Origin of the sequence: Rhodoferax sp. WC2427 (genome assembly GCF_040822085.1) — a bacterium.
Classification (GTDB): Bacteria; Pseudomonadota; Gammaproteobacteria; order Burkholderiales; family Burkholderiaceae_C; genus Rhodoferax_B.
The window spans coordinates 3,101,585-3,156,730 of sequence record NZ_CP162006.1; the positions used below are offsets into that span (position 1 = coordinate 3,101,585).

A 55,146-nucleotide genomic window follows, 5' to 3' on the forward strand; every position below is an offset into this window, starting at 1 on the left:
GGAGCCGTGGACGTGCTCATGCTGCACCGCCTGTCTTGTGAATGCGGCGCAGCTGCTCGAAGTGTTGTTCAGCTTCTGCCCGCGAGTCGTATTTCGCTACTTGCTGGTGATCCAGGTACACGCCATAGGGGCGTACCAAATCCAAGCCGATGCATAGAGGGCTTGATGTGCTTGTACGCGTGGCTGTGGCGTTGGTGCCCGTGGTGGGCTGGGTGGTGGTGGCCATGGCTCAGGCCCCCGCGGTCAAAGGGTGGACGGACTCGGCACACGCCTGTTTCAGCATCGACGCGGCACGCACAGCGCGCAGGGTGGCGGCTTGCAGGTCGCTGGGGTGCTTGGCTTTGCGGATGAAATACAGCGCCGTGGAAAGCGCGTTTTCTATGGCTTGCTGCCGGGCGATGGGGGACGTGGTGCCCGTTTTGGGCGTGCTGGTGGGGTTGACCTTGGTCATGGTTTCGGCTCCTACGGGAGTTACAAAAACCATCCGTCGCACTTTTGAGATGCTCAGGATGGACGTGGGGCTCAAAACATGTCCGTAGTCATGCTGCCGTCCTTGCGGATAGACAACCCCACGTCCAAAACCAATAAATTCTGGGCGTGAAAAAACCTCACTGACGGGGAGGAAAGCCGCTACGGACGAGGTGTTTTGAGCACCGGGAGGAACTTTAGCACGGCTTCGCGCCGCCCTGCAAAAAATATTGTTCATGGCGTGTCGTTTTGTATATGTTTTAAGGCTCTAGCGCTTGTGATATCAGCGCGAGAAGCTATTTATTTGGTAGCGTTTCTGGTTGACCAGGTGCAGACCGTGCCAGCGCTTCGCCCGTGGCGGGGTCGAACACGGCCAGCACACCAGGCCATTCCAGCCGGACAAGTAGCGTGGATGCGCCCACCTTCATGCGCCGTTGCCACAAGGTGTGGGGCGCGTGCAGTGAGGCGAAATTGGTGGCCTTGGCCAACAGCCGCGCCTGGCTGGCGCTGGCCAGTTGGCGCAGGTAGTCGGGGGCTGATGGGTTGATGGAAGGCGGGATATCGCCGACAATCGAGAAGTCGTTTTGTGACTCGCCCGCCGCCTGGTTGCCGCCAGTGGTGGGCGTTTCTTTTTGGAGCGTGGCGTGCTGCATGGCCACCCTCACACCAGCGCCAAGGCCAGTTGGTCACGCTTGCTGTGCAGCCGGTTGACCAGTGCTTTGATGTCGGCATCCGACTTGCCCGCGATGCGCGCCGCGTTGATGGCCTTGACCTCATCGTCAGGCCAGCCCACAGAGCGTTCCCCAATCTGTACGGGCTTGGTGAACAGCCCGGCCTTGATGGCGGTGTAGATGCTGGCGTGGCTGCGGTGCCCGGTTTCAGCCTTGACGGCTGGCATTCTCATAATCGGCATTGAATCCCCCTGTACGGCTTTGGCCGTTGTTGCGATGGGGGTGATTCTTTGATTTTCGGACGCGATCTGTAAGGCTAGAAACAGTTTTTCACCGGCAAAAATCAGTTTTCTGCCTGTGCGGTCACTAACTTAGTGAGCTGTGAATTGCTGCCTAACTGCAGTTGCAATGACGCTTTTTGCGGGCTCCATTTCTCGTTCAATAGGACTTATTGGGACAAGCTTTAACAAGCTCGCCTCCCGCATCCCATGTGCCCACACCGCACCGCGCCGCATGGCCCCAACTCCGGCAGTTGAATCGAGCGCCGAGATTGAACACTTATTTAAATTGAAATTGGATGGGAGCCTTTCAAAAGGCAACCATTCCTCACAAAGCACCCTATCTTTATCGGGCACGCGATAAGGCCTATCGTTAATAAACGTGATAGCTTCATTAAAAACAAAACTACAGCCATTGAGAAACGTCTTGCTTGTACGTCTTATCGCCGCCCTGACGTGCGCCGACTCAGTGAGTCCAGGGAAATTTTCAATAATCCAATGGTCGGCTTTCCCTGCTGATTCCTTTAAGTATTTCATGCGCCATGCGCGCGCAATAAATACTGCGGCATCGCGTGGCAATTTTGAAGGCCGTCCGCCCTTTTTAATCAACACATAGCCATCCGGAGCCACTAAATGTGATTTCGTTTTTTCTGACATTCCGCGCCCTGTCACGCCTGATAAGAAAACCAGCGCCGCCGGGTCAGGGTGTCCCGGTTTTCACCACGGTTAATTACTCCGTAGCTAGGCGTGGCTTAAAACTGTTATGCCGCCTTGAATTGGAGCACGTCAGCGCCCGCCACCAGCTTGTCGATTCGGTCGGCATACCACTGCAGCGCCGCCGTCACGGCCTGGGTGTAGGTGGCGTGGTTGTAGCTGCCCCGCGTAGCGTTCTTTTCCTTGTGCGCCAGGATGGCCTCCACCACATCGGGCGCGTGGCCATGCTCGTTCATCAGGGTGGATGCCGTGCTGCGCAGCCCGTGGGGTTTGAAGTCCGCGGGTATGTCGCCCGTGGCGCGCAGCCTCGTAAAAAGGTGGTTGATGGCCACCTCGGACATAGGCACAGACAGCTTCTGCACTGACGGGAACACCCATTCAGATCCACCCGACAGGTGCCGGGCCTTCTCCAGCAAGGCCAGGGCCTGCGTGGACAGGTAGACGGTGTGCGGGCTGGGCATCTTCATAAACCCGTTACCGCCCACGGTGCGGCCCGGTATGGTCCACGTCTTGGCGGCCAGGTCGAAATGCTCCCAGCGGGCCTTGCAAACGTTGTCCTTGCGGACCACGGTCAGCATCAAGAACTCCACCGCGATCTTGGTGCCCTGGTGCGCCCCGCAGGTCCTGACGGCCTCCACGAAGCCGCGAATCTCGCCAAGCCTCAAGGGCGGGTAGTGCGCCGCCGGTGGTTTGTCGATCAGCCCTTTCATGGCGGTGGCCGGGTTGTAGGTCACCAGCAGCTTTTGGGCCGCGTATTGGTAGACGCGCTCGATGTTGGCCCGAATGTTGTTGGCCTTGGTGGGGGTGTTGCGCATGCCCTCCAGAAGGGCCAGCACGTCGCGGGCGCGGACTTCGCCCAGGGGCATCTGGCCAATGGCCGGGTACACGTCGTTTTTCATCCAGCGCAGGTTTTGCTTTTGCGTCCGCGCCGTGGCCTGCGCCATCTTTTCAGCAAACCAGGTGCCCGCGAACGACTCGAAGGTTTCGGCTTGTGCGACCTGGGCCGCCCGCGCGGCCAGGTCGATCTGTTTTTGCTGTGCCGGGTCGATGCCACCCGCCAAGGTGTCGCGCATGGCCTCGTGCGCGTCGCGGGCCTCTTTGATGCCTATACGCGGGTAGGCACCAATCGTGCACTTGGTGCGCTTGCCATCGATGCGGTAGGAGTACCGCCACACCTTGGAGCCACTGGCCAGCACCTCCAGGTACAGCCCGCCACCGTCTGCCAGGGGGTAGGGCTTGTCCCGTGGCTTGGCGGCGTTGATCTTCTTGTCCGTCAGGGTGTAGTTGCAGGTGCGTGGAGCCATGGATGGAGCCATAAATTGAGTGATTTCATGCAATTACACCATATGGCTCCATTCTATGGCTCCAAAAGATTTAGCAGTCCTTGGCACTCCTTGTACGTAGACAACAAAAAACCCCAAGTAAATCAATCACTTGGGGTTCTTCTTTGTAGGCCTTTAGCGGCCTTTGTACGCTATCACATGTTTTCGATCATGACCTCGCCAAAGCCCGAGCAGCTCACTTGCGTCGCGCCTTCCATCAGCCGGGCGAAGTCGTAGGTTACTTTCTTGCTGGTGATGGAGCGCTTCATGGACGCAATGATCAGGTCAGCCGCCTCGAACCAGCCCATGTGGCGCAGCATCATTTCGGCCGACAGGATTTCGGAACCCGGGTTTACATAGTCCTTGCCTGCGTATTTGGGCGCGGTGCCGTGGGTGGCTTCGAAGCAGGCCACGGAGTCCGACAGATTGGCCCCGGGCGCGATGCCGATACCGCCCACCTGGGCCGCCAACGCGTCCGAGATGTAGTCGCCGTTCAGGTTCAAGGTGGCGATCACGCTGTACTCGGCGGGGCGCAGCAGGATCTGCTGCAAAAACGCGTCGGCGATCACGTCCTTGACGACGATTTCCTTGCCCGACTTGGGGTTCTTGAAACGCATCCACGGGCCGCCGTCGATCAGCTCGGCACCAAACTCCTTTTGCGCCAGCGCGTAGGCCCAGTCCCGGAAGCCACCTTCGGTGAACTTCATGATGTTGCCCTTGTGCACGATGGTCAGGTTGGGCTTGTCGTTGTCGATGGTGTACTGCAAGGCCTTGCGCACCAGGCGCTCGGTACCTTCACGCGACACGGGCTTGATGCCGATGCCGGAAGTGTCGGGGAAACGGATCTTCTTCACGCCCATTTCGTCCTGCAGGAACTTGATCAGCTTCTTGGCCTTGTCGGATTCGGCTTCGAACTCGATTCCGGCGTAGATGTCTTCGGAGTTCTCGCGGAAGATCACCATGTCAGTCTTGTGCGGCTCTTTCACCGGCGAGGGCACGCCGTCAAAATACTGCACCGGGCGCAAACACACGTACAGGTCCAGTTCCTGGCGCAGGGCCACGTTGAGCGAGCGGATGCCGCCGCCCACGGGTGTGGTCAGCGGGCCCTTGATGGACACCACGTAGTCCTTGATGGCCTCCAGGGTTTCCTTGGGCAGCCATTCGTCCGGGCCGTAGACCCTGGTGGACTTTTCACCGGCAAACACTTCCATCCAGTGGATCTTCTTTTGGCCGCCGTAGGCCTTGGCCACCGCAGCGTCCACCACCTTCAGCATCACCGGCGTGATGTCCTGGCCCGTGCCGTCGCCTTCGATGAAAGGGATGATGGGCTGGTCGGGCACGTTCAGGGAAAAATCCGCGTTGACGGTAATTTTTGTGCCTTCAGCGGGAACGGTGATGTGCTGGTACATGGAAATGGAGGCTCCGTGGAATGACTACAAAATGGATGGCCGGTCCAGTTTAACTTTATCCTGTTGCATCTCTGTAACCCGGCGGCCTGTCAACCCCTCGTAAAGCCAGCGAATGGGTGCCGCAGTGCTGCCAAAATCCCTCTATTTCACACAACGCCTCGCCATGCATAAATACCTCTCCCGCGCCGTGTTGGCGCTCTCGCTGGTCGGTGCATCCACCCTGGCCCTGGCCCAGGAAGGCCCGCAAATGAACCTGCCGCGCACGGCGCTCACGGCGGGCATCTACCAGATCGACACCCAACTGGCCCTGACCCCGGAGCAGCGCGAGATCGGCCTGATGTTCCGCCGCGAGATGCCGCAGCAAGAAGGCATGCTGTTTGTGTTCGAGCAGCCGGGCACCCAGTGCTTCTGGATGAAAAACACCATCCTGCCATTAACAGCGGCCTTTGTGGACGATCAAGGGGTCATCGTCAACCTGGCCGACATGAAGCCACAAACCACGGACTCGCACTGCTCGGCCAAGCCGGTGCGCTACGTGCTGGAAATGAACGTCGGATGGTTTGCCAAGAAGGGTATCAAGGCAGGCAGCAAACTCGGTGGCAAGCCGTTCGAGATGGCCAAATAAAAAAAGCCCGTCCAGGACGGGCTTTTTCAGGGGCGCTGTAACTTAAGCGAAGTTGGCTTCGGCAAAGCCCCAGTTCACCAGCTTGTCGAGGAAGGTCTCGACAAACTTGGGACGCATGTTGCGGTAGTCGATGTAGTAGGCGTGTTCCCACACGTCCACCGTCAGCAGGGCCTTGTCGGCCGTGGTCAGGGGCGTGCCGGCCGCACCGGTGTTCACGATGTCTACCGTGCCATCAGGCTTCTTCACCAGCCAGGTCCAGCCGGAACCGAAGTTGCCTACGGCGGACTTGACGAAGGCTTCCTTGAAAGCCGCGTACGAGCCGAACTTGGCGTTGATGGCCGCGGCCAGTGCGCCGGTGGGTTCGCCGCCGCCCTGGGGCTTCATGCAGTTCCAGAAGAAGGTGTGGTTCCAGATCTGGGCCGAATTGTTGTAGATGCCACCGCTGGACTTCTTGATGATTTCTTCCAGCGTCAGCGCTTCAAACTCGGTGCCCTTTTGCAGGTTGTTGAGGTTGACCACATAGGCGTTGTGGTGCTTGCCGTGGTGGTATTCCAGGGTTTCTTGCGAGTATGCGGGGGCCAAAGCGTCGATCGCGTAAGGCAGTGGGGGCAGGGTATGTTCCATATTTTTTCCTCGTGGGTGGGTGGTGGTTTAGGGTCTAACGGATCAATTGTAGGAACTAATTGCGACGCGTCTGTAGGACATGGAGATCAACCTCACCGTCGGCCAGGACGGCCGTTGCAGCCTGCCCAGGCACCGCCTGCAGCACGCTGGTCAGGGGCTGGCCCTGGGCCGTGCGCAGCAAGGCATAGCCGCGTTGCAGCACCAGCAGCGGGTCGAGCAATGCCAGGCTGCGCGCAGCCCGGTCCAGGCGCGCGTGCTGCTGCTCCATGGCGGTTTTGAATTTTTGAGGAAAAACAGCCTCTGCCGCTTTGTGGGCGGACTTCTTTCGCTCTATATTTGATAGCGTTGCATAGCGCAGCCGCTGCGCCTGCTGGCCCAGCTTCCACTGTTGGCGCGCCACCAGGCCCGACGGGCGGCCCAGGCGCTGCGCCGCGCTGTCCAACCGCTGGGCCTGGGTGTCGAGCTGGCGCGTCACGGCATCCTGTAAACGCTGCCCCGCCAGACCCAGGGCCCTCAGCCAGACGTCGCGCGGCTGGGCCGCCAGCTCGGCGGCGGCGGTGGGCGTGGGCGCGCGCAGGTCGGCCACAAAATCGGCGATGGTGAAGTCGGTCTCATGCCCCACGCCACTGACGATGGGCACCGGACTGCGGGCGATGGTGCGGGCCAGTTGCTCGTCATTGAAGCCCCACAAATCCTCCAGCGATCCGCCCCCACGCACCAGCAGGATCAGGTCGATGTGCACTCCGCTCTTAGATGCCAAATCGCCCTCTTGCGCCGATGCATCCTGCGTGTACTGGTATAGATTCAATAGCGCCTGGACGAGCTCGCCCGGAGCCGCCGCGCCCTGCACCAGGGCTGGGGCCAGCACCACGGGGATGTGCGGCACGCGCCGCTGCAGGGCCGCCACCACGTCATGCAAAGCAGCGGCACCCAGCGATGTGACCACGCCAATGCCCCGCGGCAACAGCGGCAGCGGCCGTTTGCGGGCCGGGTCGAACAGGCCCTCGGCCTCCAGCTGCGCCTTGAGCCGCAGAAACTGCTCAAACAAGGCCCCCTGCCCGGCCCGGCCCATGCTTTCCACAATCAGCTGCAAGTCGCCCCGCGGCTCGTACACGCCCAGGCGGCCCCGCACCTCCACCAGCTCGCCGTCGCGCGGCGCAAAGTCCAGCAAACTGGCGGCGCGGCGGAACATGGCACAGCGGATTTGGCCTTGCCCGTCCTTGAGGTTGAAGTAGCAATGCCCGCTGGAAGCGCGCGAGAAGCCCGAAATCTCCCCGCGCACCGCGACAGGATTGAAGCGCGCCTCCAAGGTGTCAGCAATGGCGCGGCATAGCGCCCCAACTGGCCAGATTTGCGGCACCAATGCTGGGTTTGGCTGGCCGACCATCAGATTTGGCGTGGCAAAACGCAACGTTTGGATACGCAACGCTCCACAGGCGCGGCCTTTGTCGCTGAAGTGTCAAAAATAGGCCCGTTGATTGTCAATCGGACTGATTTACTGTGGTAAGTGGTTGATTTCAATTGGAATTTTTCTGCTTAATTTTTCATCGAAGTGTCACGGGCCCGCATGGGCGCTGGATTTCCGGCGGTCAAGAGCAAGTTCTTCACAAAGTTATCCACAGGAAATGTGGGTGAACTGGGGACTGCACGGACGGACTGAACAAAGCCACGGTCGGGTAGGCGGCTAAGCCATAATCGGCAGGCGTTTATCAACTTGAAACAACTTGTTGGCCCTCCGGCACCCGCTGGCAGAGCCCACAAGTTCGTGCGGAGAGCTATATTGTTTTCGATCATACAAGCCGCAGGCTGGCCGATTTGGCCCTTGGTTGCCTGCTCCATCCTAGCCATGGCCCTGGTGATTGAGCGCTTTTTGAGCCTCAAAACCTCCAAAATTGTGCCCCCCAAGCTCCTCAACGAGGTGCTGACGGTCTCGCAGACCAGCATTCCCGCCCCCGGCATCGTGAACCAACTGGCGCAAAACTCTAGCCTGGGCGAAGTGCTGGCCAGCGGCCTGCGGGTGCTCAACACCCACCCCAAGTGCAGCGACGAGGACGTGCGTGCCGCCATGGAAAGCGCAGGCCGCGCGGTGGCCCACAAGCTGGAGAAATACCTCAGCGCGCTGGCCACCATCGCCTCGGCTGCCCCCCTGCTGGGCCTGCTGGGTACGGTGATCGGCATGATCGACATCTTTGGCTCGCAGGGCAACGGCGGCGGCATGGGTGGCAACCCCGCGCAGCTGGCGCACGGCATCTCGGTGGCGCTGTACAACACCGCGTTTGGTTTGATCGTGGCGATTCCCTCGCTGATCTTCTGGCGCTATTTCCGGGCCCGGGTGGACGAGTACCTGATGACGCTGGAACTGGCCGCCGACCAGTTTGCCCGCCACCTGAACGCCGTGCGCAAACGCGGCTGAGCCGCACACCAAGACACCCACCATGAATTTTCGCCACCGCCGCCAGGAAGAGCCCGAAATCAACCTCATCCCGTTCATCGACGTGCTGCTGGTGGTGCTGATCTTTTTGATGCTGTCCACCACCTACAGCAAGTTCACCGAGCTGCAGATCACCCTGCCCGTGGCCAACACCGACGCGCAGCGCGACTACCCCAAAGAAATCATCGTGGCCGTTAGCAGCGATGGCCGCTACGCCATCAACAAGGGCCCGGTCGACGGACGCAGCATCGAAGCCCTGTCGCAAGCCCTGGTCAACGCCGCCCATGGCAACAAGGAGATGGTTGTGATCATCAGCGCCGATGCCAGCGCCACCCACCAGTCTGTCATCACCGTGATGGAAGCCGCCCGCCGCTCGGGGCTGAACCAGATCACCTTTGCCACCCAATCCACCCCCAAGTAACGTGGTCCTCTAGCGTGGAACAAACCCTGCTGCGCATCTGGCAGCGGCGCGGCTGGCAAGCCTGGCTGCTGTGGCCCTTGTCGCTGCTCTACGGCCTGCTGGCCGGGGTGCGCAAGCTGATGTACCGCCTCCACCTCAAGAAGTCTGGCCGCGTGCCGGTACCGGTCGTCGTGGTCGGCAACGTGGTGGCCGGTGGCTCGGGCAAAACCCCGGTGGTGATGGCCCTGGTGCAGCACTGGACGGCACGTGGCGTGCGCGTCGGCGTGGTGTCACGCGGCTACGGCCGCAGCAGCACCGACTGCCGCGAAGTACGGCCCGACAGCCTGCCCGCCGACGTGGGCGACGAGCCCGCGCTGGTCCAGCGCAGCTGCCAGGTGCCGGTGTTCGTGGCCCGCCAGCGCCTGCAGGCCGCGCAAGCCTTGCTGGCCGCCTACCCCACCACCCAGCTCATCGTGTGTGACGACGGCCTGCAGCACCACGCCCTGCACCGCGACCTGGAAATCTGCATCTTTGACGACCGCGGCGTGGGCAACGGCTTTTTGCTGCCCGCCGGGCCGCTGCGCGAAGCCTGGCCGCGGCCTGTCGATCTGGTGCTGCACAGCGGCGCGAACCCCGCCTTCGCCGGTTGGCGCGCCCAGCGCACCCTGGCCGACTACGCGGTGCAGGCCAACGGCACCCGCGTCCCGCTGGCCACCCTGCGCGGCTCCCCGGTGCTGGCCGTGGCCGCCGTTGCACAGCCGGAGAGCTTTTTCAGCATGCTGCGTGCCGCAGGCCTTTCGCTGGAAGAAACCCGGGCTTTGCCGGATCACTACAATTTTGATAGCTGGTCACGCCCATCTGATAAGCACAAAGCCGTGATTTGTACCGAAAAAGATGCGGTCAAACTCTGGCAGCACCAACCCGATGCGCTGGCCGTGCCCCTGGTGCTGGCGATCGACGCGGGCTTCTGGGCCGCACTCGACCAGCGCGTCCATCCGTGGCTATGATCCACACCCCACACCGACTGAGATTTCCCCATGGATAGCAAACTTCTGGAACTGCTGGTCTGCCCCGTGACCAAGGGCCCGCTGCAATACGACCGCGAACGCCAAGAGCTCACTTCGCGCAGCGCCCGCCTGGCCTACCCGGTGCGCGACGGCATCCCCGTGCTGCTGGAGAACGAAGCCCGCACCCTGAGCGACGAAGAACTCGGCCTGTAAACCCATGCGCTTCACCGTCCTGATCCCCGCCCGGCTGGCGTCCACCCGCCTGCCCAACAAGCCGCTGGCCCTGCTGGGCGGCGTGCCCATGGTGGTCCGCACCGCCCAGCGCGCCAGCCTGTCCCTGGCCCGGCGCACCGTGGTGGTCACCGACAGTGCCGCCATCCTGGAAGCCTGCGCCGCCCATGGCATCGAAGCCGTGCTGACCCGCGCCGACCACCCCTCCGGCAGCGACCGCCTGGCCGAGGCCTGCACCCTGCTGGGGCTGGATGGCGATGACCTGGTGGTCAATGTGCAAGGCGACGAACCCCTGATCGACCCCGGGCTGATCAACGACGTGGCCACCCTGCTGGAGCAGCGCCCCGGTGCCAGCATGGCCACCGCTGCCCACGCCATCCCCAGCCTGGCCGACTTCACCAACCCCAACGTGGTCAAGGTGGTGCTGGACGCACAGCAGTACGCCCTGTACTTCAGCCGCGCGCCCATCCCGTGGTGGCGCGACGGGGCCACGGCCGACAAAAGTTTCCAGAGCCTGCCCAGCCCGGCCCCGCTGCGCCACATAGGGATTTACGCTTACCGCGCCGGTTTTTTGCGCCTGTTTCCGACCCTGCCACAGGCCCCGATCGAGGTCAGCGAAGCCCTGGAACAGCTGCGCGCCCAATGGCACGGCTACCGCATCGCCGTGCACACAAGCGCACACGCGCCAGGCGCAGGTGTGGACACGCCGGAAGACCTCGAGCGTGTAAGCAAACTGTACTAAAGCCTCTGGTATCCTCACGCGCAATGAAGCGCTGCGGCTAGCACATGTGGGCCAGCAGCGCCGCGCAGTTTTAAACACTTCGAGGACTTTTCCATGAGACTGATTTTGTTGGGTGCACCTGGTGCCGGCAAAGGCACGCAAGCCACTTTTATCTGCCAGAAATACGGCATCCCGCAAATCTCTACCGGTGACATGCTGCGCGCAGCCGTCAAGGCTGGCACGCCCCTGGGCCTGCAGGCCGACGCGGTGATGAAGTCCGGTGGCCTGGTCAGCGACGACCTGATCATCAACCTGGTCAAGGAACGCCTGACCCAGCCCGACTGCGCCAATGGCTGCCTGTTCGACGGCTTCCCCCGCACCCTGCCCCAGGCCGATGCCATGAAGGCCGCTGGGGTCAAGCTCGACTACGTGCTGGAAATCGACGTGCCCTTCGAGGCCATCATCGAACGTATGAGCGGCCGCCGCTCGCACCCCGCCTCGGGCCGTACCTACCACGTCAAGTTCAACCCGCCCAAGGTCGAAGGCATTGACGACGTGACCGGCGAACCGCTGGTGCAGCGCCCCGACGACCAGGAAGAAACCGTGCGCAAGCGGCTCGAGGTGTACAGCGCCCAAACCCGCCCGCTGGTCGACTACTACTCCAGCTGGGCCCGCAACGAGCCCAACGCCGCCCCCAAGTACCGCGCCATCAGCGGCACCGGCAGCGTCGAAGACATCACGGCCCGGGCCTTTGCCGCGTTGGCCGCCTAGGCCCGCAAACCCTCTTGAAAGCCGCCTGGCCTGCGCCAGGCGGCTTTTTTACGCCCGCAGAGCCAGCAGCTCCAACAGCAGCGCAATCCGCGCCTTGACGGGCGACAAGCCCTGCGCGTCGGGAATCGCATCCGCCCCCCATCCCAGCACCCGGCCAAACACACAGCGCGTGGAGCGCACCACCCGCACCCCCTGCGCCATGGCCCGCAGCAAGGCCGCCTCAAGCGCGGCATGCACCGTGCCATTGCCCGTGCCGGCCACCACCAGGCCCTGCACCCCCTGCGCCACCAGCGCTTCCACCAGCCAGCCGCTGGCCCCGGCGTAGTTCAACACGATCTCCACCCGTGGCCAGCCGCTGGCAGGCAGACCACCCAAAACTACACTTTTGATAGCTGCTTGCGCTGATTGAATAAGCGCTGGAGGCATATTTCCCTCATAAAAATCCACCACCGAAGGCCAGGGCCGCAACAGCCGCACCCGGCCCTCTTCCACCAACCCGACCAGGCCCGCGTCGCCCGAGGCGAACGCATCCACCTGGTAGCTGTGCACCTTCTGCACATCGCGCGCGCTATGGACCTTGCCCGCGCACACGGCCACCACGCCGCGTGCGCCCGGGGTGGTGGCCACCGCCACGGCATCCAGCAGATTCTGCGGCCCGTCGGGCACCAGGGCCGTGGCCGGGCGCATGGCGCAGGTCAGCACCACCGGCTTGGCCGGGTCCAGCACCGCCTGCAAAAAGTACGCGGTTTCCTCCAGCGTATCGGTGCCGTGGGTGATGACGATGCCCACCACATCCTCCTGCGCCAGCCAGTGCGCGCAGCGCGCCGCCAGCTGCTGCCACAGGCCAAAACCCATGTCCTTGCTGTCCACCTGGGCCACCTGCTCGGCCACCAGCTCCACCGCGTCGGCAAAGCCGCCCAGCGACTCCAGCAGCTGCGCCACACCCACTTCGCCCGCGGTATAGCCCAGGTTATCGCCCGCGCGACTGGCGCGGCCGGCAATCGTGCCGCCGGTGCCCAGCACCACGATCCTGGAAGAACTTGAATTCACGGCCATGCTTGCAAACTTTCAAAAACTGGTTAAAAATACAGTCACTGGATATTAAAACAGCCCAACACTTCGGTCCCGCCTAGGAGTCACCCCATGGATCTGCCCTTGTTTCCCGCCAAACTCACCGCCCGCCAGCAGCAGATTCTGGAATTGATCCAGTCCGCCATCGCCCGTACCGGCGCGCCCCCCACCCGCGCCGAAATCGCCAACACTCTGGGCTTCAAGTCGGCCAACGCCGCCGAAGAGCACCTGCAGGCCCTGGCCCGCAAAGGCGCGATTGAGCTGGTCAGCGGCACCTCGCGCGGCATCCGCCTCAAGAGCGACACCCTGCGCTCCATCAACGAGTCGCGCCTGCACAACGTGCTCACCCAGCTGGCCCTGCCCCTGATCGGCCGGGTGGCCGCCGGTTCCCCGATTTTGGCGCAGGAACACGTAGACCAAACCTACCACGTTGAAGCCAGCATGTTCCGCCACAAGCCCGATTACCTGCTCAAGGTGCGCGGCATGTCCATGCGCGACATCGGCATCCTCGACGGCGACCTGCTGGCCGTGCAATCGGCCACCGACGCCAAGAATGGCCAGATCGTGGTGGCCCGCCTGGGCGACGACGTGACCGTCAAACGCTACCGCCGTACCAAAAACCTCATCGAGCTGCTGCCGGAAAACCCCGACTACCCCACCATCGTGGTCGACCCGGAAGAAAACTTCGCCATCGAAGGCCTGGCGGTCGGGCTCATCCGCAACACCTTGCTGGTGTAGCGGCGTCCCAGCCACGGCGCCCTGCTGCGCCAAACGTAAGTTCATGTAAAGCGCAGCAGCCTGTGGGAAGCCCCCGCAGCATCCACTACCCGCGTTTTTTCCGCGTTAGTTCGCGGTTATTGCCACCGCTTCGTCCGTATTCAACACCGCTTGTTGGGGAGGTCCTATGGGAATCGCATCGTTTTCGCCTACGGGTTTACTGGGCTCGTTCCAAGGTCTGATGGGCTGGCTCACTGCCAGTACGCCCACCGCAGGCACCCAGCGCAGCACGCGCGCGCCCCAGGCAGCGCGTCCGGCCATGGTCTGGGCCCCTAGCTGCAACAACCACCCCAACCCGGCACCCGCCTGGGCGGCCCGCCCCGGCTGCAGCGCCCCGCCGCCTGCCACGCCCCGCCGCCCGGTGCGGGTGCTCCGGGTCATCGACACGCCGCAGTCGGCGGCCAGCGCCGGACGCATGCGCATCTCGGGCCGCATGGCCGATGTCTGCGCCGAGCTGGACCGTATGGCGGCGCTGGAGTCCGCTCCCCGCAACGGCGAACTGCTGCAGTAGGCCGTCCACCACCCTGCCACCGGCCAACCATGGGCCTGCCGATAACCTGCCGTTAGCCTGCTAATGGCCCGGCCACACCGGTGGTGCCGCCGCGGCGGGCCGATGGTAACGGCCGCCATGCAACCATTGCGCCGTTGCAGCAATTCAGGCAACAGGCACCGGCACCAAGGCACAATCAGGGGATGAACATTGTGATCCTCGACGACTACCAAGATGCCGTGCGCAAACTCGAATGCGCCACCAAGCTGGAACCCTTTGCTGCCAAGGTCTATACCAACACCGTCAAAGGCCTGGGCCAGTTGTCGGTGCGCCTCAAGGATGCCGACATCATCGTACTCATCCGCGAGCGCACCCAGCTCAACCGGGCGGTGATCGAAAAGCTGCCGCGCCTGAAGATGATCGCCCAGACCGGGCGCATCGGTGCCCATGTGGATGTCACCGCCTGCACCGAGCGCGGCATTGCCGTGGCCGAGGGCGTGGGCTCCCCCACGGCCCCGGCCGAGCTGACCTGGGCGCTGATTTTGGCCTCGTCCCGGCGGCTACCCCAGTACATCAGCAACCTCAAGCACGGGGTCTGGCAGCAATCGGGCATGAAGACCGCGTCCATGCCGCCCAATTTCGGCATGGGTACCGTGCTCAAAGGCAAGACCATGGGCATCTGGGGCTATGGCCGCATCGGCCAGATCGTCACCACCTATGCCCGCGCTTTCGGCATGAAGGTGCTGGTCTGGGGCCGCGAGACTTCGCGCACCCGGGCCCTGGCCGACGGGGTGGAGGTGGTCGACAGCAAGGAGGCCCTGTTTGCGCAGTCGGATGTGCTGTCGCTGCACCTGCGGCTGAACGAAGAAACCCGTGGCATCGTCACGCTGGAAGACCTGTCGCGCATGAAGCCCACGTCGCTGTTGGTCAACACTTCACGGGCCGAGCTGATCGAGCCTGACGCGCTGCTGGCGGGCTTGAACCGCGGCCACCCCGGCATGGCTGCCATCGACGTATTCGAGAGCGAGCCGATCTTGCAGGGCCACGCCCTGTTGCGGCTGGAGAACTGCATCTGCACCCCGCACATCGGCTACGTGGAGCAAAACAGCTACGAGATGTACTTCAATGCGGCGTTTGACAATGTGCTGAACTTCATCAAGGGCACACCTACCAACATCATCAATCCTGCGGCCCTGCAGGTACGGCGCTAGCAGTACGCCAGAGGCGCGCATTGCTCTCTATTTTCAAAATAATTTGATAGCTGCCTGCGTCTATAGGACAAGCACAAACGGCCAAAAAACCTATGGTTTTTTGGCCGTTTTTTATAGATTTTGCAAGTCCCGCTTGCAGCCCAGGGATCAGGTCTTCTTGGGCGAGATCTTGGCCTCAATACTGGGGTCGAACAGGTCGAACTCCAGCATATTGCTGTCCACCACCGGAATCGCTGGCGGTGCTGGCACGGGGGCCGCTACCGGTGCGGGCGCAGCCAGGTCCAGGTCTAGATCCAGGTCGAAGTCCAGGTCCAGGGCCGCAGGCACCGGGGGCAAAGTGGCGGGCACAGAGGGAATTTCCTGCATCGCCATCAACTCGGAGTTGGAGAAATCGAGATTCAGGTCCAGATCCAGGTCCAGCGGCGGACGGTGCGCAGGTGCCAGCGGCTGCGGATGGGTGTCCTGGCTCTCCAGAGGGGCCATCTCCGACATCAGCAACATCGGCTGGGTGAACGAAGTCTCGCGCGGGGCCGAAGCCTCCAGCGGCACGGGTTGGGAGATGTCCAACTCCAGCTCCTGCGGACGGGTAACGGCTGCCGTACGTGGCCGGGTCTTCGGGCTGTGCGCAGAGCCATCCGCCTGGCGCACGGTGCCCTGGGCCATGGCGTAGAGCAGCAGCAGTTCGCGGTAGGCGGCCAGGTCAAAGGGCTTACCCGCCCCGGTGGCGGTGTCGCGGAACAGGCAGGCTTCGATGAAATCCAGCACCTTGGGGGTTCCCCACTGGCTTTCGATGCTACGCAACACCGCAGGGTAGCCTTCCAGGGACTGGCCCTCGCGGGTAAACGCAGGGAACTCGGGAATATGGCTGTTGAAGATGCGGTTGAAAGCATCGCGCTGCTGCTGGTATTCCGCCTGTCGGCCCAGCGTGTGGTAAATCTTCAGCAGCTCCAGGTAGGCCAGGGGGCTGGATTCGGCCGTGTCGTGGATGCTCTTTTTCAGCACTTCGATGGCCTGGTCGTACTGGCCCAATGAAACAAAGAAGTCGGCATGCTGCTGCACGTCCAGAAAATCGTCTGGGTAGATGCTGCGTGCGGGCATGGCGGTGACGGCAGAGCGCGGTACGGGCGTGAGCGGCTTGACGGGCATGGTCACGGCGGTCAGCTTTTTCAGGTCGTCAAACAGCGACTCGTCCACATCGGCATCGTGGTTGGGGCCTGGCAAGGTGTTGGGTGGTAGTTGCGATGCCAGGGGTGCCGGGCGGCTCATGGGCGGTGTACGACCCAGCTCTTCGGCACTGGGTTCGCCATGGTGCGCCCAGTCGGTGGTTACCGAGGGGGCGCGTTGGCGGGCGCGGTTCCAGAAGAAGGCGGCGGCGGCAATGGCGGCCAGCAGCAAACCAAGCAGGCTGTAGACAAAGCTTTCGTCGTAGCGGTTGCTTTCCAGGCGGTCCAGGCGCTGCTTGAAGTCGGCTTCATTTTTGGCCAGCAGGGCCTTGAGGGTCTTGGACTCGGCCTCCAGGGCCAAGAGGCGCTGCTTTTCCTGGGGGTTTTCCACCGGCAGGTTGTTCAGCTCGCGCCAGGCGGCGGCAGCGGATTCGCGCTTTTGCAGGTCTGCGGTGGGGGCCAGAACCACATCGCTGGCGGGCTTGAGCTGGACCAGCCGCTCATCGGGGGTCTCGGGCGACTCCAGCTTCAAGCGGGGTTTGTTGTCCGGTACTTCGGCCTTGGCCTCGACCTTGGGTTCAACCTTGGGCGCCACCGGCTTCGGCACCGCCACCGCCACGGGCTCCTTGGGCTCTCTGGCCAGAATCGGCTTGGACACCGGTGCGGGCCGGGGAGCACGCACTACCGGAACGGGATTGGCGTTGCGGATGGGTGCCGGACGAGGCGCGGCGACTGGTGCGGGGGCCGCCACGGATCCATCGGCCACGGGCGACGGGGCTGCCGTCGGCGCGGTGACGGTTGCAGGAATGATGGTGGGCACCGCCGCTGCGCGCGTTTCCACTGGGAAGTCGGGTAAAAAATCGTAGCGGCGCGAGGCTTTCTGGCTGCAAATGGAGCGCAGCACCACACCCACCACCGGCTCGTCCACGGCAGCCGACGCGCGGATCCGCACCACGGCATCCTGTCCCCCCTGGGAGCCAGACACCACGATGACCCGCACGCGGTTGGCGGCCACCGGCCCTTCGCCGTAGAACACGTCGGCTTCAAAGCAGCTGCTGGCACTGTCGTCAGCGGAGTCCAGTCGGACATCCACCGCCAGGTCCAGCGGCTGGCCCAACACCACCGAACCTCTGGCGCGTCCGAGAGACAGGGCTGAGCTGCCAAATGCTGCGACCAAAAGGGTGGAGCCAAGAAGGGTGTTGCGTAGTTTCACTGCAATTTTTTACGGTTTAGGGGATTTGCACACACCATACCATTGGATTTCGGCATGTGATCATTTAAACAGCGGGAATTATCGGGCCATCTGTGGGGATTGTGGGTGCGAAGACACAGGCCCAGAAAAGCGAAGGCAGTACCGTTCCGAGAGCCCAGCCAGACACCCGGGCGACAAATTTTGTACAGTTTGGCGTCGCATCCGTGACCACGGCATGACAATGCCCGGTTTACCAGCCCCACCAAAGACAGCCCATGGACGAACCCATCCTGACCATTGAAGAACGCGCGGCAATTAATTCCGGACACTGGTTTGCATCGCTTTCGCCATCTTTGCGGCACGATATTTTGCGCTGCGCCTATGTCAAACGTTACCAAGACAACGGCCTGATTGCAGCCCGCGGCGAGCCGCCAGAGGAATGGGTGGCCTGCGCCAAGGGCGCGGTGCGGGTGAGCTCCACCTCGCTCTCGGGCAAGCAGATCACCCTGACCTACATGGAGCCCGGCACCTGGTTTGGCGACATCGCCATTTTTGACGGCGACCGGCGTACCCACGATGCCTACTCCCATGGCGAAACCACCCTGCTGTGCGTCGCCAAGGCCGACTTCAAAAAAATACTCGCCACCCACACCGAGCTGTACGAGGCCATGCTGCGGCTGCAGGCGCGGCGCATTCGCCAGTTGTTCGGTCTGGTCGAAGACCTGAACACCCTGCCCTTGCGGGCCCGGCTGGCCAAACAACTACTGCACCTGGCGCGCAGCTACGGGATTCCCAACCTGGCCAATGCCAACGAGATCCGCATCAGCCTGCAACTGGCCCAGGAAGAGCTGGCGCAGTTGCTGGGCGCATCACGCCAGCGCGTCAACCAGGAGCTCAAGGCGATGGAACGCGACGATGTGATCGCCATCGAAACCGCCGGCCTGATGATCCGCGACCGCGCGGCACTGCTGCGCATCGTGGAAGCGGATAAATAAACCGCGATCGTCCGCCGTTCAGCCGTTGTCCAGCAACTGGGCCGACACGCATGCCTGGGTAAACACGGCCACCGCGTGCCGCAGGGTGGGCATGTCGGACTGCGGGTATTCCATGCGCAAATAGACCCGCCCGCGCTGCACCTGCAGGATGAACGGCGTCGCCTGCTGGACCGCTTTGGTCGGCCAGGCTTGCAGCAGATCCATCAACGGGCCGTCCAGCCACTGCTGGGCCTGGACGCGGTTGTCGGCCACCAGGGCGTAGTGGTCCCAAAACTCCAGCGGCGCGGTGTTCCAGCCAACTTGGTCATACAGCGCCAGCCAACGGACTTCTTCAGGCAAGTCTGCGTCCACTCTGGTTTGCACGCCGTGGGTCGCCTGCTCGTAGAAGCGCTTTTCCAGCGACTCCTTGAGCGGGCGGTTGATCAGCATGATGGCCAGGTGCTCGGGCAGACCCAACTCGGCCCGGGCGCGCAGTTCGGCACCCACAATGAAGTCCCGGCCCGCCGGACTGCGCTCCAACCGCCAGGGCCGTCCACCAACGGCACCAATCACGGCGAAACCACCGGCATCGTCCAGGCGGTCAAACGCCAGCCCTTGCGAATCTGCCCAGCCATTGAAGGCATCCAGATCTGCATTGCTGCGTCCCAGGCTTGTCGCCCGTCCTACCCAGTTTTTGATGCGCTTGAGCATGCGCGCCTGCTTTCTTTGGAGGGCTGACGGTGGTCGGCAACCCAAATTACGCAAGTTCTGTTGCTACAGAATATATAGCTCTTCACGCTTATGGAATAAGCACAAGAGGCTGTTTTTATGCCTAAAATATCCGGCGAACCAATGGATTGGCCAAGTGCACGCTGTGGTCTACCCGACAGGGATCGAACCTGTGACCCTCAGCTTAGAAGGCTGATGCTCTATCCAACTGAGCTACGGGTAGCAAGCTTAAGATTCTAACCTTATGGGTCTGCGGACCTCCCTCTTTTGAAGACCTTGCCATGCCATCCTTGCACGCCAACATCCTGACCCCCAGCGGCTTCGTCACCGGGGACATCGCCTTCAACCCCGAAGGCCGCATCGCCCACATTACCGGCCACCCGGCCACCACCGCCAGCGTGCGCGAAGCAGGCCTGCCGCTGGTGCTGCCCGGCTTCATCGACCTGCATGTGCACGGCGGCGCGGGCCATGACATCATGGAAGGCGGCGATGCCGTGCTGCACGTGACCCGGCTGCACGCCCGGCACGGCACCACGTCGTTGCTGGCCACCACCATGACCGCGCCCATGGCCGACCTGGAAGCCGCGTTCAGCGCGCTGGGCCCGGTCTGCCAGCAGCGCCCGGCGGGTGCGGCCCGCGTCATGGGTGTGCACCTGGAGGGCCCCTACATCAGCGAGGCCAAGCTGGGGGCACAGCCGCCGTTTGCCCGGCCCGTAAGCCATGCGGAAATCCACCAGCTGCACGCCCTGGCACCGATCCGCCTGATCACCCTGGCCCCCGAAGTAGGTGGCAACCTGGACATGGTGGCCCAGCTGTGTGCCGAGGGCTACAAGGTGCAGTTGGGCCACAGCACCGGCAGCTACGAAGACGGCGTGGCCGCGCTGCAGCAGGGTGCCACCGGCTTCACCCATTTGTTCAACGCCATGTCGGCCCTGCACCACCGCGAGCCCGGCATGGTGGGAGCGGCACTGGCGCATGCCCGCTTTGCCGAGATCATTCCCGACCTGCTGCACGTGCACCCCGGTGCCATCCGCGCCGCGCTGCGGGCCATCCCCTGCCTGTACTGCGTGACCGATTCCACCTCGGCCGCGGGCATGCCGGACGGCGAATACACGCTGGGCCGCCACAAGGTGTTCAAGTGCCTGGGTGGCGTGCGGCTGGAAGACGGCACCCTGGCCGGATCCTCGCTGGCCATGGACCAGGCCCTGCGCAATCTGGTGGACAGCGTGGGGCTGGACCTGGCGGACGCGTCCAACCGCGTCTCGCGCTTTGCCGCCGAACACCTGGGCCTCACCGACCGGGGCCAATTGGTGGCCGGTGCCTGGGCCGATGTGGTGGTGCTGGACCGTGACCTGGCCCTGCAGGCGGTCTACGTGGAGGGCGAGGCCATCCCGCTTTAGTCGGTCGTCGGAGGAATGGCGGGCAGCAGCACCGTCACCACCAGCCCGCATTCCGCGTGGTTGTGCAGCCGGATCTCGCCGCCATGCGCCTGGATGATGTTGCGGGCAATACCCAGGCCCAGGCCGGTGCCGGTGCGGTTGTTCTGCTGGCCATGGCCCAGGCGCACATGCGGCTCGAAAGCCGCCGACATTGAGGCCTGTGCAATACCGGGGCCGAAGTCGCGCACCTCCACCACCGCCAGCGCGCCGCGGTGGCCCAGGCGCAGCTGCACCCGCTCGCCATACAGCACGGCGTTGTCCAGCAGATTGCTCAGGGCCCGCTCCAGCGCCAACGGCTTGCCCTGCACGCTTACCGGTTCGGACACAAAATCGATGCTGGCATTCGGGTGGATGGGCCGCTTGGCCAGCCGGGCCAGCAGGGTGTCGAGGCGCACGGGGGTCAGGTTTTCGTGGATGTCGGTGTCTTTGACACTTTGCAGCGCGGCCTTGACCATCACGTCCAGGTCGTCCAGGTCTTCGTGGAAGTCGGCCTGCAGGGCTTCGTCGTCCAGGAGCTCGGTGCGCAGCTTGAGCCGCATGATGGGGGTTTTCAGCCCATGCGAGATACCCAGAAACAGCCGCTCGCGGTCCACCAGGTAGCGCTGGATGCGGGCCTGCATCTCGTTGAAGGCGCGGGCAGTACGGCGCAGCTCGGCGGTGCCGGTCTCAGGCACGGGCTCGGGCGCGCTGTCGCTGCCGAAGGCGTTGGCCGCCGAGGCGATGCGGTTCAGCGGGCGGATCAGGCCGCGCACCAGCAGCACCGCCAGCACCAGCACCGTCAGCAGCGTTACCAGTTGCAGTGCCACGCGGTCCAGGGTCAGCGGATTGGCGTTGTCCAGAAAATACGGGTCGGGCATGGGCGCGGCCAGGTACAGCCAGCGCCCCGGCTCAAATTCAGACTGGATTACCAGCACGGGTGCAGGGCGCGGGCGTAGCAGCAAGGTGGCCTCGACCCAGGACTCGGGCAGGTCGTTGACGGTGCGGCCATCGTCCGACACCCGCAGGCCATCGGGCCAGGCAAAGGCCACGTCCGGGGCCTGGGCGGGGTGCAGATTGGCCACCAGGTCGTCGCGCACCACGGTCACCACCGCGTCTACCAGGGCGTTGCCGCCCAGGGGGGTGATGGCGACGCGCTCGCGGTTCACATTGACGAAAAACCGCGTACCGCCCATGGTGCGCAGCTGCTCGATCAGGATGGGCCGGTATTTGGGTGGCAGGTCGCGGAAAAAGCGCAGCGTGCCCGCCGCATTCACCGCCAGGTGGTGGGCCGCGCCCAGGGCCTCGGTACGGGCGCTTTCGCGCAACTGGCGGGCCCACAGCAAGGTGCCCACCAGCTGCGCGCTGACCACGCCCAACGCCAGCACCAGCACGATGCGGCCCAGCAGGCTGTCGGGCAGCCAGCGCTTCCACCTAACTTTCATGGACTTGGGTGCAAAACACCCCGAGCAAGGCAAGCGGCTTCAAGCATCCGAGGCCACCACATCGGCAGAGAACACATAGCCGCTGCCACGCACGGTCTTGACCAACACGGGCTGCTTGCCGTCGTCGCTCAGGCGCTGGCGCAGGCGGCTGACCTGCACATCCAGCGAGCGGTCCAGCGGCCCCAGGTCGCGGCCCCGGGTTTGCTCCATCAGGCGGCCCCGGTCCAGGGTCTCGCCCGCGTGCTCGGCAAAGAAGCGCAACAGGTTGAAGTCCATGCTGGTCAGCACCACCAAGGTGCCGGTCGCATCCACCAGCTGGCGTTCCAGCAAATCCATGGTGAAACCGGCAAAGCGCAGAAAGCGTACCGCCGCACCGCCTCCGCCCAGTTGCATGCGGCGGTGGATGGCCTTGATACGGGCCAGCAGCTCGCGCGGGTTGTAGGGCTTGGCGATGTAGTCGTCCGCCCCCAGCTCCAGGCCGACGATGCGGTCGGTGTCGTCGGCGCTGGCGGTCAGCATGATGATGGGCACGGGCGACTGGCGGCGCACCGTTTGGCACAGGGTGAAGCCATCGGTGTCGGGCAGCATCACGTCCAGGATCACCAGGCTGAGTACCTCGCGGAAGCGCTCGAACTCGGCCAGGAAACTGGCCCCGTCGTGCGCCACGCGCACCTCGTACTGGTGCTTTTCCAGGTAGGTTTTGAGCAGGTTGCGGGTTTTTTGGTCGTCGTCGACGACCAGGATGGTGCGGTTCATAGATCTACGGCGTATTACTGGGGGCGCGGATCACGGCGGCCAGGCGGCGCTGCGCCTCGGCGGGCTCCATGCGCGGGTCGGTCAGGTAGCGCCACAGGGTTTGGGCCACCGCGTCCTTGATGGATTCGTCGGCCGCCATGCGGTGGGCCAGGCTGGGCACACGGGCGGTGCGCGGGTCGGCAAAGCTGGCCCAGGAGTCGCGGGCACAACTGTCCAGGCTGGCCACGTCGATATCGCGCTGCACCGGCACCGAGCCCTTGATGCGGTTGTAGGCCAGTTGGGTGGACGCATTGAACACCAGCTCGGCCACCTTCTCCTGCGTGGCCTCACGGTGGTGGCCGTTGGCCAGCATGGCCAGGGTGTCGATGCTGTAGAGGTGGCTGTTCTCGGTGCCGGGCAGCACCACGCAGCCAAAATCCTTGGCCGGACTGGCGCCCCAGGCGATCAACTCGCCCTTGGCCCAGTCGCCCATCACCAGCATGGCCGCTTTGCCATCCAGCAGCTCGCGGGCAGAGTCGGTCCAGGGCTTCTCGCGTGGCGGCTCGCCACCCACCGTGTTCGTGCTGCGCAGCCAGCGCAGCCGGGTCAGGGCGCGCTCCACCCGCGGGTCCAGCCAGGCACTGCTCTTGCGCTGCACGATCAGCTCGCGGTACAGCGCCGGGCCCGCATCGCTGAGCAGCACCGCCTCGAATACCGTGGCCACCTGCCAGGGCTCGTCGCTCCAGGCCAGCGGCTGGATGCCCTGCGCCGACAGCTTGCGCACCGCCGCTTCCAACTCGGACCAGGTGGTGGGCGGCGGCAGGCCCACGCGGGCAAACAGACGGCGGTTGTACAGCAGGGTGTTGATGCGGTGGATGCCCAGCGGCGCGGCAATCACCATGCCGTTGTAGCTGACCAGGTCCATCACCGTAGGAAACAGGGTTTGCGCCCAGCGCTGGCGGCTGGCCACGGCGTTCAGAGGCAGCACCAGGCCCACATCGGCCCATTCGGTCAGGGTGGTGCCAATCAGCTGCGCCACGTCGGGTGCGTCGCCCATCAGCACCCGGCTCTTGAGCACCTTGACGGCCGCCATGCCGCCACCACCGGGGATCGCCGCGTCGCGCCACTGCACGCCATTGGCCGCCAGGATGGTGCTGAGCTGGTTGGCGGCGCGGCGCTCACTGGCCGAGGTGAGCCAGTGCAGCACATCCACCGGCTGGGCGGGTGTTTGGGCCCAGCCCGGCGCCGCCAGCGCGGCCCAACCCAGCAACAAGAAGGCAAGTGCTTTCATTTCCTATCGAAATGTAATGTTATCTATCACGGGCCCACAGGCTGCCACAGAGCGTACCCACGTGCCGCGTCGGCAACGTAATGAAACGTAATGCAACCCGGCCAGCGACAGAAATAAGTTCAACAAAATCAATTACTTAGAAGATTAAAGTGGCACAGCATGGGCCGTTTGATGTTACAGGTGGTACAGCATAACCTCCGGCCCATTGAAGGCCCGGACATCCCGTCCTGGATTCAAGCCCCCCAGGAGACTACCGTCCATGCGCACCCCCTTCCACCTTACGGCCACCGCCCTTGCCCTGGTTTGCAGCGGCTTCGCCCACGCGGGCAATCTCACCATTGAAAGCTGGCGGGTGGACGACAAACCGCTGTGGGAGGACGTTCTGCTGCCCGCTTTCTACAAGGCCAACCCCGGTATCACCGTCAAGTTCTTGCCCACCTCGCCACCCGAGTACGACTCGGCCCTGAATACCCGCCTGACCGCAGGCACCGCAGGCGATCTGATCACCTGCCGCCCGTTCGATGTGTCGCTGGACCTGGCCAAAAAGGGCTACCTGGAAAAGCTCAACGGCACTCCGGGCCTGAAGAACTTCCCCGAATCGGCCCAGGTCGCCTGGCAATCGGACGATGGCAAAAATACCCACTGCATGCCCATGGCCTCGGTGATCCACGGCTTCTTCTACAACAAAAAGATCTTTGCCGACCTGGGCCTGGCCGTGCCGGTGACCGAGGCTGACTTCTTTGCCGTACTCGACAAAATCAAGGCCACCGGCAAGACCACGCCGCTGGCCCTGGGCACCGCCGACCAGTGGGAGACCAACCAGATCGTCTTCACCGGCATCGGCCCCAACCACTGGAAGGGCGAAGAAGGCCGCAAGGGCCTGATCAGCGGCAAGCAGAAGTTCACCGACCCAGCCTTCGTCAGCACCTGGGAAACCATGGCCAAGTGGGCACCCTATCTGTCCAAAGGCTACCAGGCGCAAACCTATGGCGATTCGCAAAACCTGTTCGGTTCGGGCCGTGCCGCCATCTACCCCACCGGCTCGTGGGACATCTCGTACTTCGAACAAAACAGCAAAGTCGATTTCGGCGCGTTCAAGCCGCCGGTGCAAAAAGCCGGCGATGCCTGCTACATCTCCGACCACACCGACATCGGCATGGGCATCAACAGCAAGAGCAAAAACAAGGCCGATGCGCAAACCTTCCTGAACTGGCTGGCCAGCAAGGAGTTTGCCGACCTGTACACCAACAAGGCCACCGGCTTCTTCTCGCTGTCCAGCCACGCCATCGAGGTGAAGAACCCTGTGGCCAAGGAAATGATCGGCTGGCGCAGCCAGTGCAAAAGCACTATCCGCCTGAACGCGCAGATCATGAACCGTGGCACCCCCAGCATGGAAAACGAGCTCTGGAACGTCAGCTCGCAGGTCATGAACCTGAAGATGGCACCCAAGGATGCCGCGCAGCAGATCCAGGCCGGGTTTGCCAAGTGGTACGCCCCCGCCAAGTAAAGCAGCCTGCGGCAAGCCCTGGAGGCTTGCCGCCGCCTGACTGCAACCACGAAGGTTCACGATGAAACAAGGTTTTTCCTGGCGGGTGCTGGTGTTCATCACACCCGCCCTGCTGGTCTACGCGGTGTTCAGCGCCCTGCCGCTGCTCGACACCCTGCGCCTGGGGCTGTACAGCACCGATGAAAACGGGCTGCGCAGCTTCTCCGGCCTGGCCAACTACGCCACCATCCTGCACGACCCGCAGTGGTCGGCCAGCTTCTGGAACGCCATGCTGAACAACCTGAAGTTCTTCGGCATCCACATGCTGGTGCAAAACCCGATTGGCCTGCTGCTGGCGGCCCTGCTGTCGCTGCGCAAGGTGCGCTTTGCCACGTTTTACCGCACGGTGTTTTTCTTGCCCACGCTGTTGTCGGTGGTAATTGTGGGCTTTGTCTGGCAGTTGATTTTGTCGCCGCTGTGGGGCGTTTCTGAGCGGCTGCTGGGCTGGGTGGGGCTGGAGAGCTGGTTTGCACCCTGGCTGGGGCTGGAATCGTCGGCGCTGACCACCTTGTCGCTGATGTCGGTGTGGCAATTCGTGGGCATGCCCATGATGCTGATCTACGCCGCCATGATCGCTATCCCCGAGGACGTGATCGAAGCCGCGGTGGTCGAAGGGGCCTCGCCCTGGCGCATCTTCTACGAGATCCGCCTGCCGCTGATTTTGCCCACGCTGGGGCTGGTGACCATCCTCACCTTCGTGGCCAATTTCAACGCCTTTGACCTGATCTACACCGTCAAGGGCGGGCTGGCCGGTCCCAACTACAGCACCGACATCTTGGGCACGCTGTTCTACCGCACCTTCTTTGGCTACCAGTCGCAGGTGGCCAGCCCAACCATGGGTGCGGCGGTGGCCACGCTGATGTTCCTGGTGATCCTGCTGGGCGTGGGTTTTTACTTTCTGCTGGTGCAGCGCCGCCTGCAACGCTTTGCACTGTGAGCTGATGATGGCCCAACCTCTCTCCAAAATCACCCCCAGCCGCGTGTTTGTGCACGCCACCCTGCTGGGCTACCTGCTGCTGGCGATGGCACCCATCCTGCTGGTGTTCATGAACTCGTTCAAGGAACGCACCGCCATCTTCGACGACCCGCTGGCCTGGCCCACGCCCGAAACCTTTTCGCTGGTGGGCTACCACAAGGTGCTGGGCCGCTCCGAGGTGTGGCTGTACTTTGGCAACAGCTTCACCGTGACCGTGGCGTCGCTGTTCTTCATCTTGCTATTTGGGGCCATGGCGGCCTGGGCGCTCACCGAGTACAAGTTCCAGGGCAGCCGCTGGCTCAAGCTGTTCTTTGCCTTCGGCATCATGGTGCCGATCCGGCTGGGCACGGTGTCTATTCTGCAAACCATGGTCAGCCTGGGTCTGGTCAACACCCTGACCGCCCTGGTGCTGGTGTACGTGGCCCAGGGCCTGCCGCTGGCCATCATGATCCTGTCGGAGTTCATGGGCCAGGTGCCCGGCGAATTAAAAGACGCAGCACGCTGCGACGGCATCGACGAATTCCGCATCTTCTTCCAGGTGGTGGTGCCGCTGATCCGCCCGGCCATTGCCACGGTGGCCGTATTCACTATGGTGCCGATCTGGAACGACCTGTGGTTTCCGCTGATCCTGGCACCGTCGGAAAAAACCCAGACCATCACCCTCGGCATCCAGCAGTTCGTGGGCCAGTACGCCACCGACTGGAACGCCGTGCTCGCCGCCCTGGCGCTGGCCATCATCCCCGTGGTCGTGCTCTATGCCCTGTTTTCACGCCAACTGATCCGCGGCATTACCGCTGGCGCAGTGAAGTAACCCGATCCATATCATGGCAAAAGTATCCCTTCAAAACATCTCCAAGTCCTTCGGCAACACACCGGTGTTGCAGAACATCAGCCTGGAAATCGAGCACGGCGAACTGGTCGTGCTGGTTGGCCCCAGCGGCTGCGGCAAGTCCACCCTGCTGCGGGTGCTATGCGGGCTGGAAGACATTGACAGCGGCACGCTGCGCATCGGCGACGACGTGGTCAACGGCATGCCCCCGGCCGAGCGCGGCATCGCCATGGTGTTCCAGAGCTATGCCCTCTACCCGCACATGACAGTGCGCCGCAACATGGCTTTCGGCCTGCGCATCCACGGCGCCGACAAGGCCGAGATCGACCGCCGCGTGATGGATGCCGCCAAGGTGTTGCACATCGACCACCTGCTGGAGCGTCTGCCCCGCGAACTCTCCGGCGGCCAGCGCCAGCGGGTGGCCATCGGCCGCGCCATCGTGCGCGAGCCCCGGCTATTCTTGTTCGATGAACCCCTGTCCAACCTGGACGCGGCGCTGCGCGCCAAGACCCGCATCGAGCTGGCCCGCCTGCACCGCGACCTGGCCGCCACCATGGTCTACGTGACGCACGACCAGGTCGAGGCCATGACCCTGGGCGACAAGATCGTGGTGCTGCACGAAGGCCGGGTGCAGCAGGCGGGCACACCGCTCACTTTGTACCAGCAACCCGCCAACCGCTTTGTGGCCACCTTCATCGGCTCGCCCACCATCAACCTGCTGCCTGCGCGGGTGATTGAGCTGGCCGAGCACGGTGTGCGCGTGCAACTGGGCAACGGCTGCAAGTTCTTCGCCACCGTGGACCCCACTGGCCTGCAGGTTGGCGAATCGGTGGAAGTGGGGCTGCGCCCCGAGCACTGCGAAGTGCTCACCGGCGAACGTGCCCCCGGCGTGAACGATGCCGCACTGGACGCGGAAATCACCCTGGTCGAGCACCTGGGCGAATCGAACCTGCTGTACCTGAAGACCGACGACGGCCAGGAGCTCATCGTGCGCGGCGACGGCAATGCCGCCGTGCGCCTGGGCGACTCGGTCATCATCCGCGCCGTGCCCGAGGCCATGTACCTGTTCCGCGCCGATGGCAGCGCCTGCCCGCGCCTGCGCCCCGGCAACATGAGATCGGCCCACGCGCTATGAAACTATCCACAGACATCCTCTACCGGGTGGGCGTGGACGGTGGCGGCAGCAGCACCCGGGCCCGCATCACCCTGGCCGATGGCACGCCCCTGGGCGAAGGCAAGGCCGGTGCTTCGGGGCTGATGCAGGGTATCCCCCAAGCCTGGCGCCATATCGAATGGGCGATGGAGCGCGCGGCGCAGACCATATACCCCGGCAATCTGCCGCCGCCGGACCGGCACAACTGTGCGGTAGGTATCGGCGTGGCCGGTTTCAACAACCCGCAATGGCGCAGCGCCTTTATGGCGGCCAACCCGGGCTACAGCCACCTGGCCGTGGACACCGACGTGTTCACCGCCCTGCTGGGAGCCCACCAGGGCCAGCCCGGCGCCCTGGTGATCGCAGGCACCGGTACCGTGGCCCAGGCGCGCCATGCCGATGGCCGCCGCCTGGCCGCCGGTGGCTGGGGCTTTCCCTCGGGCGATGAAGGTGGCGGGGCTGTGCTCGGCTTGCAAGCGGTGAACCTGGCCCAGCAGGCCTCCGATGGCCGGCGCGCCCCCAGCCCCTTGACCACCGCTGTGCTGCAGGCCATTGGTTCCCAGGCCGTGAGCCTGTTGGCCTGGTGCTGTACCGCCAACCAGGCCGCCTTCGCCTCCCTGGCTCCGCTGGTGTTCGACTGCGAAGCCCACGACCCTGCCGCAGCGCAACTGCTGGCCCAGGCGCAACAGTCGATAGAGAAACTGGTGACTGCAGTCGATCCGCATGGCCAATTGCCCCTGGTGGCCTGGGGCAGCGTGGGCCAACGGCTGGCCCCGCGCTTCGCCCCTGCAGTGCAAGCCCGTCTGGTGCCGCCCCGCACCGATGCCTTGCAGGGCGCGCTGCAATTGCTGGCGCTGCAATTTCCTTAACGCGAAACCACTTTCAGGGCTCGCGGTGCTCTGTACCCAAGTCCATAAAAGCCAGTACCTATTTCGAGAGACAAGCACTATGCACATCCGCACCCCCTTCCTGCTGTCCGCCAGCCTTCTGGCGGGCCTATGGGCCCCTGCCCCGGCCTTGGCCGACGGCATCAACGCCGCCGCCCAGGAGCGCGCCGCCCACATCGTCCAGACCGGCATCTACTACTACTGGAACGGCGGCGACCTGAAGCAGGCCGAAAAAGACTACTTCCAGGGCATCACCCTCAAGGGCCGCTACGACATCGTGGAAAACAGCTTCCGCGAAGCCGCCAAGCTGCAGCCCGACCGGCTGGACCTGCTGTTCGGCGTGGCCTCGGCCCAGGTGCTGCAAAAAGACACTGCGGGTGCCCTGCAGACCTGGGCCGACATCTGGCAAAAAGACCGCCAGGGCTTCGAAGCCCCCATCCTGCAAGCCGCCTATTTGACCGCGCTGGAGAACACCGAAGCCACCGACAAGATCCTCGCCACCCTGGCCCGCAGCCACCCGGAGCGCACCCAGGCCTACCAAGACAAGTTCGCCCGCGCCACGCGCACCCTGGCGCTGCCCATCCGCACCACGCCCAACCCCGACATGCCGCAGGCGCAGCACGCCATCGTGGTGCTCGGTTACGCGCTGGGCAAGGGCGGCGTGGTGCAGCCCACCCTGCTCAAGCGCCTGGACAAGGCGTTGGCGCTGGCCCGTCTTTATCCCGATGCCCCGCTGGTACTGTCGGGCGGCGTGCAGCAAGGCGGCATCACCGAAGCCTATGCCATGGCCGAATGGCTGGCCGCCCAGGGCATTGCCCGCTCGCGCCTGGTGCTGGAAGACCTGGCCAAAGACACCGTCGGCAACGCCGTCAATTGCGCCGCCATCCTGAAAGACCTGGGCGTACGCCACGCCACCCTGGTCTCCAGCGCCAGCCACATCCGCCGCGGACTGACCGTGTTGGAAGAAGCCACGCGCAACCAGGGCCTGGACCTGCATTTCGACAGCCTGGTCGAACTCGACTACCCGCGCCTGGAAGATGCGGAAAAAATCACCGCCGCAGAACGCGTGGTCGTCTACCGCGACCTGATGCGCACCAGCGGCATCTGGGCCTTTCCAGGCATCCAACAATGAACCCATCTCCTATGAACACCCCTACCCACATGTACGTCGAGGCGATGGCCTCTTCCGCCCAAGTCCAGCTGCAACTGGCCGCCGACCAGGACCGCTACGCCGCCCTGGGTGTCGCCCTGCGCGCCCGCCCGCCGCGCGGCACCGTCACCATCGCCCGGGGCAGCTCGGACCACGCCGCCGCCTACATGGCCTACCTGATCATGGCGCGCAGCGGCCAGCTGGTGACATCGCTGCCCATGTCGCTGCTGACCCTGTACCAGGCCCCGCTGCCGCTGGCCGACATGCTGGCCATCTCGGTGTCGCAGTCGGGCCGCAGCCCCGACCTGGTCGAGCCCATGCAGCGCTTCCAGCAGGCCGGGGCCACCACAGTCGCCCTGGTCAACGATGCCGCCTCGCCCCTGGCCGCAGCGGTGGACTGGACGTTGCCCCTGCACGCCGGCCCCGAGCACAGCGTGGCCGCCACCAAGAGCTTCATCTGCAGCCTGGTCGCCGGGGCCCGCCTGGCCGCCGCCTGGACCGACAACGCAGACTTCGCCACCCGCCTGGCCGACCTGCCCGCCGCGCTGGACCAGGCCTGCCAGCAAGACTGGTCGGCCGCCATCGCCCCGCTGCTGCGGGCCGAGCGCCTGATGGTCATCGGCCGGGGCCCCGGCCTGGCGATTGCCAATGAAGCGGCGCTGAAGTTCAAGGAAACCTGCGCCATCCAGGCCGAGGCCTTCAGCGGCGCCGAAGTGCAGCACGGTCCCATGGCCCTGGTGGATGAGGCCTACCCCATGCTGATCTTCGCCCCGCGCGGCCCGGCCCAGCCCGGCCTGGTGGCCCTGGCCGCCGCCATGCGCCAGCGCGGTGCCCATGTCCTGCTGGCCGCCCCGGCCAACGTGCCCAGCCGCGACCTGACCCTGGCCACCGCCCCGCACGAAGACCTGGACCCCATCACCGCCATCCAAAGCTTCTACCTGCTGGTAGAGGCCGTGGCGCGCGCGCGCGGCCAAGACCCGGACAAGCCACGCCATTTGTCCAAGGTCACGAGTACCCGTTAACCACACGAAGTAGGCAGGGTTTCTGTATTTTTACTATCAAAAAAATAGCTTGTTGTGCTTATTCCATCGGCACAATCAGCTATTTTTTGCATGAAATATTTGCTATTGCGGGTATCGGGATTGCCTACCCGGGTGCCTCATCCCTGGCACATTGGCCACCATGATTCTCAAGTCGCAGAACCAGGCTGGATTTCAAAATAAGGTAGCAATGCCTGCGCAGCCTGGATCCGCAGGTGCAGCGCTATCGTCTTGTCACCCATGACATCCAGTAAAAAGCGCTTTGGATCTAGGCTGATTCCAGAGGCCGCGCGTTCGGTGTGGCCCTGCGCAATTTCGCCGCCGCCACTGTCGGTGGCCGCCAACGCCCTATGGGACGTAGCGGTGGTGGCGGCCGCACTGAGCCGAAGCAAAACCATTTGGAAATCTGTGACCTTGATACCCACCAAGCGCGACAAAACGTCGGCCTGGGCATCGGCACTGGGACAGACATCCAGCCACGGCTCATCCGAGAACAAGGCGGCTAAGTCAGGCGCAACAAACGCTGACCATCGGCCTGTCTCTTTCCATAAGGCTGGAACCATTTTGGCGTGCTGCATTTGCCCTGAAGACGGCGCGTCAACAGAAGGCTTGATGTCAATGCGCCCGGGGGCAACATGGTTCAAATAACGCAGGCATAGATACTCAAGAAAGCGCCTTGCGTCTACGGCGGGCACCGGCTCCGAAATCGAGAACCATAGCTGGTAACCGTCGATCCCTGAGACGGCTATGGCCGGTGCGGGCAGTTCCCAATCTTCCTGCACCCCTTGCCAGAGTTTCGATAGCGCGCTCCAGTCCGCTGGCCGGGCAAGTTCCAGGACCATCGCCCGCACGCGGCCGTCTGGGCTGGTCAAGCCGGAGTCTTCGGAATGGGCCGTCTCGCCGGTTGGGCTGGGCAAGAGGTAGAGGCGATGCAGTTCGGCTTGCAATCTGTTCATGGCGAGGTGCTGACAATGGCTTGCCGTAAATGGCTGACTTTACTTGATGGCAATTCTTCAGTTCAGCGGGCACCCGGGGCCCACTGCAACAACGATACCCGGCCGCATGGTGCATGTATTCGATGGCATTTTTTCAACCGACCATTCGGCGCAATCGAACAGTACCGATCTTTAGCGATGGCACAGCACCGGTAAAAAAATGCCATTTCACTCTCATCTGGCCCTTTTACCGACCGGTCGGCACGCTGCAGACAGCGCCCAAATGCGCGCCGATACAGTCCAAGCACATCGGACCGAAAGGAGCACAATGCCGTCCGTTTTAACTCACGAATCCCCTCCCATGCCGCATCTGAATTTTGTGCAACAAGGCCAAGGGCCGCTGGTGGTGTTGAGCCACGCTCTGGGCTGCGACCTGACCATGTGGGACGGCGTGGCCGCTGCGCTGCAGGAGCGCTACACCGTACTGCGCTACGACCACCGTGGGCATGGCGGTTCCGCCAGTTCGGGTGCGGCATACACCGTGGACGATCTGGCCGACGACGCGGCTGGGCTGGTCCGCACCCAATCCAACGGGCCGGTGCACTTTGTGGGCCTGTCAATGGGGGGCATGACGGCCCAGGCCCTGGGAGCACGGCACCCGCAGCTGGTGCGCAGCCTGGTCATAGCCAATTCGGCAAGCCACTACGACGATGCAGCCCGCACGATGTGGCAAGCCCGGATTGCCACCGTGCTGGCGAATGGCGTGGCACCGATTGCAGACGGCGCCTTGCAGCGCTGGTTCACCCCGGAGTTCCGTAGCGACATCAACGGCAGCGTTCTGGTGGCGGCCCTGCGTTCCGTGCTGGAAGGTACCGCGCCTGCACCCTATGCCGCCGCTTGTGCCGCCGTGGCGAACATTGACCTGGACGCTGGCAACGCCCGCATCACTTGCCCGACACTGGTGGTCTGCGGCGCACGTGACGAAGCCACACCCCCGGCCCTGTCGGAAACCATTGCCCGCACCATCCCAGGCGCACAACTGCGCAGCCTGGATGCCGCACACCTCAGCGCGGTGGAGCAACCCGAGGCGTTCGCGCAGCTGTTGACGGAGTTCTGGAAGGGCCTGTAAGCACCTGGGTGGGCGACCAGCGCAGCGGGTTCGTCAGCAGCAAGGCGGCAAACGCCTGCGCCGCCTTGCTGCGGGACGCACCACGCCGCCACAGGATGCCCGCATGGCGCACCATCTCCGGATCGGTCAGGGCAATGGCATGCAGATCAGGCACTTGCTGTGCCGCCCGTTCGGGCACGATGCTGGCCAGGTCGCCCAACAAGCACACGCCCAGCAAAGCCTCCACCGAATCCATTTCCACCCGCACCAGCGGTGTCACACCGGCCTGGCGCAGACTTTGGTCGATGAGCCGCCGGGTCGCAAAGCTGCGCGGCAATAGCGCCAACGGAACATCAACCAACGCGGCCATGGGCAGGCTAAGGCGGTTGACCAAAGGATGCTCCTGCCCGACCACCAGCAGCATGCGCTCGTCGAACAAGGGCTCGGTCTCAATGTCACCGTGCTCTGTCGGCTGAAAGGCAATGCCCAGGTCCAGTTCGCCGCGCAGCAACTGCGCCTCAATCTGCCCCGCACGCAAGTCATGCACTTCGACCATGACCTTCGGGTGCGCCTGGCTGAAGCGCGCCACCGTCGCGGGCAGCACCGTGTTCAAGAACGTGGGAATCGCACCCACCGTCAGCTTGCCGGACTGCAGGCCACCCAGTTCGGCCAGCGCCATGCGCCCAGCCTCGATCTCCTTCAATGCCCGCGTGGCGTACACGCGAAACTCGGCCCCCGCCTGCGACAGTTTCAGACCCCGGCCCAGGCGGTCGAACAGCGCGACATCCAGTTCCTCCTCCAACTGGCGCAGGCCGTGCGACAGCGTGGACTGGGTGACGAACAGGTTGGCCGCCGACTGCGTCAAATGCTCAGTCTGGGCGATGTCCAAGAAGTAGCGGAGTTGGCGGATTTCCATGCGGCCATGGTACTGCTTTTCGTTCGATAGAGTCGAACGGTTAATCACAAATAAACCATTGGAAAGAACTCTCCCAGAGAATTAACCTTGCGCCGTTGTCCCAATTACACGAGCCAAAGGCCCCCTCCATGTCGAGTCGTTTTCCTATCGAGCGCATCGAAGCGCGGATTCTGGATATTCCCACCATCCGCCCGCACAAGCTGTCGTTTGGTTCCATCAGCCGACAGAGTCCCGTCATCGTGCAGCTGTGGCTGGCCAACGGCGCCTGCGGTTTTGGCGAAGCCGCCACCATCGGCGGGCCATCGTGGAACGAAGAGTCCCCCGAGGGCATCCAGCACGCCATCAGCAACTACCTGGCACCTGCATTGCTGGGCCAGGACGGTGCCCATTTCGAGGCCGCGCTGGCCCGCATGGACCTGGCCTGCAAAGGCAACGCGTTCGCCAAAAGCGCCGTAGAGATGGCACTGATCGATGCCGTGTCGCGCTCGCTGGACCTGCCCGCCTGGCAGTTGCTGGGTGGCAAGCGCCACCAGAGCCTGCCCCTGGCCTGGACGCTGGCCAGCGGTGATGTGATCCGCGACCTGGACGAAGCCCAGCTGCGTCTGGAGCAAAAGCGCCACCGCATCTTCAAGATGAAAATTGGTGCCCGCAGCCCGGCGCAAGATGTGGCCCATGTGGCACAGATCGCACGTGGCCTGGCCGGTCGTGCCACCCTGACGGTGGATGTGAACCAGGCTTGGGATGGCAACACGGCACGCCGCTACCTGCCGCAGCTGATCGACGCGGGTGTCAGCCTGATTGAGCAGCCGGTGGCCAAGTGGAACGTGGAAGCCCTGCAGACCCTGACCAGCACCCTTGGCGACCGGGCCAGCATCATGGCCGACGAAACCGTATGCACCCCGCAAGATGCGATGCGCCTGGCCCGCGGCCAAGCGTGCCACGTGTTCTCGCTCAAGGTTGCCAAGCACGGCGGCCTGCTGCGCACCCGCCAGGTGGCGGCGGTGGCCGAAGCGGCCGATATCGGCTGGTACGGCGGCACCATGCTGGAAACCTCGATCGGCAGTGCAGCATCGGCGCACGTGTTCTCAACACTGGGCACACAGCACCATGGCTGCGAACTGTTTGGCCCCCAGCTGCTGGTGGACGACATCGTCACCGAACGCATGGTGATCCGGGACTTTGAACTGCAACTTCCCGACGGCCCCGGTTTTGGCGTGGAAGTGGATCTTGCGCAACTGCGCCGCTTCGACCGCGCCCATGCGGGCCAAACCCCCTCCGTCATCGACCTCGGCCGCAGCGCCACCACTGTTTAAGGAGCCTCCACATGCTATTTCTGGTTCGCATGGATGTACAGATTCCACGGGATTTGCCGCTGGAACAAGCCAACGAGATCAAGGCCCGCGAAAAGGCCTATTCCCAAGACCTGCAACGCGACGGCCGCTGGAAGAGCATCTGGCGCGTGGTCGGCGAGTACGCCAACTACAGCATTTTCGACGTGGCCTCGAACGACGAGCTGCACCAGCTGCTGCAAGGCCTGCCGCTGTTCCCGTTCATGAAGATCCACGTCACGCCGCTGGCTGCCCACCCCTCGGCGATTGCCTGAAGCGCCCGTATCCCTTTTTCCCCCCACCACCATCCCTACGAGGAGACAACACCATGGCCGAACTCACCCAGAAACAATTGCTGGACATCGTCAACACCACGCACACCGCCCCCGGCAACCCGCGGGTCCGCGAACTCACGGGCCGCATCGTCGCCGATCTGTTCAAAACCATCGACGAGCTGGATGTCAGCCCCGACGAGTTTTGGAGCGCCGTGAACTGGCTCAACCGCCTGGCCCAGGGCGGCCAGACCGGGCTGATCACCGCGGGCCTGGGCTTTGACCGCCTGCTCGACATCCGCATGGACGAAGCCGATGCCAAGGCCGGTCGCGCAGCCGGTACACCCCGCGCCATCGAAGGGCCGCTGTTTGTGGCCGGTGCACCCTCTTCCAAGTTTGAAGTTCGGCTGGACGAAGGCGAACCCAAGGGCGAACTGTTTGTCATGGAAGGCCAGGTGCGCGACGTGGACGGCAAGCCCGTCGCCCATGCGGTGATGGACGTATGGCACGCCAACGAAAAAGGCGGCTACTCGCACTTCTTCCCCGGCATGCAACCTTACGAGCTGCGCCGCCAGATCGAAACCGATGCCCAAGGCCGCTACCGCTTCCGCTCGTACCTGCCACCAGGCTACGCAATTCCGCCTAACAGCCCCACCTCGGAACTCTTCGAAGCGCTGGGCCGCCACGGCAACCGTCCGGCGCACATCCACTTCCTGGTGGTGGCCCCCGGCCTGCGCACGCTGACCACGCAAGTCAACATCCCGGGCGACAGCTTCATCGACGACGACTTCGCCTTCGCTACCCGCGACGGCCTGATCGTCGAGATCGAGAAAAATGTGGCCCCTGCAGGCTACGAGTCGCTGGGCATCAGCGCCCCGTTCACCCGCTCGCGCTTTGACTTCGTGCTGCAAAAAGCCTTGAACGCCAGCGAGGCACTGCCCTTGACCCGCATGGAACGCGTCACGGCTTGAGTCCCATGGCTGCCGAATTCCATCCTCCTGGGCTGCCCCTGCAATGGGGCGACCAGTTCCTGCTGGGATACGAGCCGATAGACGAGGTCCATGAAGAGTTCGTGGACCTCGTCGGCCAGATGCAGCGCGCCGATGCCGCCAGCCTGCCGACCTTGCTTGACCGCTTTGCCGAGCATCTTCTGGGCCACTTCCAGATGGAAAACCGCTGGATGGAGGAGACTGCCTTTCCGCCTCGGCAATGCCATATGGACGAACACGCCGCGGTGATGGAGTCGGTGGTGGCCGTGCAAGGCCTGCTGGCACAGGGTGACATAGACACCTGCCGGGAGCTGGTGGACCAATTGGCGCAATGGTTCCCCAAGCATGCCGACCAGCTGGATTCGGCCCTGGCCCACTGGATGTTCAAGCGGCGCATGGGCGGCAAGCCGGTGGTACTGCGCCGTGGTGTAGCCCTGCGTTAACTTTCTGGCTCTGGCGGGCTTGCTGCCGCCTGGCTCTGCGCCAACAGCTTTTCGGCCGCCTGGGCGCGGTACACCTCGTCGATCAGTGACCGCAACAGCACGATGTCCTCGGACTGGTCGTGTAACCGCGTACTCATCACAATGGGAGACACCGCGCTGGGCTCCAACAGCGCGCGGTACACCACCTCCTCGCGCCGCAGCCTTTGGGCGCTGGCGGGCACTACACACAAACCCATACCGGATGCCACCAGGCCCAGGGCAGTCTGCATTTCCTGCACTTCGTGCACTTCCGCAGGCTCTACGCCCTTGTCCCGAAATATCGACAGCACCTGGTCGGCGTAGCTCGGCCGGGGCGAACGGGGGTAGACCAGCAACGGATAAGGCGCGGCCTCCACCAGGCTTAGCGGCACCGTGCTGCTGGCCAGCGGATGCTCTGCCGGGATAGCCAACACCAGCGGCTCTTCACGCAGCACCTCCCGTTTCACGCGGGGGTCGTCCAGGCGCAGGCGACCAAAGCCCACATCGATCTGCCCGGCGTTGAGCGCCTCGTTCTGCTCCACCGATATCTTCTCCACCAGGACCAGCTCGGTCTGCGGCTTGGCGGCCCGGAACATGCGCGCGATGCGCGGCAGCGCTCCGTACATGGTGGACGGCACAAAGCCAATGACCAGCCGCCGGTCTTTCTGCGCGACACGCCGCGTCATGGTGATGGTCTCATTCACCTGCTCGATCAGGCGCACTGCACGCTCGTAAAAGAACTGGCCCGCCATGGTGAGCTGCAAGGGCCGGGCATCGCGCTCCAGCAGTTGCATGCCGAGCTCGTCTTCCAACTGCTGGATCTGACGGCTCAACGGCGGCTGCGAAATATGCAGTCGCTCGGCGGCGCGGGTAAAGCTGCGCTCCTCGGCGACGGCCACAAAGTATTTGAAGTGCCGGAAATCCATAGCATTCCTTTTAGGTATGGAGTGAGTCTAAAACGGTCTTTGATATGTGCCGTCCTTATTTCTAGAATTCACTCCACAAGACAAAAAATGGACCTTTTTGGGACGCCTCCTACCGGTCGTACCCATGATGCCAAAGACCCAGCACCACCGGGTTCAGGCGGCAAAAAAGGCGTCCTTCCCCAATGAAAGGAGACAACTATTCAACGCAAACACCTCTTCGCGACGGTACCCCGCAGCACCATTTGAGCCGGTGCCTGTGCCGCAGCCGGCAGACAGACACGCCGATGCCACAGCCTAACAGTGTCACCGTACTGCAGAACCTTCGCATTCCCAAAAAGCATAAACCCCCGTAGAAACCCTAGCAACACGAGGTTGTCGGGGTGGTCGGAAACACCCAAACGGAGATAGTCCATGAGCATCCCCACGCACACCCCTGGCATACAAGCACGGTTAGACAGCATGCTGGTTGAAGATAAGGACCAGCACGTCTACCAACTGAACCGCGCCGCCTTTACCGACGCCGAGCTGTTTGAACTGGAAGTCAAACACCTGTTCGAAGGCAACTGGATCTACCTGGCCCACGAAAGCCAGATTCCCCACAACAACGACTATTTCACCACCCATATCGGTCGCCAGCCGATCATGCTTACGCGCAACAAGCAAGGGGAACTGAACGCGCTCATCAACGCTTGCTCGCACCGCGGTGCCACCCTGGCCCGCCACAAAAAGGGCAACAAGGCCAACTTCACCTGCACCTTTCACGGCTGGACCTTCAACAACAGCGGCAAGCTGTTGAAAGTTAAGGATGGCAACGAAGCAGGCTACCCCGCATCCTTCAACAAGGAAGGCAGCCACGACCTGAAGAAGATTGCCCGCTTTGAGAACTACCGCGGCTTCCTGTTCGGCAGCCTGAACGACGATGTCAAGCCCTTGGCCGAGTTTCTGGGCGAAGCCACCAAGATCATCGACATGATCGTGGACCAGTCGCCCGAAGGGCTGGAAGTGCTGCGCGGCGCCTCCACCTACACCTACGATGGCAACTGGAAACTGCAGGCCGAAAACGGTGCCGACGGCTACCACGTCAGCTCGGTGCACTGGAACTACGCCGCCACCACCAACCACCGCAAACAAGGGGCTGCGGGCGACAACGTCAAAGCCATGGATGCCGGTAGCTGGGCCAAGCAAGGCGGCGGCTTCTATTCGTTCGAGCATGGCCACATGCTGCTGTGGACCAAGTGGGCCAACCCCGAAGACCGCCCGGCCTATGCCATCCGCGACCAGTTGGCAGCGCAATTCGGCCAGGCCCGCACCGACTGGATGATCAACCACTCGCGCAACCTGTGCCTGTACCCCAATGTCTACCTGATGGACCAGTTCGGCTCGCAGATCCGCGTGCTGCGCCCGATCTCGGTGGACAAGACCGAAGTCACCATTTATTGCATCGCCCCCAAAGGCGAGTCCGCCGAAGCCCGCACCCGCCGCGTGCGGCAGTACGAAGACTTCTTCAACGCCACCGGCATGGCCACGCCCGACGACCTGGAAGAGTTCCGCGCCTGCCAGCAAGGCTATGCCGCCAGCGCCCTGCCCTGGAACGACATGTGCCGTGGGGCCACCCACTGGGTGGAAGGTGCCGATGCCGCCGCCCAAGAAATCGACCTGCACCCCAAGCTCAGCGGCGTGAAGACCGAGGACGAAGGTCTGTACACCGAACAGCACCGCTACTGGCTGGAAACCATGCAGCACGCAGTGGCAGGCACTTCCGCCGCCCGCACCCCCGTTTAAGAGGCCCGCTATGACGACGATGACGATGGACCAAGTCCAAGCCTTTCTGTACCGCGAAGCCCGCCTGCTGGACGACAAGCAGTGGGATGAGTGGCTGACCTGCTACGCCACCGAAGCGGAGTTCTGGATGCCCGCCTGGGACGACGACGGCGAAATGACCCGCGACCCGCAAAGCGAAATCTCGCTCATCTACTACCCCAACCGGGGTGGCCTGGAAGACCGCGTGTTCCGCATCAAAACCGAGCGCTCGGCGGCCAGCATGCCCGAGCCCCGCACCGGCCACCACCTCTCCAACGTCGAGATCGTGTCGCAAGACGGGAGCCAGGCGCAGGTGCGCTTCAACTGGCACACGCTGAGCTACCGCTACAACACCACCGATAGCTACTTTGGCACCTCCACCTACACCCTGGATACCTCCGGAGCGCAGCCACTGATCCTGCGCAAGTGTGTCGTGCTGAAAAACGACTACATCCACCACGTCATCGATGTCTACCACATCTGAGGCCAGCACCATGAACCACCACATTGCGCTCCAGTTCGAAGACGGTGTTACCCGCTTCATCGACGCATCTGCTACAGAAACAGTAGCTGATGCCGCTTATCGCCAGGGCATGAACATCCCTTTGGACTGCCGTGACGGCGCCTGCGGCACCTGCAAATGCTTTGCCGAATCCGGCCAGTACACCCTGGGTGAATACATCGACGATGCCATGACCGACGACGAAGCCCGGCAAGGCTACGTACTCACCTGCCAGATGCGGGCCCAAAGCGACTGCGTGGTGCGCGTGCCCGCGTCGTCCAACGTCTGCCGTACCCAGCAGGCCCGCTACGAAGCCGCCATTACCCAGGTGCGCCAGGTATCGCCCAGCACCATTTCGCTGTCGATCCAGAGCGATGCCCTGAACAAGCTGGCCTTCCTGCCCGGCCAGTATGTGAACCTGCAGGTGCCGGGCAGCACCCAGACGCGTGCCTATTCGTTCAGTTCGCTGGTGCGCGATGGCACGGTGTCCTTTCTGGTGCGCAACGTGCCCGGTGGGCTGATGAGCAGCTACCTCACCGGCCAGGCCAAACCCGGCGATACCCTGACCCTGGCCGGGCCGCTGGGCAGCTTTTACCTGCGCGACATCCAGCGGCCGCTGCTGCTGCTGGCGGGCGGCACTGGTCTGGCCCCCTTCACCGCAATGCTGGAAAAAATTGCCCAGCAAGGCAGCGCGCACCCGCTGCACCTGGTGTACGGCGTCACCCACGACGCCGACCTGGTAGAGATGGACACGCTGCAAGCCCTGGCCGAGCGCATCCCGAACTTCAGCTTCTCTGCCTGCGTGGCCAGCGCCGACAGCCACTACCCGAACAAGGGCTACGTGACGCAGCACATCGCGCCCGCACACCTGAACGACGGCAATGTAGACATCTACCTGTGCGGCCCCCCGCCCATGGTGGAAGCCGTGGGCCAGTTCATCCGCGACAAGAACCTGAAGCCCGCCAACTTCTATTACGAAAAATTCTCGGCCAGCGCCTGAGCGCCCGCCCCTTGTCTATGGCCCGTTCCATGCGGGCCTTTTTGGAGTGACACCATGAACCCACGATTTCACAACCAGGTCGCCGTCATCACCGGCGCGGCCCAGGGCATTGGCCGCAGCGTGGCCCTGCGCATGGCGGCCGAAGGTGCCAGCCTGGTGCTGGTTGACCGCTCAGAGCTGATCTTTGAACTGCGCGACGAACTGGCCCGCACCGCCAGCGCCACACCGGTGCTGGCACTGACCGCCGACATGGAGAAAAGCGCCGATTGCCAGCGCACCATGGATGCCGCCGTGGAGCGGTTTGGCCGCATCGACGTGCTGGTTAACAACGTCGGCGGCACCATCTGGGCCAAACCCTTCGAGCACTACCGGGTGGAAGAGATTGAGGCCGAAGTGCGCCGCTCGCTGTTTCCCACCCTGTGGTGCTGCCACGCCGCGCTGCCCACCATGCTCAAACAGGGCAAGGGTGCCATCGTCAACATCTCGTCCATCGCGACACGCGGCCTCAACCGCGTGCCCTACGGCGCGGCCAAGGGCGGCGTAAACGCCCTCACCGCCTGCCTGGCGCTAGAAACCGGGGAGCGCGGCGTGCGCGTGAACGCGGTGGCCACCGGTGGCACCGAGGCCCCGCCACGCCGCATCCCGCGCAACGCCGCAGAGCAGACCGCGCAGGAAAAAGTCTGGTACCAGCAAATCATCGACCAGACCACGTCGTCCAGCCTGATGAAGCGCTACGGAACCATTGACGAGCAGGTCAACGCCATTGTGTTCCTGGCTTCCGACGAGGCCTCCTACATCACCGGCATCACCATGCCGGTGGGCGGCGGCGACCTGGGCTGAAGCATTTTTGCAAGCATTTCAACAACATACACAACGAGACAAACCATGCGACACATCAATGTACACAAGCTGTCCGACGAAGCCACATTCAATGGCTTCCACGGCAAGGTTCTTCTATGGTGCGCCCTGATCATCATCTTTGACGGCTATGACCTGGCGGTGGCCGGTATTGCGCTGCCGTCCATCATGAAAGAGATGGGTGTCACCGCCCAGAACGCGGGCTTCATGGTCAGCTCGGCCCTGTTTGGCATGATGTTCGGTGCCATTTTTCTCGGCACCATCGCCGACAAGATTGGCCGCCGCAAGGCCATCGCCATCTGCATCTTTTTGTTCAGCGTGTTCACCGCAGCCGCAGGCTTTACCCACGACCCGGTGACCTTCAGCGCGATGCGCTTCCTGGCGGGCCTGGGTATTGGTGGTGTGATGCCCAACGTGGTGGCGCAGATGACCGAATACTCGCCCAAGAAGATCCGCGCCACCATGGTCACGCTGATGTTCAGCGGCTATGCCGTGGGTGGCATGCTGGCCGCCCTGCTGGGCAAGGGCCTGATCGAAGCCTACGGCTGGGCATCCGTCTTTCTGGCCGCCGGTTTACCGGTGCTCCTGATCCCGTTCATCCTGAAGTCGCTGCCCGAATCCATGCCCTTCCTGATTAAGCAAAACCGCCTGGACGAGCTGAAGAAAATCGTCTCCCAACTCTCGCCCAGCTACCAACCCGACGCCAATGACCGCTTTGCGCTGCCCTCGGCAGACCGGGCAGAAGGCGCGCCCATCGGCAAGCTGTTTCAGGATGGCCGGGGCTTTAGCACGGTGATGTTCTGGATCACTTTCTTCATGTGCCTGTTCATGGTCTATGCCCTCAGCTCCTGGCTCACCAAGCTGATGGCCGGCGCAGGCTACAGCCTGGGTTCGGCGCTCACCTTTGTGCTGGTGCTCAACTTTGGTGCCATGGTGGGCGCGGTCGGCGGCGGCTGGCTGGCCGATCGATTTCACATCAAATACGTGCTGGTAGGTATGTACGGGCTGGCCGCAGTTTCGATCACGCTGCTGGGCTACCCGGTGTCTACGGAAATGCTGTTCCTGCTGGTCGGGCTGGCCGGTGCCTCCACCATTGGCACGCAAATCGTCACCTATGCCTATGCGGGGCAGTTCTACCCGATGGCCGTGCGCTCGACCGGCATCGGCTGGGCATCGGGCGTGGGCCGCAGTGGGGCCATCCTGGCACCCATTGTGATCGGCACGCTGGTGGGCATGGCTTTGCCGCTGCAGCAGAACTTCATGGCGATTGCCATTCCGGCGGTGATCGCCATGCTGGCCGCATCGATGATCAACCACCGCAAATCTGCATCCGGCAACCACGAAGCCGCGGGCCTGGCCGTGCCGGCGGCTTCAGCGGTCGCGGGCAAGTAGGCGCCCCGCCTCCTGCGAACCCAGGCAGCGTCCCGATGCACAAAGACTTTTCCCTGTCGGCCACCACGGCGGGCTTCCTGGCCGTGCTGATTTCCTATTCCGGCCCGCTGGTGATCTTTTTCCAGGCCGCCCAGAACGCCCAGGTTTCCCCGGACATGATGGCCTCGTGGGTCTGGGCGATTTCCATCGGTGCCGGGGTCTCGGGCATCCTGCTGAGTTGGTGGCTCAAGGTGCCGGTGGTCACAGCCTGGTCGGCACCCGGTACCGCCCTGCTGGTCACGCTATTTCCGCACATTTCGCTGGAGCAGGCCGTGGGTGCCTACCTGGTAGCGGCGGTGGCCATTCTGGGCATCGGTGCGTCGGGCTATTTTGACAAGCTGATGCACGCCATCCCCAAGGGCATAGCCTGCGCCATGATGGCCGGCATCCTGTTCCAGTTTGGGGTTGGCACGTTCCAGGCGGTCAAGACCATGCCCGCCATCACCTTCGGCATGATCGCCGTTTATCTGCTGTTCCGGCGCTTGCTGCCCCGGTATTGCCTGGTGGTCTTGCTCATCGCCAGCCTGGCCATGGCGGTCATGTTCAAGGGGGTCAGCCTGGCCGGGGTGACCTTCCAACTGGCCCACCCGCTGTTCATCCGGCCGGAATGGACCTGGGGTGCCACCCTCAGCCTGGCGCTGCCCCTGGTGCTGGTCAGCGTGACCGGGCAGTTCCTGCCGGGCATGGCGATTTTGCGCAGCGCAGGCTACAGCACACCGGCCCGGCCCATCATCATGGTGACCAGCCTGGCATCGGTGGGTACCGCCTTTTTTGGCGGCATCACGGTGGTGATCGCGGCCATCACCGCGGCACTGTGCACCGGCAAGGACGCGCACGAAGACGCCCGCAAGCGCTATGTGGCCGGTATAGCCAACGGCGTCTTTTACCTGGTCGGTGGCTGCTTTGCAGGCACCATCATTCTGTTTTTCGCGGCCCTGCCCAAAGAGCTGATCGCGGTACTGGCGGGGCTGGCCCTGGTCGGGGCCATCTCGGGCAGCCTGGCCGGTGCCCTGCAGGAGGCCGACCACCGCGAGGCCTCGGTCATCACCTTTTTGGCCACCGCGTCCGGCATGGGCTTCTGGGGCCTGGGGTCGGCATTTTGGGGCGTGGTGTTGGGGGCGGTCGCCTACCTGCTGCTGCACAAGCGCTGGTCCGTCCCGGCGCAGACTGTTTAGCGGGCCCCGCTGGAGCGCAACAGCATGGAAATGGTATGCGCCGCCTCGCGCAAAGCGGGCAGCATGGTCTGCTGCATGGCCTCGGCGCTGCTGCGGTTGGCCTGGCCTGAAATATTCAGCGCCGCCACCGTCACACCGGCCCGGTTGAACACCGGCGCCGCCATGGAGATCAAGCCCTCCTCCAACTCCTGGTCCACCAGGCACCAGCCCTGGGTACGCACCTGCTGCACCTGCCGCAGCAGTGCGGCCGGGTCGGTCAGGGTATGGCGGGTGCGGGCCTGCAGATCACTGGCGCGCAAATGATCTTCCACTTCGGCATCCGACAAGCCCGCCAGCAGCACCCGGCCCAGCGAGGTGCAGTAAGCCGGCAGGCGCGAACCCACGCCCAGATTGAGCGACATGATCTTGTGGGTGTGCACGCGCAGCACATAGACGATGTCGCTGCGGTCCAGCACGGCGGCAGAGCACGACTCCTTGACCTGCTCGGCCAGGCGCTCCATCACCGGCTCGGCCAGGTTCCAGATCGGCAAGGACGACAAATAGGCAAAGCCCAGCTCCAGGATGCGCGGCGTGAGGTGGAAGTACTTGCCGTCGCCATCCACATAGCCCAGGGTTTGCAGGGTCAGCAGGATGCGGCGCGCCCCGGCACGGGTCAGGCCGGTGCTGGCCGCAACCTCGCTCAGGGTTTGTTGCTGCGCTTGGGCGTTGAACGAGCGGATCACCTCCAGCCCGCGGGCGAAGGACTGCACGTAGCTGTCGCCGGGCTCGGGAGCGCTCTCCGGCCGGACTGCGGAATTTGCCATGGTCAATAAAATCTTTTAAAATTCATTATACGAACATTTGTTCTTATTGCGAACAACGGGATGCCGCACCCTTTTGCGGAGAACTTTGCAGGAGTGCGTGTGTGATCAACAAAATTGCGGCCTCGGTTGCCGAGGCATTGTCAGGTATCCAGGACGGGGCCACCGTGCTGATCGGTGGCTTTGGCACCGCCGGTATTCCCAACGAACTCATCGATGGGCTGATCGACCAGGGTGCCCGCGACCTGACCGTGGTCAACAACAACGCGGGCAACGGCGAGACCGGGCTGGCCGCGCTGCTCAAGGCCGGGCGGGTGCGCAAGATCATCTGCAGCTTTCCGCGCCAGGCCGACAGCCAGGTGTTCGATGGCCTGTACCGCAGCGGCCAGCTGGAACTGGAACTGGTGCCCCAGGGCAACCTGGCCGAGCGCCTGCGCGCCGCCGGGGCGGGTGTGGGTGCTTTCTTTACCCCCACCGGTTTTGGCACGGAACTGGCCAAAAACGCCGACGGCAGCCCCAAGGAAACCAGGGTCATCAACGGCAAGTCGTACGTGCTGGAGTACCCGATTTACGGCGACGTGGCCCTCATCAAAGCCGAAAGCGGCGACCGCTGGGGCAACTTGGTCTACCGCAAGGCAGCCCGCAACTTTGGCCCGGTGATGGCCACCGCCGCCAAGCGCACCGTAGCCACCGTGCACTCCATCGTAGAACTGGGCGCGCTGGACTCCGAGGCCATCGTCACGCCCGGCATCCATGTCTCCAAGATCGTCCACATCCACCACGTGGCCACCCAGGCCGGTGGTTTCAAAAACGCCGCATAGCCCGGAGATACAGCATGAGCAGCTACCAAAAACGCAGCAAAGACGAACTCGCCCAGCGCGTGGCCCAAGACATCCATGACGGGGCCTACGTGAACCTCGGCATCGGCCAGCCCACCTTGGTGGCCAACCACATCCCGGCCACCATCGAGGTGGTGTTGCACAGCGAAAACGGCATCCTCGGCATGGGCCCCGCCCCCGCTGCGGGCGAGGAAGACTACGACCTGATCAACGCGGGCAAGCAGCCGGTGACCTTGCTGGACGGCGGCGCGTACTTCCACCACGCCGACAGCTTCGCCATGATGCGCGGCGGCCACCTGGACATCTGCGTGCTGGGCGCCTTCCAGGTCTCAAGCACCGGCGACCTGGCCAACTGGAGCACCGGCGAGCCCGGCTCCATCCCCGCCGTGGGCGGTGCCATGGACCTGGCCATCGGTGCCAAGCAGACCTGGGTGATGATGGATTTGCTGACCAAAAAGGGCGAGAGCAAGGTGGTCGAGGCCTGCAACTACCCCCTCACGGGCATCGCCTGCGTCAAGCGCATCTACTCCGACCTGGCCACCCTGGCCTGCACGCCGCAAGGCCTGCAGTTGATCGACAAGGTCGAAGGGCTGGAGCACGCCGAGCTGGAGCGCCTGGTGGGCCTGCCCATCCGAGCCTGAGCGCAGGCCTGCATCCACCGTTGACCCCAACCGTACCGAGAACCCCATGAACCAAGCCTTTATCTGCGACGCCATCCGCACCCCCTTTGGCCGCTACGGCGGTGCCCTGAGCGGCGTGCGCGCCGACGACCTCGGTGCCATTCCCCTGCGGGCCTTGATGGCCCGCAATCCGAACGTCGACTGGGCCGCCGTCACCGATGTGATCTACGGCTGCGCCAACCAGGCCGGTGAAGATAACCGCAACGTGGCCCGCATGAGCGCGCTGCTGGCGGGCCTGCCCCTGGTAGTGCCCGGCTCTACCGTGAACCGCCTGTGCGGCTCGGGTTTGGATGCCTTGGGCACTGCAGCGCGCGCCATCAAAGCGGGAGAAGCTACATTAATGATAGCGGGCGGCGTCGAGAGCATGAGCCGCGCACCCTTCGTCATGCCCAAGGCCGAGTCGGCCTTCAGCCGCAGCAACGCGGTGCACGACACCACCATCGGCTGGCGCTTCATCAATAAGCTGATGAAAGAGCAGTACGGCGTGGACTCCATGCCCGAAACCGCCGAAAACGTGGCCACCGACTTCCGCATCAGCCGCGAAGACCAGGACACCATGGCCCTGCACAGCCAGCTGCGCGCCGTGGCCGCCCAACAGGCCGGGCACCTGGCGCGCGAGATCACCGCTGTCTCCATTGCGCAGAAAAAGGGCGATGCCATCGTGGTAGACACTGACGAGCACCCGCGCGCCACCAGCATGGAGACCCTGGCCAAGCTCAAGCCCGTGGTACGCCCCGGCGGCACCGTCACCGCAGGCAATGCCTCGGGCGTGAACGATGGCGCCTGCGCCCTGCTGCTGGCCGACGCAGCCACGGCCGCCAAAAACGGCCTGACACCGCGCGCCCGCGTGGTCGGCATGGCCACCGCCGGTGTGGCCCCGCGCGTCATGGGCATCGGCCCGGCACCGGCCACCGAAAAAGTGCTGGCCCTCACCGGCCTGACGCTGGCGCAGCTGGACGTGATCGAGCTGAACGAAGCCTTTGCGGCGCAGGGCCTGGCGGTGCTGCGCCAGTTGGGTCTGCAGGACGATGACGAGCGGGTGAATGCCTGGGGCGGTGCCATCGCGCTGGGCCACCCCCTGGGTGCCAGCGGCGCACGCCTGGCCACCACCGCCATCAACCGCCTGCACGCCACCGGTGGCCGCTATGCGCTGTGCACCATGTGCATTGGCGTGGGCCAGGGCATTGCGCTGGTGCTGGAAAGAGTTTGATGGGCGATTACGTCTGTGCTGTCAGGCAGTTCGGTCAGCAGCCATGGCCTCGCAGCCGCGCACAACTTCAGCGGCTATGTCCACCAACCGCATGCTTCGGGAACGGGCAGCCCTTCGCAGTTGTTCAAAAGCTGTCCCACGTTCTAAACGGTACTGCATCATGGTGACCCCAACTGCGACGTTGATGCTTCGCTCGCTATCCAATGCATCTTGCAACTGCTTATGTGTAGTACGTAGCTTATTCAACTCATCCGCACGTGCCAGCGCGGCCTCGATGGCAGGCAGTAATTGCGCCTCATCTATCGGTTTAACCAAGAAGGCCAAGGCTCCCTGCGCTATCGCTAGTTGCACAATCCGCTCGTCACTGTATGCGCTGAGCATTAGAAAGGGTATGTGATCCAGTTCGCGTAGTCGCTCCGCCAGGAATAGGCCACTCTGACCAGGCATGCGTACGTCCAAAATGACCAGGTTAGGTCGGCGGCCGCAAGCCAGCATTTCTTCCGCTTCTACTGAGCTCTTAGCCGTGCTGACGGCATATCCAGCTCTCGCCAGGCTGGCTGCCAGCGTAGCCAGCACCAGGCGGTCATCATCGACAAGAAGTATGTGAGGGGTCTCTTTATTAGCCACGGTATTCATTTCATCATCAGCACTGGCGCACTTAGTACCAGCTCAACCACCATCTCGTCGTTAACACGCTCGACGTTGAGTTGAGCCCCAGTGCTGGGCATGAGGTGTACCATCAGTTGCTGGCCTGATCCTGACAACGGGTCCGGCGAAATCGGTAGACCGGGCGTGACGCTATTGGTGATGCGCACCCTAGCGCAACCTTCCCGCACTAGCTGCACCAGGCTAACGCACACGGAAGGTTGGTTTGGGTTGCTGTGCTTGACGGAATTGAAGAGCACCTCATTCAATATCATCGCCAAGGGCACAGTCTCTTCCTCTGAAATGAAGAAATTTGCCTCGGTTTGACTCTCCATCATCTCCACCGGCACCTGCCAAATGTCTCTTATCTGCGCAACGATGGCGCGCATCAACTCGCGCAGGGAAACCCTGCCCGCGCTCGTTTGTCCTTGCAAGCCATGGATCGTAGCGATGCTCTTGATTTGGCCAATAGCCTGATTTAATGCCGGTGCTGTGTCCGGATGCTGCTGCCCGAACTGGCGCAGCAAGCCGGTGATGCCTTGAAGATTATTTTTGATGCGATGGTGCACCTCACGCACCAACGCCGCACGCTGGGCTGCTTCGTCAAGGCGCCGCCGCTCATCGCGACGGTGCCGATCCGAGACATCAATGTAGGTGACTACATAGTTGACAATGTTCCCTTTGTCATCGGCTACCCCGGTAACTGTCAATGAAGCACGGAACTCCCGCCCCGTCGCATGTGGGCACCACAGTTCACCCGCCCAACTACCTGTAGTTTGAACCGTAGCGTAAATGTACTCATAGACCGTGTCTGGATAGCGAGCAAGGCGCAACTGCAGTGCGTGCTGACCCACCAATTCGTCTCCTCTGTATCCCGTGATGCGAGTGAACGCAGCGTTGACCTGCAAGACCTTGCGTTGGTCATCCATTACCAGAATGCCTTCCTGGGCTTCAAACGCGACAGCAGAAATGCGAAGGGCAGCGTTGACCCTTTCTAATTCCAATTGGCTTTGCTTGAGCGGTGTGATGTCTGACACCTGAACAAAGAACCCTAATACTTCACCATCCACCCGATCTGCAATGTACTGCGCCCACGTGTAGCCCGTCTCGCCATTGGCTTTCACCAGAGTGCGCTCGAACTGCTGGTCTTCACCGCGCAGCACCGCGCGTATATGGATCTCATTCTTGGCGAACAACTCTGGACCCAGCAACTCCTGCATGGAAATGCCGCGCATCTGCGATTCGTTGCGACCGAACCAGATTTGGTACTGTGAGTTGGAGAATGCACAGCGCAGATTCCGCGTCCAGTAGCCCACCATGCCAGGAAGACTGTTGGCGATGCTGGCTATGAAGCGTTCCTGCTGGCGCACAAGTCGCTCCCCAGCACGTATGTCGGTCAAATCACGGGTCACGGACACCACGCCTAGTAGCGCATTGGCGTCGTCTGCATAGGGGTAACAGGTGGACTCCAGGTTGCGTAGACTGTCCCTGTGAAACGATGTTTCCACATTTACTAGCTGTGGTTCCCGCGTTGCCATGCAGTGTGAAAGTGCATCCTTTCGGGCCTGATTGAAAGAGCCGAGTGGCACTACAGGCACTTCAATGTTCGTGTGTCCAAGTACTTGCTCGCGTGCCAGACCGGTCGTTTGACACCATGCATCGTTCACCATCAGGTAGCGCTGCTGCAAATCCACCACGCTCACCATCTCGCTGATGGAGTTCACCACGTATTTGAAAGTGCGCAACTCCTGCTTGATGCGCATGCGGGCTGTGATGTCTACGTAAATAGTCAGAAAACCACCACCGGGCACCGGGCTGCGCTTGATTGCTACCACCGTGCCATCCGGCCGGGTGTGATCGTAGGTCTCGGGAAGCAAGTGGCATAGTTCTGCGATACGGCGATGCGCCTCCTGCTGAGGGTCGCATGGGCCGAACTCTCCAGCTGTGGCCTGCCGAAGAAATATGTCCAGTAAATGGGTGCCGGGCGTGGCCAGTTCAGCGGTTAAACCGGTCAACTCCATGGCACGTGGGCTGATAGTTACCAGGCGCCTGTCCCCATCGAACAACGCGATGCCTTCGCCCAGGTTGGCGAAGACTTCCAGCAACATATCGAGCTGGCGCCGTGTGACGGAATCTGTGGACGAGTCTTGTGAAGCCATGGCACCCACAGTATGAAAGGCTGGATTATCTGGGTAGTCAGCAAACGGACAACGATCTATCTTTATTCCACGCTTCTATGACCTAAAACACACCGGCCGAGACAGCCGCATGCTAAAGTAACAAAACGTTTCTACCGCCCCTGCACACGGCGTCGAAACACATAAGGCCCCGCCCCCGCCTTGCAATTTTTTGAATGCTCCTTCATTGGTAGCAACAAGAACATGGCAATGCATTCATTTCAGCCAATAGATGCAGGCGCGTTGGGCTCCATTCCCTTCACTCTTGCATTTCAGCCAACCATCCACGATTGGTTTGGCCCGTCGGGTATCAGGCATGCCGGTGCTATTGGCACACCACTTCTTGATACAGCCGCCCAAGGCCGCCTAGGTTGGAGGCGTATATCTGCGCCGCTGTCAATCAACCCGCCAGGAGTCCGTGTCTGTCTGAACGCGGGTGAAATTCGGGACGGTCACCCTCGAAGGCACGGCGATGGATGCCAGCAATACCTCGCATCCCGCAGTCCAAACCGGCTACCCCGCCGCCTGAGGTTGGAAGACGCTCCAACGATGGACACCTCCAATCCTGCAGGCCGATCATGTTAAGGCGCATCAACGCTCAGCAGCTCACAGTCGGTATGTAGGTCCAGCAGTTCTGTTGCACCGGGCTGGTCTACCCGTCTTGGCGATCAGGATCCGTTCTCACGGCTCCAAAGGATCTGAGCATTATTTTGTCCATTTCCATCGATGAAGTCTGGATCGACTGTAGCTAGGGTCTGGATCTACCACCGACTGAGCACAAGAATCGCCACCACCCGCATCAATAGACAGCTGTATCAACGGAAGGCTAAAGAAGCACTTCCTCAACATTGCGACCGATCCATTCTCAAGCTCCAGATTCCCCCGTGAGAAAAAGGCATCCAAAATGACGCTAACTACTGTCCCGTCCTTCGCTCAGGAAAATATTCCGCAAATATCCATGCGCGAGTGCCTGAGTTTTCGCCTGGGTACCGTTCACTACGGTATCAATCTCCTGGAGGTGCAGGAGATTCGCTCCTACACCAAACCTAAGCGCATTGCCAATGCCCCCAAAGAGTTGCTGGGTGTGATCAACCTGCGGGGTGTGCTCGTGCCAATCATCGATTTGCGCATCAAGCTGCAGTGCGAGACGGCTGCCTACAACGGCGCCACGGTCGTGATCATATTGAAGTTGCGCAGCAAAGTAATCGGCGCAGTTGTGGACTCCGTCTCTGACGTGGTGCAACTGGAGCCCGGCTGTATCCAGCCGCCACCGGCTGTGCAAAGCAATGGCGACACCTCCTTCATTACCGGTCTGGCCACCGTGGGGGAACGCATGCTCATTCTGATGGATACCGAATCCTTCGTGGGCGATTTCGCGCCCGGTGCCACTGGACCCACGGTCCACTAATGGCCCAAAACAATAGCAACAACATCCCCTAGAGGCAATCAAATGAACATCAAGAATTTCACGGTCAAAGGTCAATTGACCTTCGGATTCGGCCTGCTGGCTGTATTGGTCATCATCGTGTCGCTGGCGGCCATGCATGCACTAAGCGGTATCAACAGCGACTTGACTTACTACGACAAGGTCACTGTCGCGCAAGAGCATATGGCGGTCGATGTCCGAACGTCGGTAAACCGGCGTGCGATAGCCGCCCGCAATCTGGTGTTGGTGACTACGCCCGAGGATCTGGAAGTCGAGAAGAGGGTGGTAACCGAATCTCACCAAGCCACCCAGGATGCCTTGGCAAAATTAAACAACAGCGTGAAGAACAATCCGCTGGCCACGGCTGAAGAACATCGCCTGGTTGAAGACATCGACAAAATCGAGGCGGCCTACGGTCCCGTTGCACTCGACATTGTGAAGCTGGCGCTGGATGGCAAGAAAGAAGAGGCTATCGCCAAAATGAACATGGAATGCCGTCCCCTGCTGGCAGCACTCATCAAGGCCAGCCGAACATACCAGGAGTTCAGCCAGAAAACCGGGGAGGCCAATGTAGCCTCCGCCAACGCCGATTACGCCCAAGCACGCATGCTATTAATGGCCGCCAGCGCAGTTGCCATAGCAGCTGCCGTTTTGCTGGGCTTTCTGATCACCCGCAATCTAGTGGGATCCTTGGGTGGCGAGCCGGGTGTGGCAGCCGCGGTGGCTCGCGCCGTAGCCCAGGGCGACCTGAGTAAGCCGATCACGGTCAAGCCAGGAGACAGCGAGAGCCTGATGGCCCAGCTCAAAGCCATGCAAGACAGCCTGTCCAGCGTGGTGTCCAACGTGCGCCAAAGCGCCGAGGGCGTCTCCACCGCCAGTGCAGAGATCGCCCAGGGCAACAACGATTTGTCCAGTCGAACCGAGCAGCAGGCGAGCGCACTGGAAGAAACTGCCGCATCCATGGAAGAACTCTCCAGCACCGTGAAACAGAACGCCGATAGTGCCCGCCAGGCCAATCAGTTGGCGGTCAATGCGTCGACCGTTGCCGTCGAAGGTGGTGAGGTCGTAGGCCAGGTAGTGGACACCATGAAGGGCATCAACGACAGCTCGAAGAAAATCGCCGACATCATCAGCGTCATCGACGGCATCGCGTTCCAAACCAACATCCTGGCCTTGAATGCGGCCGTGGAAGCGGCACGTGCAGGTGAACAAGGCCGTGGCTTCGCCGTGGTGGCAAGCGAAGTGCGCAGCCTTGCCCAGCGCAGCGCCAGCGCGGCCAAGGAGATCAAGATATTGATCGACAACAGCGTAGCCCAGGTCGACAAAGGTACCGCCCTGGTAGCCAAAGCCGGCTCCACCATGACTGAAGTGGTTAACTCCATTCGCCGCGTCACCGACATCATTGGCGAAGTCAGCTCCGCCAGCAGTGAACAGAGCCAGGGTGTCGCCCAGGTCGGCGAAGCCATCACACAGATGGACCAGGTGACGCAGCAAAATGCCGCGCTGGTGGAAGAGAGTGCGGCGGCTGCAAACGGCCTGAGCACGCAGGCACAGCAACTGCTGGAGGCGGTCGCGGTGTTCAAACTCAACGCCGGCAACGACCGCGGTGCGGCACACGCCATCAAGCAGGAAAGCCAGTCTTCGGCTGAGAGGCGTAGCCCACAGCGGGCCCTGAACGTGGTTCGACCACCGTTTGGCAAAGCTTCCTTCCTTACGACAAGCAAAAAGACTCCCATGCAGCCAATTGCCGCCGCACAGACTGACAAAACAGGATCAGATGACTGGACCAGTTTCTAAGCGGAGATTCCGGGACAAACATTGATGGCCGCTGGGGCATACCACGGAACCTGTTTCTGAAGCATGCGTTCTAAGCGCACAGCGTTCTGACCCCAAAAAACCGCCGTACCTGGCTGGCAGGTACG

57 protein-coding genes and 1 tRNA gene (1 of these 58 running past the window's edge) are annotated in these 55,146 nt (G+C 62.9%); 35 read left to right on the forward strand and 23 right to left on the reverse strand.

The features are described from left to right. The 8 genes from AB3G31_RS14595 to icd form a co-directional block, all read right to left on the reverse strand. Positions 1–20: the 5' portion of a hypothetical protein gene (locus AB3G31_RS14595; protein ID WP_367846806.1), read on the reverse strand. 193 nt of this gene lie to the left of the window's left edge; the window shows 20 of its 213 coding nt (coding positions 1–20); the start codon lies at positions 18–20; its stop codon lies beyond the left edge, outside the window. After that, positions 17–226, reverse strand: a complete 210-nt coding sequence (locus AB3G31_RS14600) for a hypothetical protein (protein WP_367846807.1) — start codon at positions 224–226, stop codon at positions 17–19. The genes AB3G31_RS14595 and AB3G31_RS14600 overlap by 4 nt, the downstream gene beginning before the upstream one ends. A gap of 3 nt (positions 227–229) precedes the next feature. After that, positions 230–451: a hypothetical protein gene (locus AB3G31_RS14605; RefSeq protein WP_367846808.1), complete on the reverse strand. Its 222-nt coding sequence runs from the start codon at positions 449–451 to the stop codon at positions 230–232. Between the two features lie 313 nt (positions 452–764). Then, the gene (locus AB3G31_RS14610; protein WP_367846809.1) at positions 765–1,121 is read right to left on the reverse strand and encodes a hypothetical protein; all 357 of its coding nucleotides are present in this window, start codon (positions 1,119–1,121) and stop codon (positions 765–767) included. A gap of 8 nt (positions 1,122–1,129) precedes the next feature. Further along, positions 1,130–1,366 (reverse strand): helix-turn-helix transcriptional regulator, encoded by a 237-nt coding sequence (locus AB3G31_RS14615; protein ID WP_367846810.1) that lies wholly within the window; start codon positions 1,364–1,366, stop codon positions 1,130–1,132. Positions 1,367–1,510: 144 nt separating this feature from the next. Continuing rightward, entirely contained in the window at positions 1,511–2,074 is a 564-nt protein-coding gene (locus tag AB3G31_RS14620; RefSeq protein ID WP_367846811.1) for a hypothetical protein, read from the reverse strand. 104 nt (positions 2,075–2,178) lie between these two features. Next, positions 2,179–3,435 carry a tyrosine-type recombinase/integrase gene (locus tag AB3G31_RS14625; RefSeq protein WP_367846812.1) on the reverse strand — a complete coding sequence of 419 codons (1,257 nt, stop codon included), beginning with the start codon at positions 3,433–3,435 and terminating at the stop codon, positions 2,179–2,181. A 173-nt stretch (positions 3,436–3,608) separates the two neighbouring features. After that, positions 3,609–4,868 (reverse strand): NADP-dependent isocitrate dehydrogenase, encoded by a 1,260-nt coding sequence (gene icd, locus AB3G31_RS14630; RefSeq protein ID WP_367850357.1) that lies wholly within the window; start codon positions 4,866–4,868, stop codon positions 3,609–3,611. 157 nt (positions 4,869–5,025) lie between these two features. On the opposite strand from icd, the gene AB3G31_RS14635 reads away from it, so the two are divergent. Continuing rightward, positions 5,026–5,487: a DUF192 domain-containing protein gene (locus AB3G31_RS14635; protein ID WP_367846813.1), complete on the forward strand. Its 462-nt coding sequence runs from the start codon at positions 5,026–5,028 to the stop codon at positions 5,485–5,487. A 42-nt stretch (positions 5,488–5,529) separates the two neighbouring features. On the opposite strand, the gene AB3G31_RS14640 is transcribed toward AB3G31_RS14635, so the two are convergent. Beyond that, a complete protein-coding gene (locus AB3G31_RS14640; RefSeq protein ID WP_367846814.1) occupies positions 5,530–6,111 on the reverse strand; it encodes a superoxide dismutase in 582 nt (193 codons plus the stop codon). Between the two features lie 55 nt (positions 6,112–6,166). Continuing rightward, a complete protein-coding gene (xseA, locus tag AB3G31_RS14645) occupies positions 6,167–7,498 on the reverse strand; it encodes an exodeoxyribonuclease VII large subunit (protein WP_367846815.1) in 1,332 nt (443 codons plus the stop codon). Between the two features lie 393 nt (positions 7,499–7,891). Here xseA and AB3G31_RS14650 point away from each other — a divergent pair, with 393 nt between their 5' ends. The 6 genes from AB3G31_RS14650 to adk all read left to right on the forward strand — a co-directional run bounded on the left by AB3G31_RS14650 (position 7,892) and on the right by adk (position 11,672). Then, the gene (locus tag AB3G31_RS14650) at positions 7,892–8,524 is read left to right on the forward strand and encodes a MotA/TolQ/ExbB proton channel family protein (protein ID WP_367846816.1); all 633 of its coding nucleotides are present in this window, start codon (positions 7,892–7,894) and stop codon (positions 8,522–8,524) included. A gap of 22 nt (positions 8,525–8,546) precedes the next feature. Next, positions 8,547–8,963 carry an ExbD/TolR family protein gene (locus AB3G31_RS14655; RefSeq protein WP_367846817.1) on the forward strand — a complete coding sequence of 139 codons (417 nt, stop codon included), beginning with the start codon at positions 8,547–8,549 and terminating at the stop codon, positions 8,961–8,963. 14 nt (positions 8,964–8,977) lie between these two features. Then, the gene (lpxK, locus tag AB3G31_RS14660) at positions 8,978–9,949 is read left to right on the forward strand and encodes a tetraacyldisaccharide 4'-kinase (RefSeq protein WP_367846818.1); all 972 of its coding nucleotides are present in this window, start codon (positions 8,978–8,980) and stop codon (positions 9,947–9,949) included. A gap of 30 nt (positions 9,950–9,979) precedes the next feature. Continuing rightward, positions 9,980–10,162, forward strand: coding sequence for a Trm112 family protein (locus AB3G31_RS14665; RefSeq protein ID WP_295954268.1), 183 nt, complete (start codon positions 9,980–9,982; stop codon positions 10,160–10,162). A gap of 4 nt (positions 10,163–10,166) precedes the next feature. Next, positions 10,167–10,922: a 3-deoxy-manno-octulosonate cytidylyltransferase gene (gene kdsB, locus AB3G31_RS14670; protein ID WP_367846819.1), complete on the forward strand. Its 756-nt coding sequence runs from the start codon at positions 10,167–10,169 to the stop codon at positions 10,920–10,922. Between the two features lie 93 nt (positions 10,923–11,015). Continuing rightward, the gene (gene adk, locus AB3G31_RS14675) at positions 11,016–11,672 is read left to right on the forward strand and encodes an adenylate kinase (protein WP_367846820.1); all 657 of its coding nucleotides are present in this window, start codon (positions 11,016–11,018) and stop codon (positions 11,670–11,672) included. A 48-nt stretch (positions 11,673–11,720) separates the two neighbouring features. Here adk and AB3G31_RS14680 read toward each other — a convergent pair whose 3' ends face one another. Beyond that, positions 11,721–12,722: an asparaginase gene (locus AB3G31_RS14680; RefSeq protein ID WP_367846821.1), complete on the reverse strand. Its 1,002-nt coding sequence runs from the start codon at positions 12,720–12,722 to the stop codon at positions 11,721–11,723. Positions 12,723–12,815: 93 nt separating this feature from the next. On the opposite strand from AB3G31_RS14680, the gene lexA reads away from it, so the two are divergent. The 3 genes from lexA to AB3G31_RS14695 all read left to right on the forward strand — a co-directional run bounded on the left by lexA (position 12,816) and on the right by AB3G31_RS14695 (position 15,221). Beyond that, positions 12,816–13,481, forward strand: a complete 666-nt coding sequence (gene lexA, locus AB3G31_RS14685) for a transcriptional repressor LexA (protein WP_367846822.1) — start codon at positions 12,816–12,818, stop codon at positions 13,479–13,481. 166 nt (positions 13,482–13,647) lie between these two features. Then, positions 13,648–14,031, forward strand: coding sequence for a hypothetical protein (locus AB3G31_RS14690; protein ID WP_367846823.1), 384 nt, complete (start codon positions 13,648–13,650; stop codon positions 14,029–14,031). 182 nt (positions 14,032–14,213) lie between these two features. Continuing rightward, a complete protein-coding gene (locus AB3G31_RS14695; protein WP_367846824.1) occupies positions 14,214–15,221 on the forward strand; it encodes a D-2-hydroxyacid dehydrogenase family protein in 1,008 nt (335 codons plus the stop codon). Between the two features lie 147 nt (positions 15,222–15,368). Here AB3G31_RS14695 and AB3G31_RS14700 read toward each other — a convergent pair whose 3' ends face one another. After that, entirely contained in the window at positions 15,369–17,561 is a 2,193-nt protein-coding gene (locus tag AB3G31_RS14700) for a hypothetical protein (RefSeq protein ID WP_367846825.1), read from the reverse strand. Between the two features lie 290 nt (positions 17,562–17,851). Here AB3G31_RS14700 and AB3G31_RS14705 point away from each other — a divergent pair, with 290 nt between their 5' ends. Further along, entirely contained in the window at positions 17,852–18,571 is a 720-nt protein-coding gene (locus AB3G31_RS14705; protein WP_367846826.1) for a Crp/Fnr family transcriptional regulator, read from the forward strand. 18 nt (positions 18,572–18,589) lie between these two features. Here the strand turns inward: AB3G31_RS14705 and AB3G31_RS14710 are convergent, their stop codons facing one another. Continuing rightward, positions 18,590–19,261 (reverse strand): hypothetical protein, encoded by a 672-nt coding sequence (locus AB3G31_RS14710; protein ID WP_367846827.1) that lies wholly within the window; start codon positions 19,259–19,261, stop codon positions 18,590–18,592. A 164-nt stretch (positions 19,262–19,425) separates the two neighbouring features. Then, a tRNA-Arg gene (locus AB3G31_RS14715) sits at positions 19,426–19,502 on the reverse strand. Positions 19,503–19,560: 58 nt separating this feature from the next. Between AB3G31_RS14715 and nagA the strand changes: the two genes are divergently transcribed. Then, positions 19,561–20,679 (forward strand): N-acetylglucosamine-6-phosphate deacetylase, encoded by a 1,119-nt coding sequence (gene nagA, locus AB3G31_RS14720; protein ID WP_367846828.1) that lies wholly within the window; start codon positions 19,561–19,563, stop codon positions 20,677–20,679. Here the strand turns inward: nagA and AB3G31_RS14725 are convergent. Genes AB3G31_RS14725 through AB3G31_RS14735 form a run of 3 tightly spaced genes read right to left on the reverse strand, consistent with a single transcriptional unit; the run spans position 20,676 to position 24,165 of the window. Further along, entirely contained in the window at positions 20,676–22,139 is a 1,464-nt protein-coding gene (locus AB3G31_RS14725; RefSeq protein WP_367846829.1) for an ATP-binding protein, read from the reverse strand. The two genes, nagA and AB3G31_RS14725, sit on opposite strands and share 4 nt — an antisense overlap. A 39-nt stretch (positions 22,140–22,178) precedes the next feature. Further along, on the reverse strand, positions 22,179–22,895 hold the full coding sequence (locus AB3G31_RS14730; protein WP_367846830.1) for a response regulator: 717 nt from the start codon (positions 22,893–22,895) through the stop codon (positions 22,179–22,181). Positions 22,896–22,899: 4 nt separating this feature from the next. Next, complete coding sequence (locus AB3G31_RS14735; protein ID WP_367846831.1) at positions 22,900–24,165, reverse strand: ABC transporter substrate-binding protein; 1,266 nt, start codon at positions 24,163–24,165, stop codon at positions 22,900–22,902. 259 nt (positions 24,166–24,424) lie between these two features. Here AB3G31_RS14735 and AB3G31_RS14740 point away from each other — a divergent pair, with 259 nt between their 5' ends. The 7 genes from AB3G31_RS14740 to AB3G31_RS14770 all read left to right on the forward strand — a co-directional run bounded on the left by AB3G31_RS14740 (position 24,425) and on the right by AB3G31_RS14770 (position 31,728). Next, positions 24,425–25,672 (forward strand): ABC transporter substrate-binding protein, encoded by a 1,248-nt coding sequence (locus AB3G31_RS14740; RefSeq protein ID WP_367846832.1) that lies wholly within the window; start codon positions 24,425–24,427, stop codon positions 25,670–25,672. A 61-nt stretch (positions 25,673–25,733) separates the two neighbouring features. Then, on the forward strand, positions 25,734–26,648 hold the full coding sequence (locus AB3G31_RS14745) for a carbohydrate ABC transporter permease (protein ID WP_367846833.1): 915 nt from the start codon (positions 25,734–25,736) through the stop codon (positions 26,646–26,648). A 7-nt stretch (positions 26,649–26,655) separates the two neighbouring features. After that, positions 26,656–27,498, forward strand: coding sequence for a carbohydrate ABC transporter permease (locus AB3G31_RS14750; RefSeq protein WP_367846834.1), 843 nt, complete (start codon positions 26,656–26,658; stop codon positions 27,496–27,498). A gap of 13 nt (positions 27,499–27,511) precedes the next feature. Beyond that, positions 27,512–28,651: an ABC transporter ATP-binding protein gene (locus AB3G31_RS14755; RefSeq protein ID WP_367846835.1), complete on the forward strand. Its 1,140-nt coding sequence runs from the start codon at positions 27,512–27,514 to the stop codon at positions 28,649–28,651. Next, positions 28,648–29,538 carry a BadF/BadG/BcrA/BcrD ATPase family protein gene (locus AB3G31_RS14760; protein WP_367846836.1) on the forward strand — a complete coding sequence of 297 codons (891 nt, stop codon included), beginning with the start codon at positions 28,648–28,650 and terminating at the stop codon, positions 29,536–29,538. Before AB3G31_RS14755 ends, AB3G31_RS14760 begins: the two co-directional genes overlap by 4 nt. Positions 29,539–29,617: 79 nt before the next feature. Continuing rightward, entirely contained in the window at positions 29,618–30,688 is a 1,071-nt protein-coding gene (locus AB3G31_RS14765; protein WP_367846837.1) for an ElyC/SanA/YdcF family protein, read from the forward strand. Positions 30,689–30,699: 11 nt separating this feature from the next. After that, positions 30,700–31,728, forward strand: a complete 1,029-nt coding sequence (locus AB3G31_RS14770; protein WP_367846838.1) for an SIS domain-containing protein — start codon at positions 30,700–30,702, stop codon at positions 31,726–31,728. 167 nt (positions 31,729–31,895) lie between these two features. On the opposite strand, the gene AB3G31_RS14775 is transcribed toward AB3G31_RS14770, so the two are convergent. Beyond that, positions 31,896–32,702: a hypothetical protein gene (locus AB3G31_RS14775; RefSeq protein ID WP_367846839.1), complete on the reverse strand. Its 807-nt coding sequence runs from the start codon at positions 32,700–32,702 to the stop codon at positions 31,896–31,898. A gap of 340 nt (positions 32,703–33,042) precedes the next feature. Here AB3G31_RS14775 and AB3G31_RS14780 point away from each other — a divergent pair, with 340 nt between their 5' ends. Next, positions 33,043–33,810 (forward strand): alpha/beta fold hydrolase, encoded by a 768-nt coding sequence (locus tag AB3G31_RS14780; RefSeq protein WP_367846840.1) that lies wholly within the window; start codon positions 33,043–33,045, stop codon positions 33,808–33,810. Here AB3G31_RS14780 and AB3G31_RS14785 read toward each other — a convergent pair. After that, positions 33,746–34,705: a LysR substrate-binding domain-containing protein gene (locus tag AB3G31_RS14785; RefSeq protein WP_367850358.1), complete on the reverse strand. Its 960-nt coding sequence runs from the start codon at positions 34,703–34,705 to the stop codon at positions 33,746–33,748. The two genes, AB3G31_RS14780 and AB3G31_RS14785, sit on opposite strands and share 65 nt — an antisense overlap. 128 nt (positions 34,706–34,833) lie before the next feature. Between AB3G31_RS14785 and AB3G31_RS14790 the strand changes: the two genes are divergently transcribed. Genes AB3G31_RS14790 through AB3G31_RS14805 form a run of 4 tightly spaced genes read left to right on the forward strand, consistent with a single transcriptional unit; the run spans position 34,834 to position 37,737 of the window. Next, positions 34,834–36,018, forward strand: coding sequence for a muconate cycloisomerase family protein (locus AB3G31_RS14790; protein ID WP_367846841.1), 1,185 nt, complete (start codon positions 34,834–34,836; stop codon positions 36,016–36,018). An 11-nt stretch (positions 36,019–36,029) separates the two neighbouring features. Further along, positions 36,030–36,308 carry a muconolactone Delta-isomerase gene (gene catC, locus AB3G31_RS14795; protein ID WP_367846842.1) on the forward strand — a complete coding sequence of 93 codons (279 nt, stop codon included), beginning with the start codon at positions 36,030–36,032 and terminating at the stop codon, positions 36,306–36,308. Between the two features lie 53 nt (positions 36,309–36,361). After that, positions 36,362–37,276 carry a catechol 1,2-dioxygenase gene (locus AB3G31_RS14800; RefSeq protein WP_367846843.1) on the forward strand — a complete coding sequence of 305 codons (915 nt, stop codon included), beginning with the start codon at positions 36,362–36,364 and terminating at the stop codon, positions 37,274–37,276. Between the two features lie 5 nt (positions 37,277–37,281). After that, positions 37,282–37,737 carry a bacteriohemerythrin gene (locus AB3G31_RS14805; RefSeq protein ID WP_367846844.1) on the forward strand — a complete coding sequence of 152 codons (456 nt, stop codon included), beginning with the start codon at positions 37,282–37,284 and terminating at the stop codon, positions 37,735–37,737. Here AB3G31_RS14805 and AB3G31_RS14810 read toward each other — a convergent pair. Beyond that, complete coding sequence (locus AB3G31_RS14810) at positions 37,734–38,681, reverse strand: LysR family transcriptional regulator (RefSeq protein WP_367846845.1); 948 nt, start codon at positions 38,679–38,681, stop codon at positions 37,734–37,736. The genes AB3G31_RS14805 and AB3G31_RS14810 overlap by 4 nt on opposite strands. 459 nt (positions 38,682–39,140) lie before the next feature. Here AB3G31_RS14810 and benA point away from each other — a divergent pair, with 459 nt between their 5' ends. Genes benA through AB3G31_RS14840 form a run of 6 tightly spaced genes read left to right on the forward strand, consistent with a single transcriptional unit; the run spans position 39,141 to position 45,447 of the window. Continuing rightward, positions 39,141–40,463, forward strand: a complete 1,323-nt coding sequence (benA, locus tag AB3G31_RS14815) for a benzoate 1,2-dioxygenase large subunit (RefSeq protein WP_367846846.1) — start codon at positions 39,141–39,143, stop codon at positions 40,461–40,463. 10 nt (positions 40,464–40,473) lie between these two features. Next, positions 40,474–40,965 carry a benzoate 1,2-dioxygenase small subunit gene (benB, locus tag AB3G31_RS14820; RefSeq protein WP_367846847.1) on the forward strand — a complete coding sequence of 164 codons (492 nt, stop codon included), beginning with the start codon at positions 40,474–40,476 and terminating at the stop codon, positions 40,963–40,965. A gap of 10 nt (positions 40,966–40,975) precedes the next feature. Further along, positions 40,976–41,983 carry a benzoate 1,2-dioxygenase electron transfer component BenC gene (gene benC / locus AB3G31_RS14825; protein ID WP_367846848.1) on the forward strand — a complete coding sequence of 336 codons (1,008 nt, stop codon included), beginning with the start codon at positions 40,976–40,978 and terminating at the stop codon, positions 41,981–41,983. Positions 41,984–42,037: 54 nt separating this feature from the next. Further along, positions 42,038–42,823: a 1,6-dihydroxycyclohexa-2,4-diene-1-carboxylate dehydrogenase gene (locus tag AB3G31_RS14830; RefSeq protein WP_367846849.1), complete on the forward strand. Its 786-nt coding sequence runs from the start codon at positions 42,038–42,040 to the stop codon at positions 42,821–42,823. Between the two features lie 45 nt (positions 42,824–42,868). After that, positions 42,869–44,233, forward strand: coding sequence for an MFS transporter (locus tag AB3G31_RS14835; RefSeq protein WP_367846850.1), 1,365 nt, complete (start codon positions 42,869–42,871; stop codon positions 44,231–44,233). Positions 44,234–44,268: 35 nt separating this feature from the next. Next, entirely contained in the window at positions 44,269–45,447 is a 1,179-nt protein-coding gene (locus AB3G31_RS14840; protein ID WP_367846851.1) for a benzoate/H(+) symporter BenE family transporter, read from the forward strand. Here the strand turns inward: AB3G31_RS14840 and AB3G31_RS14845 are convergent. Then, positions 45,444–46,250, reverse strand: a complete 807-nt coding sequence (locus AB3G31_RS14845; RefSeq protein WP_367846852.1) for an IclR family transcriptional regulator — start codon at positions 46,248–46,250, stop codon at positions 45,444–45,446. The genes AB3G31_RS14840 and AB3G31_RS14845 overlap by 4 nt on opposite strands. A gap of 101 nt (positions 46,251–46,351) precedes the next feature. Here AB3G31_RS14845 and AB3G31_RS14850 point away from each other — a divergent pair, with 101 nt between their 5' ends. The 3 genes from AB3G31_RS14850 to pcaF are packed head-to-tail and all read left to right on the forward strand — an operon-like array spanning position 46,352 to position 48,976. Continuing rightward, the gene (locus AB3G31_RS14850; RefSeq protein ID WP_367846853.1) at positions 46,352–47,068 is read left to right on the forward strand and encodes a 3-oxoacid CoA-transferase subunit A; all 717 of its coding nucleotides are present in this window, start codon (positions 46,352–46,354) and stop codon (positions 47,066–47,068) included. Between the two features lie 14 nt (positions 47,069–47,082). Continuing rightward, the gene (locus AB3G31_RS14855) at positions 47,083–47,727 is read left to right on the forward strand and encodes a 3-oxoacid CoA-transferase subunit B (RefSeq protein ID WP_367846854.1); all 645 of its coding nucleotides are present in this window, start codon (positions 47,083–47,085) and stop codon (positions 47,725–47,727) included. Between the two features lie 46 nt (positions 47,728–47,773). Beyond that, on the forward strand, positions 47,774–48,976 hold the full coding sequence (gene pcaF / locus AB3G31_RS14860; protein ID WP_367846855.1) for a 3-oxoadipyl-CoA thiolase: 1,203 nt from the start codon (positions 47,774–47,776) through the stop codon (positions 48,974–48,976). A 21-nt stretch (positions 48,977–48,997) separates the two neighbouring features. Here the strand turns inward: pcaF and AB3G31_RS14865 are convergent, their stop codons facing one another. Beyond that, a complete protein-coding gene (locus AB3G31_RS14865; protein ID WP_367846856.1) occupies positions 48,998–49,612 on the reverse strand; it encodes an ANTAR domain-containing response regulator in 615 nt (204 codons plus the stop codon). Next, positions 49,609–51,780, reverse strand: a complete 2,172-nt coding sequence (locus AB3G31_RS14870) for a PAS domain S-box protein (protein ID WP_367846857.1) — start codon at positions 51,778–51,780, stop codon at positions 49,609–49,611. Before AB3G31_RS14870 ends, AB3G31_RS14865 begins: the two co-directional genes overlap by 4 nt. Positions 51,781–52,702: 922 nt before the next feature. Here AB3G31_RS14870 and AB3G31_RS14875 point away from each other — a divergent pair. Both AB3G31_RS14875 and AB3G31_RS14880 read left to right on the forward strand, forming a co-directional pair. Continuing rightward, positions 52,703–53,206, forward strand: a complete 504-nt coding sequence (locus AB3G31_RS14875) for a chemotaxis protein CheW (RefSeq protein WP_367846858.1) — start codon at positions 52,703–52,705, stop codon at positions 53,204–53,206. Between the two features lie 42 nt (positions 53,207–53,248). Then, positions 53,249–55,021 carry a methyl-accepting chemotaxis protein gene (locus AB3G31_RS14880; protein ID WP_367846859.1) on the forward strand — a complete coding sequence of 591 codons (1,773 nt, stop codon included), beginning with the start codon at positions 53,249–53,251 and terminating at the stop codon, positions 55,019–55,021. The last annotated feature ends 125 nt before the right edge of the window (positions 55,022–55,146 follow it).

Excerpts from the sequence above, each read along its gene's own strand:
- nagA (WP_367846828.1), top strand. The coding sequence starts at position 19,561 with ATGCCATCCTTGCACGCCAACATCCTGACCCCCAGCGGCTTCGTCACC.
- AB3G31_RS14615 (WP_367846810.1), bottom strand. The coding sequence starts at position 1,366 with ATGCCAGCCGTCAAGGCTGAAACCGGGCACCGCAGCCACGCCAGCATC.
- AB3G31_RS14800 (WP_367846843.1), top strand. The coding sequence starts at position 36,362 with ATGGCCGAACTCACCCAGAAACAATTGCTGGACATCGTCAACACCACG.
- xseA (WP_367846815.1), bottom strand. The coding sequence starts at position 7,498 with ATGGTCGGCCAGCCAAACCCAGCATTGGTGCCGCAAATCTGGCCAGTT.
- AB3G31_RS14620 (WP_367846811.1), bottom strand. The coding sequence starts at position 2,074 with ATGTCAGAAAAAACGAAATCACATTTAGTGGCTCCGGATGGCTATGTG.
- adk (WP_367846820.1), top strand. The coding sequence starts at position 11,016 with ATGAGACTGATTTTGTTGGGTGCACCTGGTGCCGGCAAAGGCACGCAA.
- AB3G31_RS14690 (WP_367846823.1), top strand. The coding sequence starts at position 13,648 with ATGGGAATCGCATCGTTTTCGCCTACGGGTTTACTGGGCTCGTTCCAA.
- benC (WP_367846848.1), top strand. The coding sequence starts at position 40,976 with ATGAACCACCACATTGCGCTCCAGTTCGAAGACGGTGTTACCCGCTTC.
- AB3G31_RS14740 (WP_367846832.1), top strand. The coding sequence starts at position 24,425 with ATGCGCACCCCCTTCCACCTTACGGCCACCGCCCTTGCCCTGGTTTGC.
- AB3G31_RS14830 (WP_367846849.1), top strand. The coding sequence starts at position 42,038 with ATGAACCCACGATTTCACAACCAGGTCGCCGTCATCACCGGCGCGGCC.
- AB3G31_RS14775 (WP_367846839.1), bottom strand. The coding sequence starts at position 32,702 with ATGAACAGATTGCAAGCCGAACTGCATCGCCTCTACCTCTTGCCCAGC.
- pcaF (WP_367846855.1), top strand. The coding sequence starts at position 47,774 with ATGAACCAAGCCTTTATCTGCGACGCCATCCGCACCCCCTTTGGCCGC.
- AB3G31_RS14735 (WP_367846831.1), bottom strand. The coding sequence starts at position 24,165 with ATGAAAGCACTTGCCTTCTTGTTGCTGGGTTGGGCCGCGCTGGCGGCG.
- AB3G31_RS14780 (WP_367846840.1), top strand. The coding sequence starts at position 33,043 with ATGCCGCATCTGAATTTTGTGCAACAAGGCCAAGGGCCGCTGGTGGTG.
- catC (WP_367846842.1), top strand. The coding sequence starts at position 36,030 with ATGCTATTTCTGGTTCGCATGGATGTACAGATTCCACGGGATTTGCCG.
- AB3G31_RS14635 (WP_367846813.1), top strand. The coding sequence starts at position 5,026 with ATGCATAAATACCTCTCCCGCGCCGTGTTGGCGCTCTCGCTGGTCGGT.
- AB3G31_RS14665 (WP_295954268.1), top strand. The coding sequence starts at position 9,980 with ATGGATAGCAAACTTCTGGAACTGCTGGTCTGCCCCGTGACCAAGGGC.
- AB3G31_RS14600 (WP_367846807.1), bottom strand. The coding sequence starts at position 226 with ATGGCCACCACCACCCAGCCCACCACGGGCACCAACGCCACAGCCACG.
- kdsB (WP_367846819.1), top strand. The coding sequence starts at position 10,167 with ATGCGCTTCACCGTCCTGATCCCCGCCCGGCTGGCGTCCACCCGCCTG.
- AB3G31_RS14805 (WP_367846844.1), top strand. The coding sequence starts at position 37,282 with ATGGCTGCCGAATTCCATCCTCCTGGGCTGCCCCTGCAATGGGGCGAC.
- AB3G31_RS14855 (WP_367846854.1), top strand. The coding sequence starts at position 47,083 with ATGAGCAGCTACCAAAAACGCAGCAAAGACGAACTCGCCCAGCGCGTG.
- AB3G31_RS14755 (WP_367846835.1), top strand. The coding sequence starts at position 27,512 with ATGGCAAAAGTATCCCTTCAAAACATCTCCAAGTCCTTCGGCAACACA.
- AB3G31_RS14760 (WP_367846836.1), top strand. The coding sequence starts at position 28,648 with ATGAAACTATCCACAGACATCCTCTACCGGGTGGGCGTGGACGGTGGC.
- AB3G31_RS14655 (WP_367846817.1), top strand. The coding sequence starts at position 8,547 with ATGAATTTTCGCCACCGCCGCCAGGAAGAGCCCGAAATCAACCTCATC.
- AB3G31_RS14730 (WP_367846830.1), bottom strand. The coding sequence starts at position 22,895 with ATGAACCGCACCATCCTGGTCGTCGACGACGACCAAAAAACCCGCAAC.
- AB3G31_RS14610 (WP_367846809.1), bottom strand. The coding sequence starts at position 1,121 with ATGCAGCACGCCACGCTCCAAAAAGAAACGCCCACCACTGGCGGCAAC.
- AB3G31_RS14840 (WP_367846851.1), top strand. The coding sequence starts at position 44,269 with ATGCACAAAGACTTTTCCCTGTCGGCCACCACGGCGGGCTTCCTGGCC.
- AB3G31_RS14870 (WP_367846857.1), bottom strand. The coding sequence starts at position 51,780 with ATGGCTTCACAAGACTCGTCCACAGATTCCGTCACACGGCGCCAGCTC.
- AB3G31_RS14770 (WP_367846838.1), top strand. The coding sequence starts at position 30,700 with ATGAACACCCCTACCCACATGTACGTCGAGGCGATGGCCTCTTCCGCC.
- AB3G31_RS14745 (WP_367846833.1), top strand. The coding sequence starts at position 25,734 with ATGAAACAAGGTTTTTCCTGGCGGGTGCTGGTGTTCATCACACCCGCC.
- AB3G31_RS14695 (WP_367846824.1), top strand. The coding sequence starts at position 14,214 with ATGAACATTGTGATCCTCGACGACTACCAAGATGCCGTGCGCAAACTC.
- AB3G31_RS14750 (WP_367846834.1), top strand. The coding sequence starts at position 26,656 with ATGGCCCAACCTCTCTCCAAAATCACCCCCAGCCGCGTGTTTGTGCAC.
- AB3G31_RS14710 (WP_367846827.1), bottom strand. The coding sequence starts at position 19,261 with ATGCTCAAGCGCATCAAAAACTGGGTAGGACGGGCGACAAGCCTGGGA.
- AB3G31_RS14880 (WP_367846859.1), top strand. The coding sequence starts at position 53,249 with ATGAACATCAAGAATTTCACGGTCAAAGGTCAATTGACCTTCGGATTC.
- AB3G31_RS14835 (WP_367846850.1), top strand. The coding sequence starts at position 42,869 with ATGCGACACATCAATGTACACAAGCTGTCCGACGAAGCCACATTCAAT.
- AB3G31_RS14725 (WP_367846829.1), bottom strand. The coding sequence starts at position 22,139 with ATGAAAGTTAGGTGGAAGCGCTGGCTGCCCGACAGCCTGCTGGGCCGC.
- AB3G31_RS14790 (WP_367846841.1), top strand. The coding sequence starts at position 34,834 with ATGTCGAGTCGTTTTCCTATCGAGCGCATCGAAGCGCGGATTCTGGAT.
- AB3G31_RS14640 (WP_367846814.1), bottom strand. The coding sequence starts at position 6,111 with ATGGAACATACCCTGCCCCCACTGCCTTACGCGATCGACGCTTTGGCC.
- AB3G31_RS14625 (WP_367846812.1), bottom strand. The coding sequence starts at position 3,435 with ATGGCTCCACGCACCTGCAACTACACCCTGACGGACAAGAAGATCAAC.
- benA (WP_367846846.1), top strand. The coding sequence starts at position 39,141 with ATGCTGGTTGAAGATAAGGACCAGCACGTCTACCAACTGAACCGCGCC.
- AB3G31_RS14810 (WP_367846845.1), bottom strand. The coding sequence starts at position 38,681 with ATGGATTTCCGGCACTTCAAATACTTTGTGGCCGTCGCCGAGGAGCGC.
- AB3G31_RS14605 (WP_367846808.1), bottom strand. The coding sequence starts at position 451 with ATGACCAAGGTCAACCCCACCAGCACGCCCAAAACGGGCACCACGTCC.
- AB3G31_RS14865 (WP_367846856.1), bottom strand. The coding sequence starts at position 49,612 with ATGAATACCGTGGCTAATAAAGAGACCCCTCACATACTTCTTGTCGAT.
- benB (WP_367846847.1), top strand. The coding sequence starts at position 40,474 with ATGACGACGATGACGATGGACCAAGTCCAAGCCTTTCTGTACCGCGAA.
- AB3G31_RS14875 (WP_367846858.1), top strand. The coding sequence starts at position 52,703 with ATGACGCTAACTACTGTCCCGTCCTTCGCTCAGGAAAATATTCCGCAA.
- AB3G31_RS14785 (WP_367850358.1), bottom strand. The coding sequence starts at position 34,705 with ATGGAAATCCGCCAACTCCGCTACTTCTTGGACATCGCCCAGACTGAG.
- AB3G31_RS14765 (WP_367846837.1), top strand. The coding sequence starts at position 29,618 with ATGCACATCCGCACCCCCTTCCTGCTGTCCGCCAGCCTTCTGGCGGGC.
- AB3G31_RS14845 (WP_367846852.1), bottom strand. The coding sequence starts at position 46,250 with ATGGCAAATTCCGCAGTCCGGCCGGAGAGCGCTCCCGAGCCCGGCGAC.
- lexA (WP_367846822.1), top strand. The coding sequence starts at position 12,816 with ATGGATCTGCCCTTGTTTCCCGCCAAACTCACCGCCCGCCAGCAGCAG.
- AB3G31_RS14705 (WP_367846826.1), top strand. The coding sequence starts at position 17,852 with ATGGACGAACCCATCCTGACCATTGAAGAACGCGCGGCAATTAATTCC.